Origin of the sequence: Noviherbaspirillum cavernae (assembly GCF_003590875.1) — a bacterium.
Classification (GTDB): domain Bacteria; phylum Pseudomonadota; class Gammaproteobacteria; order Burkholderiales; family Burkholderiaceae_D; genus Noviherbaspirillum; species Noviherbaspirillum cavernae.
In genome coordinates, this window is record NZ_QYUN01000002.1 from 2,864,405 (window position 1) to 2,922,075 (window position 57,671).

At 61.4% G+C, this 57,671-nt stretch carries 48 protein-coding genes (2 of these 48 running past the window's edge); 28 read left to right on the forward strand and 20 right to left on the reverse strand.

Translation table 11 applies throughout. The features are described from left to right. Positions 1 to 772, forward strand: the 3' portion of a protein-coding gene (locus D3870_RS13460) for a CHRD domain-containing protein (RefSeq protein ID WP_119739830.1). 449 nt of this gene lie to the left of the window's left edge; only the last 772 of its 1,221 coding nucleotides appear in the window; the start codon falls outside the window, past its left edge; its stop codon occupies positions 770 to 772. 171 nt (positions 773 to 943) lie between these two features. Here D3870_RS13460 and D3870_RS13465 read toward each other — a convergent pair whose 3' ends face one another. Next, positions 944 to 1,483, reverse strand: a complete 540-nt coding sequence (locus tag D3870_RS13465; RefSeq protein WP_119739832.1) for a DUF3617 domain-containing protein — start codon at positions 1,481 to 1,483, stop codon at positions 944 to 946. A 174-nt stretch (positions 1,484 to 1,657) separates the two neighbouring features. Here D3870_RS13465 and D3870_RS13470 point away from each other — a divergent pair, with 174 nt between their 5' ends. The 3 genes from D3870_RS13470 (at position 1,658) to D3870_RS13480 (ending at position 5,523) form a co-directional block, all read left to right on the forward strand. Continuing rightward, positions 1,658 to 3,325 (forward strand): ExeA family protein, encoded by a 1,668-nt coding sequence (locus D3870_RS13470; protein WP_119739834.1) that lies wholly within the window; start codon positions 1,658 to 1,660, stop codon positions 3,323 to 3,325. Between the two features lie 81 nt (positions 3,326 to 3,406). Further along, positions 3,407 to 4,081, forward strand: coding sequence for a general secretion pathway protein GspB (locus D3870_RS13475; RefSeq protein ID WP_119739836.1), 675 nt, complete (start codon positions 3,407 to 3,409; stop codon positions 4,079 to 4,081). 263 nt (positions 4,082 to 4,344) lie between these two features. Continuing rightward, positions 4,345 to 5,523: a GGDEF domain-containing protein gene (locus tag D3870_RS13480; protein ID WP_242489973.1), complete on the forward strand. Its 1,179-nt coding sequence runs from the start codon at positions 4,345 to 4,347 to the stop codon at positions 5,521 to 5,523. A gap of 26 nt (positions 5,524 to 5,549) precedes the next feature. Here D3870_RS13480 and D3870_RS13485 read toward each other — a convergent pair whose 3' ends face one another. After that, on the reverse strand, positions 5,550 to 6,437 hold the full coding sequence (locus D3870_RS13485; RefSeq protein WP_119742105.1) for a DMT family transporter: 888 nt from the start codon (positions 6,435 to 6,437) through the stop codon (positions 5,550 to 5,552). Positions 6,438 to 6,669: 232 nt separating this feature from the next. On the opposite strand from D3870_RS13485, the gene D3870_RS13490 reads away from it, so the two are divergent. Then, a complete protein-coding gene (locus D3870_RS13490; protein WP_119739838.1) occupies positions 6,670 to 7,590 on the forward strand; it encodes an AraC family transcriptional regulator in 921 nt (306 codons plus the stop codon). Positions 7,591 to 7,636: 46 nt separating this feature from the next. Here D3870_RS13490 and D3870_RS13495 read toward each other — a convergent pair whose 3' ends face one another. Together D3870_RS13495 and D3870_RS13500 are read right to left on the reverse strand one after the other, a co-directional pair. After that, positions 7,637 to 8,080 carry a host attachment protein gene (locus D3870_RS13495; RefSeq protein WP_158590459.1) on the reverse strand — a complete coding sequence of 148 codons (444 nt, stop codon included), beginning with the start codon at positions 8,078 to 8,080 and terminating at the stop codon, positions 7,637 to 7,639. Between the two features lie 94 nt (positions 8,081 to 8,174). Next, positions 8,175 to 10,178: a diguanylate cyclase domain-containing protein gene (locus D3870_RS13500; protein ID WP_242489974.1), complete on the reverse strand. Its 2,004-nt coding sequence runs from the start codon at positions 10,176 to 10,178 to the stop codon at positions 8,175 to 8,177. A 607-nt stretch (positions 10,179 to 10,785) separates the two neighbouring features. Here D3870_RS13500 and D3870_RS13505 point away from each other — a divergent pair. The 3 genes from D3870_RS13505 to D3870_RS13515 are packed head-to-tail and all read left to right on the forward strand — an operon-like array spanning position 10,786 to position 12,067. After that, a complete protein-coding gene (locus tag D3870_RS13505) occupies positions 10,786 to 11,205 on the forward strand; it encodes a PaaI family thioesterase (protein WP_119739844.1) in 420 nt (139 codons plus the stop codon). Then, positions 11,202 to 11,429, forward strand: coding sequence for a DUF1653 domain-containing protein (locus D3870_RS13510; protein ID WP_119739846.1), 228 nt, complete (start codon positions 11,202 to 11,204; stop codon positions 11,427 to 11,429). The genes D3870_RS13505 and D3870_RS13510 overlap by 4 nt, the downstream gene beginning before the upstream one ends. Positions 11,430 to 11,443: 14 nt before the next feature. After that, positions 11,444 to 12,067, forward strand: a complete 624-nt coding sequence (locus tag D3870_RS13515) for an alpha-ketoglutarate-dependent dioxygenase AlkB family protein (protein ID WP_119739847.1) — start codon at positions 11,444 to 11,446, stop codon at positions 12,065 to 12,067. A 62-nt stretch (positions 12,068 to 12,129) separates the two neighbouring features. Here D3870_RS13515 and D3870_RS13520 read toward each other — a convergent pair whose 3' ends face one another. After that, positions 12,130 to 12,384, reverse strand: a complete 255-nt coding sequence (locus D3870_RS13520; RefSeq protein WP_119739849.1) for a hypothetical protein — start codon at positions 12,382 to 12,384, stop codon at positions 12,130 to 12,132. Between the two features lie 327 nt (positions 12,385 to 12,711). Between D3870_RS13520 and D3870_RS13525 the strand changes: the two genes are divergently transcribed. The 5 genes from D3870_RS13525 (at position 12,712) to D3870_RS13550 (ending at position 15,465) form a co-directional block, all read left to right on the forward strand. Further along, a complete protein-coding gene (locus tag D3870_RS13525) occupies positions 12,712 to 13,164 on the forward strand; it encodes a hypothetical protein (RefSeq protein ID WP_147375796.1) in 453 nt (150 codons plus the stop codon). A 335-nt stretch (positions 13,165 to 13,499) separates the two neighbouring features. Next, positions 13,500 to 13,871 (forward strand): SirB2 family protein, encoded by a 372-nt coding sequence (locus D3870_RS13535; RefSeq protein WP_119739855.1) that lies wholly within the window; start codon positions 13,500 to 13,502, stop codon positions 13,869 to 13,871. 119 nt (positions 13,872 to 13,990) lie between these two features. Beyond that, positions 13,991 to 14,863, forward strand: a complete 873-nt coding sequence (gene ypfJ, locus D3870_RS13540) for a KPN_02809 family neutral zinc metallopeptidase (RefSeq protein ID WP_119739857.1) — start codon at positions 13,991 to 13,993, stop codon at positions 14,861 to 14,863. 88 nt (positions 14,864 to 14,951) lie between these two features. After that, positions 14,952 to 15,242, forward strand: a complete 291-nt coding sequence (locus D3870_RS13545) for a hypothetical protein (RefSeq protein WP_119739859.1) — start codon at positions 14,952 to 14,954, stop codon at positions 15,240 to 15,242. 4 nt (positions 15,243 to 15,246) lie between these two features. Then, the gene (locus tag D3870_RS13550; RefSeq protein WP_119739860.1) at positions 15,247 to 15,465 is read left to right on the forward strand and encodes an RNA-binding S4 domain-containing protein; all 219 of its coding nucleotides are present in this window, start codon (positions 15,247 to 15,249) and stop codon (positions 15,463 to 15,465) included. A gap of 12 nt (positions 15,466 to 15,477) precedes the next feature. Here D3870_RS13550 and D3870_RS13555 read toward each other — a convergent pair whose 3' ends face one another. Next, positions 15,478 to 16,194 carry a hypothetical protein gene (locus D3870_RS13555; protein ID WP_119739862.1) on the reverse strand — a complete coding sequence of 239 codons (717 nt, stop codon included), beginning with the start codon at positions 16,192 to 16,194 and terminating at the stop codon, positions 15,478 to 15,480. Positions 16,195 to 16,236: 42 nt separating this feature from the next. Further along, positions 16,237 to 16,488: a hypothetical protein gene (locus tag D3870_RS22105; RefSeq protein WP_147375797.1), complete on the reverse strand. Its 252-nt coding sequence runs from the start codon at positions 16,486 to 16,488 to the stop codon at positions 16,237 to 16,239. A gap of 99 nt (positions 16,489 to 16,587) precedes the next feature. On the opposite strand from D3870_RS22105, the gene D3870_RS22360 reads away from it, so the two are divergent. Then, entirely contained in the window at positions 16,588 to 16,995 is a 408-nt protein-coding gene (locus tag D3870_RS22360) for a hypothetical protein (RefSeq protein ID WP_158590461.1), read from the forward strand. 196 nt (positions 16,996 to 17,191) lie between these two features. Here the strand turns inward: D3870_RS22360 and phbB are convergent, their stop codons facing one another. The 3 genes from phbB to D3870_RS13575 form a co-directional block, all read right to left on the reverse strand. Continuing rightward, complete coding sequence (phbB, locus tag D3870_RS13565) at positions 17,192 to 17,932, reverse strand: acetoacetyl-CoA reductase (protein ID WP_119739866.1); 741 nt, start codon at positions 17,930 to 17,932, stop codon at positions 17,192 to 17,194. 73 nt (positions 17,933 to 18,005) lie between these two features. After that, positions 18,006 to 19,181, reverse strand: coding sequence for an acetyl-CoA C-acetyltransferase (locus tag D3870_RS13570; protein ID WP_119739868.1), 1,176 nt, complete (start codon positions 19,179 to 19,181; stop codon positions 18,006 to 18,008). A gap of 346 nt (positions 19,182 to 19,527) precedes the next feature. After that, positions 19,528 to 20,004 (reverse strand): MarR family winged helix-turn-helix transcriptional regulator, encoded by a 477-nt coding sequence (locus tag D3870_RS13575; protein WP_158590462.1) that lies wholly within the window; start codon positions 20,002 to 20,004, stop codon positions 19,528 to 19,530. Between the two features lie 109 nt (positions 20,005 to 20,113). Here D3870_RS13575 and D3870_RS13580 point away from each other — a divergent pair, with 109 nt between their 5' ends. From D3870_RS13580 to D3870_RS13595, 4 genes are all read left to right on the forward strand, one after another. Continuing rightward, positions 20,114 to 21,295 carry an efflux RND transporter periplasmic adaptor subunit gene (locus D3870_RS13580; protein ID WP_119739872.1) on the forward strand — a complete coding sequence of 394 codons (1,182 nt, stop codon included), beginning with the start codon at positions 20,114 to 20,116 and terminating at the stop codon, positions 21,293 to 21,295. Next, positions 21,292 to 24,411, forward strand: coding sequence for an efflux RND transporter permease subunit (locus tag D3870_RS13585; RefSeq protein WP_119739873.1), 3,120 nt, complete (start codon positions 21,292 to 21,294; stop codon positions 24,409 to 24,411). Before D3870_RS13580 ends, D3870_RS13585 begins: the two co-directional genes overlap by 4 nt. A gap of 485 nt (positions 24,412 to 24,896) precedes the next feature. Continuing rightward, on the forward strand, positions 24,897 to 25,373 hold the full coding sequence (locus D3870_RS13590) for a hypothetical protein (protein WP_119739875.1): 477 nt from the start codon (positions 24,897 to 24,899) through the stop codon (positions 25,371 to 25,373). Between the two features lie 132 nt (positions 25,374 to 25,505). After that, on the forward strand, positions 25,506 to 27,050 hold the full coding sequence (locus D3870_RS13595; protein ID WP_199710646.1) for a DUF1254 domain-containing protein: 1,545 nt from the start codon (positions 25,506 to 25,508) through the stop codon (positions 27,048 to 27,050). Between the two features lie 46 nt (positions 27,051 to 27,096). Here the strand turns inward: D3870_RS13595 and D3870_RS13600 are convergent, their stop codons facing one another. Then, positions 27,097 to 27,900: an IclR family transcriptional regulator gene (locus D3870_RS13600; protein WP_242489975.1), complete on the reverse strand. Its 804-nt coding sequence runs from the start codon at positions 27,898 to 27,900 to the stop codon at positions 27,097 to 27,099. Positions 27,901 to 28,205: 305 nt separating this feature from the next. Between D3870_RS13600 and D3870_RS13605 the strand changes: the two genes are divergently transcribed. From D3870_RS13605 to D3870_RS13615, 3 genes are all read left to right on the forward strand, one after another. Continuing rightward, positions 28,206 to 29,384 carry an acyl-CoA dehydrogenase gene (locus tag D3870_RS13605; protein ID WP_119742108.1) on the forward strand — a complete coding sequence of 393 codons (1,179 nt, stop codon included), beginning with the start codon at positions 28,206 to 28,208 and terminating at the stop codon, positions 29,382 to 29,384. 463 nt (positions 29,385 to 29,847) lie between these two features. Further along, on the forward strand, positions 29,848 to 31,044 hold the full coding sequence (locus D3870_RS13610; RefSeq protein ID WP_119739879.1) for an acyl-CoA dehydrogenase family protein: 1,197 nt from the start codon (positions 29,848 to 29,850) through the stop codon (positions 31,042 to 31,044). A 9-nt stretch (positions 31,045 to 31,053) separates the two neighbouring features. Further along, complete coding sequence (locus D3870_RS13615) at positions 31,054 to 32,190, forward strand: acyl-CoA dehydrogenase family protein (protein ID WP_119739880.1); 1,137 nt, start codon at positions 31,054 to 31,056, stop codon at positions 32,188 to 32,190. A 461-nt stretch (positions 32,191 to 32,651) separates the two neighbouring features. Here the strand turns inward: D3870_RS13615 and D3870_RS13620 are convergent, their stop codons facing one another. The 3 genes from D3870_RS13620 to mdlC form a co-directional block, all read right to left on the reverse strand. Then, on the reverse strand, positions 32,652 to 33,800 hold the full coding sequence (locus D3870_RS13620; protein ID WP_119739211.1) for an IS481 family transposase: 1,149 nt from the start codon (positions 33,798 to 33,800) through the stop codon (positions 32,652 to 32,654). Positions 33,801 to 34,118: 318 nt separating this feature from the next. Beyond that, positions 34,119 to 35,102, reverse strand: a complete 984-nt coding sequence (locus tag D3870_RS13625) for a Bug family tripartite tricarboxylate transporter substrate binding protein (RefSeq protein WP_119739882.1) — start codon at positions 35,100 to 35,102, stop codon at positions 34,119 to 34,121. Between the two features lie 80 nt (positions 35,103 to 35,182). Further along, the gene (mdlC, locus tag D3870_RS13630) at positions 35,183 to 36,817 is read right to left on the reverse strand and encodes a benzoylformate decarboxylase (protein ID WP_119742110.1); all 1,635 of its coding nucleotides are present in this window, start codon (positions 36,815 to 36,817) and stop codon (positions 35,183 to 35,185) included. A gap of 116 nt (positions 36,818 to 36,933) precedes the next feature. Between mdlC and D3870_RS13635 the strand changes: the two genes are divergently transcribed. Next, on the forward strand, positions 36,934 to 37,875 hold the full coding sequence (locus tag D3870_RS13635) for a LysR family transcriptional regulator (protein WP_119739884.1): 942 nt from the start codon (positions 36,934 to 36,936) through the stop codon (positions 37,873 to 37,875). Between the two features lie 14 nt (positions 37,876 to 37,889). On the opposite strand, the gene D3870_RS13640 is transcribed toward D3870_RS13635, so the two are convergent. Beyond that, positions 37,890 to 39,500: an AMP-binding protein gene (locus tag D3870_RS13640; protein WP_119742112.1), complete on the reverse strand. Its 1,611-nt coding sequence runs from the start codon at positions 39,498 to 39,500 to the stop codon at positions 37,890 to 37,892. Between the two features lie 174 nt (positions 39,501 to 39,674). Here D3870_RS13640 and D3870_RS13645 point away from each other — a divergent pair, with 174 nt between their 5' ends. From D3870_RS13645 to D3870_RS13660, 3 genes are all read left to right on the forward strand, one after another. Beyond that, the gene (locus D3870_RS13645; RefSeq protein ID WP_119739886.1) at positions 39,675 to 40,325 is read left to right on the forward strand and encodes a TetR/AcrR family transcriptional regulator; all 651 of its coding nucleotides are present in this window, start codon (positions 39,675 to 39,677) and stop codon (positions 40,323 to 40,325) included. An 87-nt stretch (positions 40,326 to 40,412) separates the two neighbouring features. After that, on the forward strand, positions 40,413 to 41,657 hold the full coding sequence (locus tag D3870_RS13650; RefSeq protein WP_119739888.1) for a branched-chain amino acid ABC transporter substrate-binding protein: 1,245 nt from the start codon (positions 40,413 to 40,415) through the stop codon (positions 41,655 to 41,657). A gap of 199 nt (positions 41,658 to 41,856) precedes the next feature. Further along, complete coding sequence (locus D3870_RS13660) at positions 41,857 to 45,174, forward strand: carboxyl transferase domain-containing protein (RefSeq protein WP_119739892.1); 3,318 nt, start codon at positions 41,857 to 41,859, stop codon at positions 45,172 to 45,174. Between the two features lie 153 nt (positions 45,175 to 45,327). Here the strand turns inward: D3870_RS13660 and D3870_RS13665 are convergent, their stop codons facing one another. From D3870_RS13665 to D3870_RS13675, 3 genes are all read right to left on the reverse strand, one after another. Next, positions 45,328 to 48,867 (reverse strand): MBG domain-containing protein, encoded by a 3,540-nt coding sequence (locus D3870_RS13665; RefSeq protein WP_158590463.1) that lies wholly within the window; start codon positions 48,865 to 48,867, stop codon positions 45,328 to 45,330. 11 nt (positions 48,868 to 48,878) lie between these two features. Beyond that, a complete protein-coding gene (locus D3870_RS13670) occupies positions 48,879 to 50,600 on the reverse strand; it encodes a ShlB/FhaC/HecB family hemolysin secretion/activation protein (protein WP_119739896.1) in 1,722 nt (573 codons plus the stop codon). Positions 50,601 to 50,886: 286 nt separating this feature from the next. After that, positions 50,887 to 51,549 (reverse strand): TetR/AcrR family transcriptional regulator, encoded by a 663-nt coding sequence (locus D3870_RS13675; protein ID WP_158590464.1) that lies wholly within the window; start codon positions 51,547 to 51,549, stop codon positions 50,887 to 50,889. A 133-nt stretch (positions 51,550 to 51,682) separates the two neighbouring features. On the opposite strand from D3870_RS13675, the gene D3870_RS13680 reads away from it, so the two are divergent. Both D3870_RS13680 and D3870_RS13685 read left to right on the forward strand, forming a co-directional pair. Next, entirely contained in the window at positions 51,683 to 52,243 is a 561-nt protein-coding gene (locus D3870_RS13680; RefSeq protein ID WP_119739899.1) for a DNA-3-methyladenine glycosylase, read from the forward strand. A gap of 190 nt (positions 52,244 to 52,433) precedes the next feature. Then, positions 52,434 to 55,556 (forward strand): putative bifunctional diguanylate cyclase/phosphodiesterase, encoded by a 3,123-nt coding sequence (locus tag D3870_RS13685; protein ID WP_158590465.1) that lies wholly within the window; start codon positions 52,434 to 52,436, stop codon positions 55,554 to 55,556. A 31-nt stretch (positions 55,557 to 55,587) separates the two neighbouring features. On the opposite strand, the gene D3870_RS13690 is transcribed toward D3870_RS13685, so the two are convergent. Then, complete coding sequence (locus D3870_RS13690) at positions 55,588 to 56,415, reverse strand: nucleotidyltransferase (protein WP_119739903.1); 828 nt, start codon at positions 56,413 to 56,415, stop codon at positions 55,588 to 55,590. A 152-nt stretch (positions 56,416 to 56,567) separates the two neighbouring features. Between D3870_RS13690 and D3870_RS13695 the strand changes: the two genes are divergently transcribed. Then, positions 56,568 to 57,326 carry a metallophosphoesterase family protein gene (locus D3870_RS13695; protein ID WP_242489976.1) on the forward strand — a complete coding sequence of 253 codons (759 nt, stop codon included), beginning with the start codon at positions 56,568 to 56,570 and terminating at the stop codon, positions 57,324 to 57,326. A 13-nt stretch (positions 57,327 to 57,339) separates the two neighbouring features. On the opposite strand, the gene D3870_RS13700 is transcribed toward D3870_RS13695, so the two are convergent. Continuing rightward, positions 57,340 to 57,671, reverse strand: the 3' end of a protein-coding gene (locus D3870_RS13700) for a coniferyl aldehyde dehydrogenase (RefSeq protein WP_119742113.1). It continues 1,078 nt past the right edge of the window; the window shows 332 of its 1,410 coding nt (coding positions 1,079–1,410); its start codon lies off the right edge, out of view; it ends in the stop codon at positions 57,340 to 57,342.

A 57,671-nucleotide genomic window follows, 5' to 3' on the forward strand; every position in this document is an offset into this window, starting at 1 on the left:
TCCGTTCACGGAAACCGTTGCCGGCAGCGGAATCTGGACCTACACGGAAGCGCTGACCGAAACCCGGTACAACGAGTTTCTGGCGGCAGTCGGCAACCTCTATTTCAGCGTGAGCAGCACCGCCTTCCCGGCAGGAGAAATCCGCGGACAATTGCTGGCGCAAACCGCAACGACCGGCACGACGGGCAGCACGACCGGCACCACCACGGCGACCGGCTCAAGCACATCAAGCACTGGAGCCGCCATTGACGTCAGCAACAGCACGGCATTCACCTCCGCGCTGCGCGGTGTGCATGAAGTTCCGACCAACACGAGTACCGCCCACGGCGCGGGATCCGTTGTGGTTGATCCGGTGTCGCGTGCCATGGTCGGAGCCGTGATGACGACCGGCGTTACCGGCACAGTCGCGCACATCCACATCGGCGCGCCGGGCGTCGCGGGTGCCATCGTCTTCCCGATGACCGAAACCACAGCCGGAAGCGGGATCTGGACGGTGACAGGCACGCTCACCGAAGAACAGTTAACCACCCTGCGGTCAGGCAACTACTACTTCAATGTTCATAGCGTCGCATTCCCGAGCGGAGAAATACGCGGCCAGATTTCGCCGCTGCAACGAACTTTGGCAAGCATAGGTACCGGCACCACGGGAACCACTGGCACCACGGGAACCACCGGCACCACGGGAACTGGAACCACGGGAACTGGAACTTCCAGCAACGGAACGTCGGGAACCGGCACGACAGGTACCGGAGCCACCACCTACACCATGTGAGGAGCACGCTCGGCACGCGACGCATCGGGTCGCTGTCGCCGTGTGCCGAACCCCGGTTTTGTTCCGCAACACGTCATGGGCAGGTACAGACCTTCATGCCTGTCCATGATGATTTCTGCAATCGTGAAAAACGGCATCAGGCATTGCGCCACGTGCCGCCATGTTTTCCGATTATTTTTTCCTTGCGAAGTCGGCAACAGGTTTCACGTTGCCGCAATCGGCGCTCAACCACTTGCCGCGCGTTTCGCTATGCTGGGTCACGGGTTGACCATGCATCGTTCCCTTGAAATCGTACGTGGCGGTATAGCTGTCGTTGCCTGAATACGTTCCCTTGGCTTTGCCCTCGCCTTTCATGAGCGCACCGTTGCAAACGATCTCGGCTGAATAACCATTGCCGCTGCGCTGGAAATTTTTCGATTGGCAACCCATTTCCTTCGCGTCTGCGTCCAGCGGCTCGTCGCGCTCGGCAATCTCCTTCGTGACGCAAACCTTGCTGACCATGCCGCCATCCTGTATCTGCGGCACATTCATTCCCATCTTGCGCATCTGTTCCATCTGCTCCGCCGACAGCTTCGGCATCGCTTTCATGGCGTCGGATTTGATCGTCATTTCCCACAGGCCCGGCTTCATCCGATCTGCAGCGAAAGCGGCGACTGAAACGGATGCGGACAACAATGACAGCGTCAGGAATGAAAGGAAGGGCTTGGGCATGGTATCTCCATGAAGTTGCAAGGTTTGCAAATGCTACTACCGATTACATGGGGCAACAATGCAAACGCCCCCCGTATGCATCATGCAAAACTGACAATGAAAAGTTTGTCGTACGGCATGGCGGCACAGCAAGCGGTTATGCTAGCCTTGCCATCAGGTCAATATTGATGCGCCATGTACACCCATTTTTTCAATCTCAGGCAAGCCCCCTTTTCGATCGCGCCCGATCCGCGCTATCTGTTGATGACGCACGGACATCGCGAGGCCTTGGCGCATCTGATGTATGGCGTCAACAGCGGTGGCGGCCTGGTGCTGCTGACCGGCGAAATCGGCGCGGGCAAGACGACGGTCTGCCGCTGCTTTCTGGAGCAGGTGCCGTCAACCTGCAACGTCGCCTACATTTTCAATCCGAAGCTGACGGTCGACGAGCTGCTGCAATCGATTTGCGATGAATTCCGCATCGTCCGCAGCGGCCTCGTGCACGGCGATGCGGCTGCTGCAACGATCAAGGACTATGTCGATGCGCTCACGGAGCATCTCCTTGCCGCCCATGCGCAAGGCCGCAACAACGTGCTCATCATCGATGAGGCGCAGAACCTGTCGGCCGACGTGCTGGAGCAATTGCGCCTGCTGACCAACCTCGAAACCAACGAGCGCAAGCTGCTGCAGATCATACTGATCGGCCAGCCGGAATTGCGCGCGATTCTCGACAAGCCGGAGTTGAAGCAGCTTGCACAACGCGTGATCGCGCGCTACCACCTCACCGCGCTGTCGGAGCGGGAAACCGCCAGCTACATCGAGCACCGGCTGTCGATCGCCGGGCTGACAAATGCGCAACCGTTTCCGCAACGGCTGGCACGGCAGATACACCGGATCACGCAGGGCGTGCCGCGCCGCATCAATCTGCTGTGCGACCGCGCCATGCTCGGTGCATATGCGGAAGGCAGGCATGACATCGATTTCCGCATCATCGGCAAGGCCGCCGCCGAGGTATTCGGCAAGGACGGCGCGGTGCGCGTCAATCGCTGGCCGCATGTGGCGGGCGGCTTGATCGCCGGTGCCGCCGTCATTGCGGCACTGGCATGGACCATGGACATACGCTGGGTCAAGAAATCGGGCGCCGGATCGGGGCCGCCGACGGTCGTCACGGACGCGCCTGATGCACCGCAAGACGGATCAAGGCCGATCGCTGGCACCGTACAGGCATCGGCTGCGCAAGGCACGGCACAACCGCCGGCCGGCCTGCGCAGCGAGAAAGACGCCTACCTCCTGCTGGCTCAAGCCTGGGACGTGACACTGGACGATGGCGATCCGTGCAAGTCCGCAGCCGAAAGCAGGCTGCACTGCCTGCGCAGCACCAAGGGCTTGCGCGAGCTGCGGCAGCTGGACCGCCCCGCCATACTGACCCTGCACGATGGCGAGAACCAGCCGTACTACGTGCTGCTGACCGGCCTGACCGATACCAGCGCCGACATCCGCGCCGGCGACGCGACGCAAACACTGACGCTGGATGCCTTGAACCGGCATTTTCACGGCGAGTTCGTCACATTGTGGCGCGAACCGTTCGCGTTTCGCGGCGTGCTGAAATCCGGCGATCGCGGTGCGGTTGTGGACTGGGTTGCCGCGCAACTGGCAAAGCGAGATGGTGCAAAGGAGCCGGCGAAAGAGCAGCCCTTCGACGACCGGCTGGCCGCGCAAGTGCGCGAGTTCCAGACGGCGCGCGGACTGACCGCGGATGGCGTGATCGGACCGGTCACGTTCATGCATCTCAATCATGCGGCCGTGCTGAATGAACCGCGCTTGCGTGGCACGACCGATGTGCAGCCAGATGCACCGCATTAGTTTTCCAATATTGTTCGGCGTGCAGACCGAAAACAGCCGCACGGCTTTTTTCGCGCAGCGCCCTGACGAAACAGGTTGATCATGTCTTACATCCTCGACGCATTGAAGAAAGCGGAAGCGGAACGCAGCTTGGGCGCGGTACCGAATCTGCACGCGCAGCCGTTTGTTGCCGCACCGTCGGCAGACCGATCCGCCTGGCGCACGCCATGGTCATGGGCGACGCTCGCGATCCTGGCAGCGGCCGGTGCGCTTGCCCTGCTCCAGCCATGGCGCGCGCCCGTGCCGCCGGGGGCGAGCGCCCCCATGCCTGTGGCCCCGAACCCGCCCCTGCCGCAGGTCGCCACCGCGCCTGCTGCGCCAGCGCACACCGCACCGCCAGTGGCAGCAAAGGAAACGCCTCCGCCGCCACCCGCCAGGGTGAAATCGGTGAAACCCGCGCTTGCCGAGAAAAAGCCTGCGCCACAGCCAGTGGCGAAAGTCGTCAAGGAATCAAAACCGGCAGCGGACACTCCTGCGGCAAATGAACCGCCGGTCGTCACGCTGCGCGAACTGCCGGAGAGCATTCAACGGGAAGTTCCCCGTCTGACCACCAACGGTTACATCTATTCCTCCAACAAGGCGGACCGCACGGTGCTGATCAATCAGAAACTGCTGCATGAAGGCGACCAGATCGCCCCCGATCTGACGCTGGAAAAGCTGACGCCAAGCGGCATGGTGCTCAATTACAAGGGATATCGGTACAGGACTTCCTATTGAGTGAAGCCCGGCGGGCCATCCACGTCGGAAAAAATGCGGACAAGTCGCGTTTGTGCCTGATGGCGGCCATTGCCTGCAACAAATTCGTTAATCAATAGACATGCAACCAGACGCGCGAATTGTTGCCGCGCGAACCATTTGGTGATCGCGAGTTGCAACATCAAGTAGAAAATACTGTATCGTTTCCATATCTGTCAGGAAACAATACAGCCAGCCGTGACCAGCACGGTAGGGGCGTATTCCGCAACAAGATAGGATGGTTTGTGCAACTGGATGCTTTGACTGCGGGCACCGCGCTGATCCTGGTGCAATTGTGCGTGGCCGTCATCATGACCGGCATCTTCTTCGCGACGCCCAGCGAAAAATGTACGCGCTACTGGGTCCTCTCGGGATTCTCCATCGGTACCGGCATCCTGATCACCGTCCTGAATGGCGGCGCACCGCGTCCGGCACTACTGATCATCGGCAACAGCATACTGATACTCGGCGTCGTGTTGCAGTGGTCCGGCATCCGGGCCTTCTACAAAAAACCGCTGGGTTATGCCGGCTGGATCATCGCCGCAATCTTCTTCGTCGTCTATTGCGCACTGCTTCTGCAGGAAGCGCCTGCCAGGCATCGCGTCATCCTGCTTTCGGCAGTGATGCTGTCGCTGCTGATTCTCTATTTTCACGAAATCTGGACGAGCCAGAAGCGTCACACCTTTGCAAGCATGCTGAGCCTGGGCGCGGTGGTCTTGCTGGGCATAGACTATGTCTTCCGCTTTTCCATCATGGCATTCAAGTACGCAGTATCGCTGCCGACGACCAATTCCCTGCTGTCGATCACGTTGACGTATCTGATACCGACCGCCGGGACGATGCTGCTGTCGTTCGGATTGCTGCTGCTGTATTTCGAACGCATCGTCGCCGACAAGCACCATCTGGCCACGCATGACGACCTGACTGGCCTGTTCAATCGGCGCGCTATCGTCGCCGCCGGCGAACGCGAAGTGTCGGTGGCGCTCCGCATGAAGCGGCCGCTTGCCGTCGCCTTCGTCGACATCGACTTTTTCAAGCAGATCAACGACAAGCACGGCCACCACACAGGTGACCGCGTTCTTGTCGAAGTCGCGCAAGTCCTCACGCGCACATGCCGCGGCATCGATCTTGCGGGACGGTATGGCGGCGAGGAATTCTGCATCATCCTGCCCGGCATGGAGCAAGACGACCTTCCCGTCGTTGGCGAACGTCTGGTGAGCGCGGTCTGCCACCACAACTTTCCGGATGCCGGCAGCGTGACGATCAGCATCGGCCTTGCCACGCTGGCTGCCGACGAACGCGAATGCTCGTGGGCCGGCCTGATCCGCAAGGCGGACGCCGAACTCTACAAGGCCAAGGCGGCGGGACGGAACTGCTATTCGATGGCAGCCGTCAACCGGCAAGACCTGGCGGCGACTGCTTAGTCAGCCTTCTTGCCCGCCTCCCGCCGTCAGGCCGCTGCCCTGCGCATGCCGGACGGGAAAAAGGTCAGCAGATTGCCCGTCAAGACCAGCGCCAATCCCGCGAATGCCGCGAGCGTCCATTGATACCCTTCGAAGAACGTCGATATCGTGAGCGCGACCACCGGAAACAGGACCGTGCAGTAGGCGGCCCGTTCCGGCCCCATGCGTCCGACCAGCAGCAGATAGGCGGTGAAGCCGATGACCGAACCGGGGATCGCGAGGTAAAGCAGCGAGCCGAGATAGCGCACCGATGACTCCAGCACGAACGGCAGGCCGAGTGCAAGGCTGGCCGTGCCGAGGATCGACGCGCCGATCAGCATCGCCCAGCTGTTGGTCAACCAGGGCGTGAGTCCCAGCGTCTGCATGCGGGAGGACAGCAAGTTGCCGGTGGAAAAAAACAGCGTGCCCAGCAGCGCCAGTCCGAGTCCCGACAGCATGCCGCCATCGCTCCAGTGCCCCTGCATTTGCGGCAGGAACAGCAAGGTGATGCCGGCCAATCCAAGCACCGCGCCGAATACCACCGTCCCCTCTATCGGACGCCCGAGAAAGATCCGGCCATTGAGCGCGTTCCACAGCGGTGCGGTGGAAAACACCACCGCGACCAGCCCGCTCGGCACCCATTGGCTGGCGAAGTAAAAGCACAGGAAATTGCAGCAGAACAGCGTGATGCCCTGCGCCACCAGATAGGGCCAAGCCTGTCGTGGCGGCCACAGCGGCTTGCGCATGATGGCCAGCAGCGCCAGCAGCACGGCTGCGGCAATCCAGAAGCGGTACGCGATGGATACCGGCGGCGGCACCTCGCCCAGTTGCCATTTGATCGCGATCCATGTGGTGCCCCAGATCAGCACGGTCAGAAGGTAAAGGAAGCCGTTCATGTCGTCACTCTGCAGAAAAAGATGCAGCATGCGCCGATTCGGGCCGGATCGTTTGTCTGAAATTGCGGCATTGTTCGGATGCGGCCGCAAGGCGCGGCGGCGAATGCGCGGATGTGCGCCGGTGCTTGTCCGTTCTTGCGCTTGTTTTCCGCAGCATGGGGACGGTTCATCCGTGCGCATGCAAAAGTGATACAGTCGATTTCCCGCCAATCACTGTTCAATCCGCGCGACCATGCCATGCCAGTACCCTGACAGCAGCCCGCATCCCGCGCAAACGGCGGCCATTGCGCCTTCGGTATTCAAGACGCTGCGCGGAACCAATGCCGAGATGGAGCGCTTCGCGTGGATTGGCGACGAGCTGGCGATCGCCATCTGGCGGCGTGAAACCGACGAAGAGCTGACGTCGTACATCCAGCCGGGCCACCATACCCTGTCCTGCTATCTCGCCGGCGGCTATCGCACCGAGCGCGAACAGATGCCCGGCATGTACGGCAGCCCGGGACGCCTCTGCACGCTGCCTGACAATCATGAATCGCACTGGATGGTGCGCGACACGCTGCGCTTCCTGCATGTCTATTTTCTGCCGCAGCACTTCACGCGGCGCGCCGTCACCGAACTCGACCGCGAACCACGCGAACTGACGCTGGCCGACCGTACCTATTTCGCGCATCCGTGCATCGCGAGCTTGTGCGAGCGGCTTGAAGGAGTGCCGTGGCAAGGCGCCGATGCGCTGCTGCAGGCAAATGAAATCACGCACGCCATCCTGAGCGAACTGCTGAAATCGCAGTCATCGCAGCGGCGCGACCTCCGGCTCAAGGGTGGCCTCGCGCCCGCGGTGCGGCGGCGGCTGGCCGAATTCATCGAGGCGCATCTCGACCGCAGCATCACGCTCGGCATGCTCGCGCACATTGCCTGCATGTCGGAATACCACCTCGCGCGCATGTTCCGTATTTCGTTCGGCATGCCACCGCATGCGTGGATCGCCGAGCGCCGCATCGACTGCGCGAAGCAGTTGCTGAAGACCGGCACCATGTCATTGCAGCAGATCGCGCTTGCCTGCGGCTACGCGGACCTGAGCCATTTCAGCCATCGCTTTCGCGCCGCGGCGGGCGTCGCGCCCAGTCGCTATCGCAAGGCGCTGACGAGCGATTGAATTCGAGCAACTGACATGCGCAGCTCGAGCGCACTTTCGAGCACGCTTAATGTAGCCGGGTCTTGATATAGTCCTCGACGTCGCGCGCATTGAACCACGAGATATCCTTCGACATCTCGTCCTGCACCAGCTTCTGCGCTTCCTTGCTCAGGTTTTGCCGCATCAATCCAAGGAATTTCGGAAAGGCGATCAGGCACAGCTTGTCATATCGGTGCTCCATGCGCGCCTTGTCCAGATAGTCGCTCAACTGCCTGGAAAACAATTCTGTTTCATGCTGCACGGCGTCCACCTTCGGCTGGGCATCGCTTCCCTGTTGCGCCCGTCCATTTCCGTTGAAGTGGCCTCTCTCATCCGACAGCAGATCCTTCTGCTCCATGTCCCCCGCCGGATTGATGAAGTCTTCGATTTCGCGAAAGTTCTGCTGGACACCTTGCACTTCGAAAATTCTTGCCCGGCTTTTGTCGGCGGCGACTATCCAAGTCGTTTTCATCTGGATCTCCTTGGAAAGGATAATCTTGTTCGACATGCGCTCGATTCCATTCGTTCGACCATATCGACGAAACAAATGCCTTACCGGTCAGCCGCTATGAAGTCAGAACATGGAACGTATTACGCCCCGCATCCTTGGCCTGATACAAGGCGCGGTCGGCCAGAGCCAGCAATTCCGCAGCAGGCAAATCCTTGCGCTCGCGGAAAGCAACGCCGATACTGGTTGTCACCTGCAAGGAAGCATTTTCCATTTCAAAGTTCTTGCACATTGCCAGCACGATTTTGCGCGCGACCAACTCCGCCTCCTCGACGGTACGAAGAACTTCCAGGATGATGACAAACTCGTCCCCGGCGAGGCGCGCCACCGTGTCGGTGACGCGGACGCTGTCCTTCAAGCGGCCGCCAAACTGTTTCAGGATGTCGTCGCCGGCTGCATGGCCAAGGGTATCGTTGATCTCCTTGAAGTGGTCAATATCCAGGTACATCAGCGCCATCGGATTGCCGGTGCGGTCGCTGCGCGCAATCGCCTCGTTCAGCTTCTCGTCGAAATGCCGCCTGTTCGGCAAGCCGGTCAGGGAATCGAAGCGGGCCAGCAAGGTCAGCTGCTTTTCGACTGCCTTCAGTGCCGACACATCGGTGGTCAGGGTATACACGCCAGCCACGCTGCCGTCTTCCTCATGATGCGGGATATAGATGGTCTGCAGATGCCGCATGATGCCGCCGGTCTCTGTCTCGATCTCGAATCTGGCGGCATTGCCGTCCAAGGCCTGTTCCATGTGCGGACGCAGTTGCTCGTACCAGTTCTCGCTGACGATTTCGCCGATACGGCGGCCGATGATGCGGGACGCATCGATGTTCAACCAGCTCTCGTAAGTGGCATTGATAAATCGGTAGCGTTGCTCGCGGTCAAGATAGGAAATCAGCACCGGCAGATTGTCGGTGATGGCACGCAGCCGCTTTTCGCTGGCGGCGAGTTTCTGTTCGGCGGATTTGCGTTCGCTGATGTTGCGCAGGAAGGCGTTGGCAACATACTTGTCACCGTTCCTGACCGCCACCACGGACAATTCCACCGGAATCTCCATGCCGTTGCGATGCAGCGCCATCACCTCGACGCGGTTGTTGACCACCGGACCTTGTCCCGTACCGACGAATCCGGCCATGCCGGCGTTGTGGCGCTCGCGCATCGCTTCGGGAATCAGCAGATTCGCGAGATTCTTTCCAATCACCTCGTCGCGGTCCCAGCCGAAGGTTTCCTCGGCCTGCCGATTCCAGGCCGTGATGATGCCGTGTGCATCGATGCCGATGAACGCATCCGGCGCGCGCATGATGATGCCGCGTATCCTGTCCTCGCTTTGACGCAGCGCCGCTTCGGATGCAAGCTTGTTCTCCATCAGCGTGGTATAGGCATGGATCACTTCCGCCAGCTCCCTGCTTTCCACGCGGGCCGCCTCCGTCAGTGCGTCGCTGGTGCCGTCATTGGCCTGCATCGCATTGCGCAACTGATCCAGCGGTGCGAGCAATCTTCCTGCGAACCACCAAATCGCGGCGCCGCACACAAATGCCAGCAATACGCCGAAGCCGAGAATCTGCGAGTCTCTCTGACGCATCGCTGCATACGCTTCGGCAGTCGGATATACGGCTGACAGCACCCAGGGAACCGAACGCAGAGAACGATAGCTGAACAATGCCTCCAGGCCGCGGCTGTTGACGCTTTCGACGGTGCCTTCGAATCCCTGCAGCGCCTGCGCAAGATGCGGGTTCACACTGGCATCCGGCGCCCGCGTCATGATACGGTCGCGCTCGGCGTGCATGATGAAGGTCGGATTGCCTCCCTTGGTGACCAGATAGAAATAACCGTCGGTACCTATGCGGGCAGTGCCCATGGCGCTCAGGAAATTGGGCTTGGAAAGATACAGAATGCCGCCCAGCATGCCAATCACCTTCCCATCCGGATTACGCAATGGAGAGGCAAAAACGATGCTCGGCTCAAAAGACGCCTTCCCCGAAATCGGTTCGGAAATCACAGGCGCGTTTGTCGCCATCACCGTCTTGAAGTACTCCCGTTGCGCGATCGAGCTGCCGCGCAGTCCATGACGCATCGGCATATCCAATACGATCTTTCCGTTTTTGTCCGCAACAAATATGACATCGAACATGCTTCTTATCGCGGGCCGTGAAACGAAATGGGCATCGAGTTCTCGTGAATTTGGCAACACATCGCGAATCAGGACGCCTGCATTCAATGCGAGCGTTTCCTTTCGCAGCAAAATCTTCTCGTCCAGATCCTTGACGGCGCTTTCAATCAAGACATTTTGCACATCCGACGCACTGCGATAGATATCGTTATGCAGGATCCACAGTGCAAGGGCTGTCGTTGTGATAACGATCACCAGCATGACGCTGCTTACTGAAAGAGCAAGTTTCAATTTCAGACTCAATCGTCCGTAATGCGCACGCAAGGACATGCCATTCCCTTCCCTGAAAGAGCGCGAATTATCCGTCATCGAGACCGGAAAATTAATATGGAATCGTGAAGGTGTATGCGTTCTGCATCAGTGCTGAAGTTCTGGCAAGATTGGTTTTGTCGCAAACGGCATCATTGGAGCGTCATACGTACCTGCACGTACCTGCACTCGCAAGCGGGCAGCAATGATTGACGCAATCATTCCAGACCTTTCAATCATCCCTCAGGAACAGGACCATCCCATGCAAGCGAAGATCACCGCGGACCTCTTCAATCAAAGGAGCAAGGATCATCTGCCTGAACACATGGGCATCGTCATCAACGAAGTCGGCAGCAATTCCCTGTGCGCCGAACTGTCGGTGAAAAAATTCCATCTCGCACCGAACGGCTATCTGCACGCAGGCACCGTCGTCACGCTGGCCGACACATCCTGTGGCTACGCCTGCCTCGCGAATTTGCCGGAAGGCGCGTCGAACTTCACCACGATCGAGCTCAAGAGCAACTTCATGGGCACGACGCGCGAAGGGGTGATCGATTGCGAAGCCAAGGCGGTGCACCTCGGCCGCAACACGCAAGTATGGGATGCGCATGTCACGCACCGCGATACCGGCAAGCTGCTGGCGACGTTCCGCTGCACGCAAATGGTGCTCTGGCCGAAATGACGAACACCGACATCACTCCCGGCGTGTACCGGCATTACAAGGGCAGGAATTATTTCGTGCTGGGTCTTTCGAAGAATACGGAGACTGGCGAAGTATGCGTGGTCTACCGTCCGCTGTACGACACCGACTGGCCGCAGCTGGTGCATCGCAATGCGCAGATGTTTCTTGAAAACGTGATCGTGGATGGAAAGCAGGTGCCGCGCTTTGCGCGCGTGACATCCTGAGGCGGGGAAGCAGCATGAACGGAGAGCTTTTCGACGAAGTACCGCTGCTGGAAACCATTCCCATGGCGGATGCCGACGTGAGGTTCATGCGCAGGTTCTACGGTCCGGCGCTTGCAGCACAGCACATGCGCGTGCTGCTGGATGAAATCGCGTGGCGTCAGGAAACAATCGTCTTGTGGGGACAACAACATCTGCAACCGCGACTCTCGGCATGGTACGGCGATGCAGGCAGCCGCTATTCGTATTCCGGCATCACGCTCGAACCGCATCCATGGACTGCCACCCTGCTGCGCATCAAGGGCGATATCGAACAGGTCACCGGCCACCGCTTCAACAGCGTGTTGCTCAATCTATACAGGAACGAGCGCGACGGCATGGGATGGCATAGCGACGATGAAGCCGAACTCGGCCCCGAGCCGGTGATCGCATCACTCAGTCTGGGCGAGGCACGCATCTTCCACTTCCGCCATCGGACCAGGAAAACCGGGAAGCCGATCTCGCTGACGCTCATCGATGGCAGCCTGCTGGTCATGGCCGGTACCACGCAGAAATTCTGGCGTCACGCGGTCGACAAGGAAAGCGTCTCCAGGGACGCACGCATCAACCTCACCTTCCGGCATATCGTCCCGGCAAGATAAGTCCTGCTCCGCCTCGCGCAGCACACCCCGTCGCAAGACACGGTCCCGCCGTTTTACCGATATCAGTTGGCGCGCGTAGCGATGTAACGCAGTTCCTGCGCCAGATCCGGCATGACCGAATCGTAAGGGCTGGCCAGGCTGTACAGGCGAAACAGCGACAGCCGTTGGGCATCCGTGTCGCCGGCAACGTGGTTGTCGGCCGTTGCGGCACCACCGCCGATGCCGAGCAATGCAGCAATCAGCGCGCGTCCGGCGTGACCAACGTTGGCGACGTACGAACGGACCGGGGAGGGTTGCGAAATAAGCAATGCAGACATGTTCGATTCCTTTTCAAAAGATTTCCTGTACTCAGTGTAGGAACGAGAGAGTTATAATTCAAATTTAAGTTTCACATATCAGTCATATTGTTTGTGAATATTACGGGAATGCATGCCGCGAATACGCCGACATGCATGTGCTCACACCTGCAATGCAACAACTTGTAACCGCCGCTTGCGTAACATGTTGAATTGATTGCCACCTCGCAGAAGGTCGTTACATTCCTCCACAAGATGTTTCCCTGCGTACAGGGAAATTCAGCGACCATGTGAAGGCCGATTGCACACGACCTCGTTGTGCATGCGGACAGTCAAAAGGAAGACCAAATGAAAAAGCAGCATCTCGCCGCCGCGCTTCTGTTCGCGGTCGGCCTCGGCCTCGGACTCCCGGCACAGGCCGAACCACCGTCATGGGCGCCGGCGCACGGGCACCGCGCCAGGGAAGCGCGTGAATATCGTTATGTGTATTACCCCGCGCAGCAGGTGTATTACGCGCCGCAAAGTCGCAGCTGGTTCTGGCTCAACGGCGGCAACTGGCAAGCCGGCATCAATCTGCCTTCCCGCTTTCAAGTCAATGCGTCCAATGGCGGCGTCTCGATCACGCTCGATTCGTCGCGCCCGTATGTCAAGCATGTCTACGTGGAAGAGCGCTATGGCCGCCCCTGGCGTGAAAAGCACGGGCACGGGCACAAGCACAAGGAAAAGCATCACGAGAAGCACCACGACAAGCACGAGAAGCATCACGACAAACACAACAAGCACGGCCATCACGATCACTGACGCCCGTGACGCAGCATGATTCCGGCAATGAAGAAACGGGCGAGCGGCAAAACGCTCGCCCGTTTCTTCATTGCGCCTGCGCGATGCCCCGCAGTGAGTGGCGCGCTAGTGTCCTGAGTTAGAAATTCGTTGCAAATAAAAGTGATGAAATCGCGACGAGACAAGGAAAAAAGCACAGCAAGGCCGAGGCCTTGCGAGCATTTTTGACGCAGTATCGGTGCGATTCTCGTCATCTTTTATGTAGCGAATTTCTAACTCAGGATACTAGAATGCGCCTCGTGCACCGGCATGCACACGGCCCATTCCCTCAACCCGAATCCGACTGAACATTTCCCATGAGCTACCTCGCTGTCAAGCATCTCCACGTCACCTTCGCCGCATTGAGCGGCATCCTCTTCTTCGTGCGCGGCTTGTGGATGCTGGCCGACTCGGGGATGCTGCAACGGCGCTGGGTGAAGATCGTGCCGCACGTCATCGACACCTTGCTGCTCGTGTTTGCGCTGATCCTGGTGGTGTGGAGCGGTCAGTATCCCTTTGCGCAGAACTGGCTGACAGCGAAACTGCTGGCGCTGGTGGTCTACATCGTGCTCGGCACCATCGCGCTCAAGAGAGGGCGGACGAAATCGGTGCGCATCGCAGCGTTCATCGGCGCGCTGCTTGCATTCGGCTATATCGTGACGGTGGCAGTGACACGCCATGTCGTGTAATGCCGCACATCAAGCATGGTGACTACTTGTTGCGCCGCATGCGTGGCGCGCATTTATGGTCCCTCGCTTGCCCAAACCGTCTATGCTGAAAAAATGTTCGCTTCGGCTGGAGACAAGACATGAAATGGGAAGGCAATCGCGAAAGCGATAACGTCGAGGATCGACGCGGTGGTGGCGGGGGCGGCGGCTTCGGTTTCGGCGGCCGTTCCATCGGACTGGGCACGGTGGCCATCGCGCTGATCGCATCATGGCTTCTCGGCATCAATCCCCTGACCGTACTCAGCATGTTGAGCGGCGGCGACCCGGTGCCGCAGGTACAGGAGATGCCGGCGCAGCGCCCTCCAGCCAACGATCAGATGGCGAAGTTTGTTTCCACCGTGCTGGCCGATACCGAAGACACATGGACGGCACTGTTCCGCGAAAGCGGCGCGAGCTACGTGAAGCCCAAACTGGTCTTGTTTTCCGGCAGGACACCGACCGCCTGCGGCACCGGCCTGACGGCGAGCGGCCCCTTCTATTGCCCTGGCGACCAGAAGGTGTATATCGACCTCGGCTTCTATCGGCTGATGCAGCAGCGCTTCGGCGTCTCGGGCGAATTCGCGCAAGCCTATGTGATCGCGCACGAGGTCGGTCATCATGTGCAGAACCTGATGGGGATCTCGGCACAAGTGCAGGACGCGCAGCAGCGCATGTCCGAGAAGCAGGCGAATGCGTTGTCGGTACGGCTCGAATTGCAGGCCGACTGCTTTGCCGGCGTGTGGGCCTATCACGCCAATCGCGCGCGCAGCATTCTCGAGGCCGGCGATGTCGAGGCCGCATTGAACGCGGCGACCGCCATCGGCGACGATGCCTTGCAAAGACAGGCGCAGGGTCAGGTGGTGCCGGACTCGTTCACGCATGGCACATCGGCGCAGCGTGTGCGCTGGTTCAAGCGCGGCATCGAGAGCGGCGACATCAAGGCATGCAACACCTTCGAGGCGCGCCAGCTTTGAAACGCTGTCACTGCTTCAACGCCGTCAACGAGATGTTGATAGAATGCCGCCCTCTTCCCTCCATCGCCGACCCTGGTCCGCTTTCGTCATGCCCCACGATCCCGCTCTACAAGTACTGGCCGACGCGCTGGCCGGCCTGCAGCACAAGCAAATTACGATTGCCGACTTTTGCCGGACATGGCGCGCACAGAAGGAATTGCTTGCACAATTACCGCCGCGCTACGGCACCGTGATGGAAGACCTGTTGGAGCGACTGGAATCCGGCAGTCTTTTCACCGAGGAAAGCTGTTCCTTCAGCCAGGAAGACCTGCAAGCCAGCCTCGCGGTGTGGCTCGACAAGGCAACGCAACTCCTTCAAACGCACTCTGCACAACGATAATCCCATGCAACAACTGACCTTCACTCTCGACGGCGAATACATCGAACTGAATCAACTGCTCAAGCTGACAGGCATTTGCGACAGCGGCGGCGCGGGCAAGGCGCTGGTCGCCGGCGGCGCTGTATCGGTGGACGGGAAACAGGAGTTGCGCAAGACCTGCAAGATACGCGCAGGCCAGACGGTCAGCCTGGGCGACGTCCGCATACGGGTCGTCGCCGCATAGCCTTCGAAAAACCTACCTCGGCAATGTCTCGCTGCGCCGGCTGGTGCGGCGCTCTCCGGAATAGGACGACACGCGGAACTCGAGGTTGGTGATGCCGATCGAGCCCGGCGGGCCGACCACGAAATCGAAGCCGGCCTTCACCGGGAACACGTAGTTATCGCGCAGCAGGATATCGGTCTGGCAGTTGGGACTCGGGCTGTAGAGGTGCTGCTTCAACTCATCCCACACCGCCTCGCTGACCCAGCCGTACAGGAACAGCTGGTTCGGATACAGCGAGTTGTCGGAATCGAGATAGCCTTTCTGGTTCTTGCGCAGCGACGGATTGAGCGGCGGCGAATCCGATACCAGCAAATCGACGGAACCTTCACCGATGGTATGGGCCTCTTCATTCTGGAACGCGGAATAGACAAGCCGGATATGCCATTTGCACGTGAGGGCAAGCCGCTTTTCCATCACCGATTTATTCGGCTCCATCGACTGGCCCTCGCTCACCGTGGTCTGCGTGCACATGATCTGCCCGATGAGCGTCGGCTCGAGCTTGCGGAAGTTATCGAGGTTTTCGTGGAGATTCCAGAAGAACCATTTCGATCGCTCCGCTTCCGTCATGTCCGGCAACTCGGAGAACGGCCTCACGCCATAATTTTCGAGGGTGCGCATCACATCCTTGCGCAGTTTTTCGTTCATCTCGACAAGATCGGGATTGAACTTGTGGTTGTACTCGCTCCGCATAAACCTCTCCAGCAAACGTATCCGGTTGAAAAATTGCAGATTTCATTTCGCTAAAGGAAAGCCGGATGCGCCGCACCCGCGAAGACTCCCCCGGCGACCAATGATTTCCCGCGCGGCGGCTGCAATTTCTGCGCACGCCACGGACAATAGATGCGCGACAAGCACATTTAGTTCGAATCGGTGCGTGTTCCGGTGCGGGTTTTCATCGGACAGCGGCGGGAAAGCGAAATTCCATTTCGGGGACGGTTGCAATGACGTCGCGGCGACGGCAATCAGGCCGGGCGCGGATTGCATCGTGCATGCCGGCACAGCGATATGAGGAGGAGATGCAAGGAGGGGATGCGGCAGGTCGGCACAGTGCGACGCTGCTTCATGCGGATTCCGGAACCGGCCATGGACATGGCCGACTCCGGAATTGCTCGTGGCGAAAAACACTTCGCCTTTGCCACGAATTTACGGCAAGCCGATTACTTCGGCGCGTTCGCCGTCTCCGCTACAGCAGGCGCTGCCTTGCTGGTTTTCTTCGTCGCAGTCTTGGCCTTCTTCGGCTTCTTCACTTCGGCAGCCTTGGTGTCGGCTTTGGGTGCATCAGCTTTGGGTGCATCGGCATTGGCTGCTGCCGGTGTCGCAGGCGTCGCAGCCGGTGCGGTTGCCGGGGCAGCCGGCTTGGCAGGCGCTGCCGGAGCAGTTTGTGCAAAGGCCGTACCCATGGCGAAGGTGGTAGCGATAACGGTAGCGATCAGTTTGTTCATGCTGAAGTCCTTGTGCTTGCCCGTAGAAAATCTCTACGTCCTCGTATAACGAGGCATGGAAAATTCTGTTGACCACGCATTTGTATGTGTTTGTAACGGGCAAGAGAGGAACATTCGCAATCGTCCGGCAAGGAAGCAGACGAAAAAAAGCCGGTTCCGATCATGCGATGGGAACCGGCGTTGAGACGTAGTTTGCAATGCGACTTGTTGCGTGCCCTCATGCAACGCATGCGGGCGGCACAAGATCAGGACATGTGCTGTCCGCCGTTGATGGCGATGTTCGCACCGGTCACGAATGCGGCTTCATCGGACGAGAGATAGGCGACCAGTCCTGCCACTTCTTCCGGCTTGCCGAGACGGCCCATCGGAATCTGCGGAATGATCTTGCTATCGAGCACTTCAGCCGGAATCGCCATCACCATCTTGGTGCCGATGTAGCCGGGCGAGATGGTGTTGACGGTCACGCCTTTGCGCGCAACTTCCAGCGCGAGTGCCTTGGTGAAGCCATGCATGCCGGCCTTGGCGGCGGAGTAGTTGGTTTGCCCGAACGCACCCTTCTGCCCGTTGACCGACGAGATGTTGATGATCCGTCCCCAGCCGCGATCCGTCATGCCGTCGCATACCGGCTTGGTCATGTTGAACACGGAATCGAGATTGGTCTTGATCACCGCATCCCAATTCGTCTTGTCCATCTTCTTGAAGGTCATGTCGCGGGTGATGCCGGCGTTGTTGACCAGCACATCCACGGGGCCGATCTCTTTGGTGATCTGCGCGATGCACTGCTGCGCCGAATCGTAGTCCGCAACATCGCAGGGATAGGCGCGGAACTTGTAGCCCTGCTGCTCCATCGCGCTCAACCACTCCTGGGTCTTGGTGTTGCCGGGAGAATGAGTAGTTACCACCTGATAGCCGAGTGCAGCCAGCTTGATGCAAATGGCTTCTCCCAGTCCGCCCATACCACCTGTCACTAATGCGATTCTTGCCATGTCTTCTTCCCCTTCTGAATTGACAACGGATATTGCAAGTTGCGCCGTGCGCAACTTGCGGTTCAATACCGGATTAACGCTCGATCGCCAGCGCAACGCCCATGCCGCCGCCGATGCACAGGCTGGCCAGACCGCGCTTGGCATCGCGGCGGATCATTTCATGCAGCAGCGTGACGAGGATGCGGCAACCCGATGCGCCGATCGGATGGCCGATTGCGATCGCGCCGCCATTGACGTTGATCTTGCTGGTATCCCAACCCATTTCGCGGTTCACGCCGATCGCTTGCGCGGCGAAGGCTTCGTTGATTTCCATCAGATCCACATCCTGATGCGTCCAGCCGGCCTTGCGCAGGCAGAGCTGGGTGGCAGGAACAGGACCCATTCCCATGATGCTCGGATCGACGCCGGCGGAGGAATACGCCTTGATCCGCGCCAACGGCTTCAGGCCCAGTTCGTCAGCCTTCTTCGCCGACATCATGATCACCGCCGCTGCGCCGTCGTTGAGGCCGGAGGCGTTGCCTGCCGTGACCGTGCCGTCCTTCGCAAATGCGGGGCGCAGACCGGACAACGCTTCCAGCGTGACGCCGTGCTTGATGAACTCGTCGGTGTCGAACACGACGGAGCCTTTCTTGGAAGGGATTTCGAAGGGGATGATTTCATCCTTGAACTTGCCGGCCTTCTGCGCCGCTTCGGCCTTGTTTTGCGAAGCGACTGCGAACTCGTCCTGCTCCTGGCGCGAGACCTCATATTTCTTCGCGATGTTCTCGGCAGTGACGCCCATGTGGTACTGGTTGTACACATCCCACAGGCCGTCGACGATCATGGTATCGACCAGCTTGCCGTCGCCCATGCGGATGCCGTCGCGTGAATTGTTCAGCACGTGCGGCGACGCGCTCATGTTTTCCTGGCCGCCGGCAATGACGATCTCGGCGTCGCCGGCCTTGATCGCCTGCGCCGCCAGATGCGTGGCGCGCAGGCCGCTGCCGCACACCATGTTGATGGTCATGCCCGGCACCATGTCCGGCAGGCCGGCGCGGATCAGCGCCTGGCGTGCCGGGTTCTGCCCGACGCCCGCCGTCAGCACCTGCCCCATGAGGACTTCGCTGACCATGTCCGGCGCAACACCCGCTTTGGCGAGCAGCTGCTTGATGACATGCGCACCCAGATCGGATGCGGCGACCTTGGCCAGGGTTCCGCCAAATTTGCCGACAGCAGTACGTCCGGCGGCAACAATTACGACATCACTCATTTCAAACTCCCTCAAGGACTTGGTAAAAACCGATCATCACAAGAATCAACATCTGTTTGCTTTGACCGCAGCATTATTGATTCGTCACCGAATCCGGATCGAATCCGAGGAAATCATCATAGGGATGCGTGCGGTCTGGATGTTGATGAATGTCAATGCTTCCTGAGAGCAATCGCGTGCTCCGCATTGGCATGGTCGGCGATTATGTCATAACAATCTGACAATGTGAGCATGTCATGCGTGATTGGACGGCCGACAGAAAAGCCCGCCCGAAAACGGGTTGGCAAACGCGTGCTGGCAAGCGCGATGCGCGACGCATCCCTGCGTCCGCGCACAATCATGCGCCCTACAGTTCGCTGAGGTAGCGCTGCGTCGCCTGCAATGCCGCGAGGCCGGCGGCGGCCTGTTCATTGGTCAGGCGGCCGACGGTTGCTGCCCGCAACTGCCGGATCTCCTCGTCGATCCGCACGATGATCTTTTTTGCCTTCGCTGTGACATGCAGCATCTTCCGCCGCGCGTCTTCGGGCGATGTGCGCCGCGTGAGCCAGCCTGCGTCTTCCAGTTGCTTGACGAGGCGCGTGACGGTCGGCGCTTCGATGCCCAACACCCGCGCCAGATCGACTTGCGTCACACCGTCCGGCACCCGCGACAAGTACAGCAAGGCGCGCCCTTTTGACTGGTTCAAGCCGAGCGGCTTGAGCCGCTGATTCACGCGGTCGCGCCACAAGCGGCTGACGTTTCCGATCGTCATGCCGAATTCTTCCTGCACGTTGGCGGACGGCGCTCTGCCGGAGAAATTGAGATTGTCTGTATTGGTGTCCATGGAGCAAGAATATGCCGGTGCTGATATAGTTTGCATAGCTAACTATATCAGCACTGTGCCGAATTACCGGACGCCGTTGCTGTCTACATACTCTTATGGCGAGCATTTCATGAAGAAACAGATAGTCGCTGCCCTCGCGGGCATCGTGGTGGTCGGTGTTGCCGGCTGGTATTTTCTCAAGGCGGAGAATCCGGTCGCCGAGGCCAACGCACCAACCAAGACGCCCGTGGCAACGGTCACGACCGTCAGCGCCAAGCAGATGAATGTACCGATCCGGCTCGATGCGAACGGTTATGTCAGTTCGCTCAACAGCGTCGAAATCCGGCCGCAGGTGACGAATGTGGTTGCCAAGGTGCACATCAAGGAAGGTCAGTTCGTGAAAGCGGGCGACCTGCTTTTCTCGCTGGACGACCGCGCGGACCGCGTGAATCTGCAGATGGCGCAGGCGCAATTGGCGAAGGACCAGGCCGGCCTCGCCGATCTGGAACGCCAATTGGCGCGCAGCAAGGAATTGCTGGCCAAGGGCTTCATCGCGCAAAGCGCGACCGACACGGTGCAAACCCAGGTCGAGGCGCAGCGCGCGGCACTGCAGGCGGACAAGGCAGCGGTCGAAGCGGCGCGTGTGGCGCTCGGCTACGACAGCATCCGCGCCACATCGGCCGGACGCGCCGGCGTGATCGCCGTGTTCCCGGGCAGCCTGGTGCAGCCGACGGCCACGGCCGTGCCGCTGGTGACGATCTCGCAGCTCGACCCCATCGCGGTGACATTCACCCTGCCGGAAACCGAACTGAACGCGCTGCTGGCCGCGCAGAAGACGGGCGATGTCAAGGTCCATGCCAAGGTGCAGGGCGCGCAATCGCAGCTCGAAGGCAAGCTCAGTTTCATCGACAACACGGTCGACACGCAGAACGGCACGATCAAGGTCAAGGCAATCTTCCCCAACGCGGAGCATCTGCTCTGGCCGGGTCAGTATGTCGCGGTGAATACCGTCGTGCGCGAGCTCGGCAACGCCATCGTGATTCCGCAGTCCGCTATCATCACCGGCATCGATGCCAAGTCGGTCTACACGGTCGGGGCCGACCAGACTGCGCAGCCGCGCCGCGTCGAACTGCTCTATTCGTTCGCCACGCAGGCCGCCGTCAAGGGCATCCAGGCGGGCGAACGGGTAGTGGTTGACGGCAAGCAGAATCTGCGACCCGGCACCAAGGTCAGGGAAGCGGAAGCGAGCAACAACGGCAACGATCGCGGCAACGACATCGGCGCCAAGGGCACACAGAAGAGCGCATCATGAATCTATCCGAGCTCTGCATACGGCGGCCGGTGATGACCGTGCTGCTCAGCCTGTCGATTGTCGTCGCCGGCATCCTGGCCTACATGAAAATCCCTGTCGCGGCCCTGCCCAGCTACAACACGCCGGTCATCAACGTCAGCGCGTCACTGCCAGGAGCGAGTCCGGAAACGATGGCCGCGGCGGTGGCGCTGCCGCTGGAAAAGCAGTTTTCGACCATCGCCGGACTCAACCTCATCAGCTCCACCAGCAGTCTGGGCGTGACCTCGATCACGCTGGAATTCGATCCTTCGCGCGACATCGATGCAGCATCGGTCGATGTGCAGGCAGCATTGTTCCGGGCGCAGCGTTCGCTGCCGACCGAGATGACGACGCCGCCGTCCTACCGCAAGGTGAATCCGGCGGATGCGCCGGTGCTGCTCTTGGCGCTGACCTCGCCGTCGCTGAATATTTCCGAGCTGAACGACTATGCCGAAAACCTGATCTCGCCCAGCCTTTCCACGCTCAACGGCGTGGCGCAGGTCAACATCTACGGCCAGAAGCGTTTTGCGGTGCGGGTGAAGGTGAATCCCGCCCTGCTCGCCTCGCGCAACATGTCACTGGACGAGCTGCTGGCGGGGATCAAGGCGGCGAATGCGAATACGCCGGTCGGCGTGCTCGACGGACCGCAGCAGACCCTGACGATCCAGGCCAACCAGCAGATGAAGAGCGCCGCCGAATTCGCCGACATGATCGTTGCCAGCCGCAACAACACGCCGGTCAGGCTGCGCGACGTGGCGGAGGTGCAGGACAGTTACGAATCCGTCAAGACCGCCAGCCGCTATAACGGCGAGCGTTCCATCGTGCTCGCAATCCAGCGCCAGCCGAACGCCAATACCGTCGCCGTGGTGGACGCCGTGCGCCAGATGCTGCCGCGCTTCCAGTCGCAGCTGCCGGCCTCGATCCAGATCAATCTGCTCAACGACCGTTCGATGTCGATCCGTGAAGCGATGCATGACGTCAACATCACGCTCGGCATCACGGTCGCGCTGGTGGTGCTGGTGATCTTCCTGTTCCTGCGGCGGCTGGTTGCCACCATCATCCCCACCCTCTCGCTGCCGGTGTCGCTGATCGGCGCGGTGGCGCTGCTGTACGGTTTCGGCTACAGCCTCGACAACATTTCGCTGCTCGGCATCACGCTCGCGGTCGGGCTGGTGGTGGACGATGCGATCGTTGTGCTGGAAAACATCGTGCGCCACGTCGAGAACGGCATGCAGCCTTTCAAGGCGGCGCTGCTCGGCTCGAAGGAAATGGGCTTCACCATCGTCTCGATTTCGGTCTCGCTGGTGGCGGTGTTCATCCCGATCTTCTTCATGCCGGGCGTGATCGGCCTGCTGTTCCATGAATTCGCCGTCGTGGTGTCGCTCGCCATCCTGGTGTCGGCGGTGGTGTCGCTGACGCTGGTGCCGATGCTGTGCAGCCGCTACCTGAAAAGCGATCACGGCCACCGCGCGAACTTCGTCAGCCGGAGCTTCGAGCACGCCTTCGACGCCACGCTGAACGGCTATGCAAAGACGCTGGGCTGGGGCCTGCGGCATCGGCCGTTCGTGCTGCTGGTGGCGCTCCTGACCTTCGTGCTGACCGCGTATCTGTTCATCACGATTCCGAAGGGATTTTTCCCGGAAGAGGACATCGGCCAGATCAGCGTCACGACCGAAGCCTCCGAGGATATTTCGTTTGAAGCGATGCAGGCCAAGCAGGCGCTGGTGGCCGACATCATCACCGCCGACCCGAACGTCGCCAGCGTCGCATCGTCCATCGGCGGCGGCAACAATGTGCAGAACACCGGCCGCATGTTCGTCAACCTGAAGCCGCGCGCCGAACGCGAAAAGATGAGCACGCTACTGGAAGGCTTGCGCAACGAGGTGCGCGCCGTGCCCGGCATCGCCGTGTACTTCCGCCCGATCCAGAATCTGCAACTGGGCGGACGCGCCAGCAAGAGCCGCTACCAGTACACGCTGCAGAGCGTGCGTCCGGCAGAGCTGAATGACTGGAGCAGCAAGCTGCTCGACAAGCTGCGCAACGATCGGGCATTCCGCGACGTCACCAGCGATTCGCAGCTCAAGGGTTTGCAAGCCTCGCTCCAGATCGACCGCGACAAGGCGAACCTGCTCGGCGTGCAGATGCAGGATTTGCGCAGCGCGCTGTACAGCGCATTCGGCGAACGGCAGGTGTCGACCATCTACACCAGCAGCAACGACTATCAGGTCATCATGGAAGTGGCGGAACCGTTCAAGCGCGACGAAAGCGCGTTCGACAAGATCCACGTACGCGCCGGCAACGGCAACCTGGTACCGCTGACCAGCTTCGCCACCGTGAACAGGACGGTCGGCCCGACGTCGATCAACCATCAGGGGCAGTTGCAGGCGATCACGATCTCGTTCAATCTCGCGCCCGGCGTGCCGCTCGGCGATGCGACCGCGAAGATCGAGCAATACCGCACCGAGCTGAAGATGCCGTCCAGCGTGATCGCCACCTACGGCGGTGACGCGGCGGTATTCAAGGACTCCCAGAGCAGCCAGGCGATCCTGCTGGTGGTCGCGCTGCTGGTGATCTACGTGCTGCTGGGCGTGCTGTACGAAAGCTTCATCCACCCGCTGACCATCCTTGCCGGCCTGCCGTCGGCAGCGGTCGGTGCGTTGCTGGTGTTGCGATTGTTCGACCAGGACCTGACACTGATTGCCACCATCGGCATCCTGATGCTGATCGGCATCGTCAAGAAGAACGCGATCATGATGATCGACTTCGCGCTGGACGCGCAGCGCAACCAGCACATGCTGCCGGAACAGGCAATACGGCAGGCCTGCCTCTTGCGTTTCCGCCCGATCATGATGACCACCTTCGCCGCACTGATGGGCGCATTGCCGATCGCGCTGGGGCTGGGCGCGGGTGCGGAGCTGCGCCAGCCGCTCGGCCTCGCGGTGGTCGGCGGCCTGCTGTTCTCGCAGGTGATCACGCTCTACATCACGCCGGTGATCTACCTCTATCTGGATCGCTTCAGCGGCAACGGGCCGTTGACGGAAAGCATAGAAGAGGAAAAGCGCGAGGAAGCGGAAGTGCGGCAGTTGTACGGCAGCTGATCAGCGTCGCAGGCTGTTGAATTTTTTCCGGAATGGCGCCGTCAAGGTCGGCGCACCGCATCACTCGCCGGTGCGTACTTTGTTGCGCGGATTGTCGGCAACCATCTTTTCAACGTGACATGGGGATCGCCTGCCGCAGCGCGGCGATCCCCATGTCGTCAGCGTGGCTGACGACGGCCCCGAAGACCAAACCCTGTGCGGCTTGCGTCTGATCAAACGACATTGCAAAACAGCCGCCGCAGCGCATAACGGCGCACGCGATCCTGTCAAATGAGCAGTCAAATATCAGGGTGACGCGCCAACAAGATTGGATTGCGAATTTGGATTGCGAACACAAGCTCGGTCATGTTTCCGTACCGGAGCAATCGCGATTCCTTTCCCGCTTGGCATTACCTGCCCGGACAACGGGCGATTTCGAACCGATTCGTTGCGCGCTGCCGCGTTCCACGGCCAGATCCTGCTTGCAACGTAGAAGGAGAAAAGCGATGCGAACCATGAAGCATGCACGCGGCATCTCGGCGCTGCTCCTCACGGCGATGTTTGCCGGCAGTGTCTCGGCACAATCATTTGTCTATCCGGCCAAGGGCCAGTCGCCGGAACAACAAAAAAAGGATGAAGGCCAATGCCACACCTGGGCCGTGCAGCAGAGCAAGTACGACCCGGCCAATCCGCCGCCAGTAGCGGCTGCCCCCCCGCCGCCGACGACAGCGACCGGCACCACGCCGGGCGCGGGGGTGCGCGGCGCGGCGCGGGGTGCGATCGTCGGTGAAATCGTCGCTGACGACGCCGGTGCGGGCGCAGCCGCAGGCGCGGCAGCCGCGCGCGGCCAGAGCCGGCGTCAGCACGCGGCGCAGGCGCACCAGCAGGAGCAAGCCGCCACGCAGCAACAGCATGCGGGGGCAGCTGCTTACCAGCAAGCCCGCGCAGCGTGCCTCGAAGGGCGCGGCTATACCGTCAAGTAGCTTGATCGCGCCAGTCAAGCAGCCTCGAACTGAAGTCGAAGTGAAAGAAGAAGGACGCCAGCATGCACAGGCACGCTGGCGCGGAGATGTGCAAACGGCACGGCAGCACAAATCAATCAAATGGAGATTGCAATGACAAGAGCGATGGCAACGATCATGGCGCTGGTGCTCGCGCCTTTTGCAACTCTCACGTTCGCGCAAGCACCTTCAGCCGCCGGTTCGCCCACGCCCGGATTCAACAACAAGATTCCCGAGAAAATCATGACGCCCGACACGGTCCAGACCCGCATCGGGACGCTCAATTTCGTGGACGGCGTGCCCACCGCCGAGACCACGCAGAAGGTTTACGACAACCTCGACTTCATCCGCGGCATCGAGGTCTTTCTCAACTTCATTCCCGCCGCATCAATCGAATCGATACGCCTGGGGAATGCCGAAATGGGCGCGACCAGGAGCAACCAGGCTGTCATCTTCGATCAATTGCTTGATTCCAACCCACTGCTACTCACAGGAAACACGGATACCGTTTATTGCCTGGCCATGCTCGACCTGGAGACCGACGGCCCGACTGTCGTCGAAGTTCCTCCGGGCTCCGGACCCGGCACGGTCAACGACGCATTCTTCCGTTTTGTGATCGACATGGGCATCCCCGGCCCGGATCGGGGCAAGGGCGGCAAGTACCTCATCGTTCCCGCCGGCTACAAGGGCGAGCTGCCGAAGCAGGGATATTTTGTCGCGCGCTCGCCGTCGTATGTGAATCTTCTGGTCCTGCGCGGCTTCCTCGTGGACGGCAAGCCGGATGCGGCTTCCAAGATGTTCCGGGAGGGCGTGAAGATCTACCCTCTCAGCAAGGCGGGCAACCCGCCGAAGATGCAGTTCTTCAACGGCTCGAAAGTGCCGTACAACACGATCCACGCCAACGATTTCGAGTTCTATAAAGAGCTGGATCATGTCATCCAGAAAGAGCCGCTCGACTTCATCGATCCCGAGCTGCGCGGGCTCGCCGCCTCGATCGGCATCCGCAAGGGCAAACCGTTCGCGCCCGACGAACGGATGAAGAAGATACTCACGGACTCCGTTGCGGTCGGCAACGCCACCGCGCGTGCGGTCAGTTTCCGCGGACGCGATCCGCGCAACGCGATCTATCCGAACAGTCAGTGGCAGACCATCTTCGGCGGCGCCGATTACCGCTTCCTCGACGACGAAGGCAGAGGTGGCCGCAATCTCGATGCTCGATCGATGTTCTATTACGGCTACACGGTGAACACACCCGCGATGGTGGCGAAGATTCCCGGCAAGGGTTCGCAGTATGCGCTGGGCTTTGCCGACAAGGCCGGCAACCCCTTCGACGGCGCGAAGAACTACAAGCTGAATGTGCCCGCAAACGCGCCGGCCAAGGACTTCTGGTCGGTCGTGCTGTACGACCCGCAGACGCGTTCCGAACTGCAGACAAGCCAGCCCTTCCCCGGCAGGAACAACAAGCGCGACAAGCTGGCCGTCAACGCCGACGGCTCGGTCGACATCTACTTCGGCCCCAAGGCGCCTGCGGGCAAGGAAGCCAACTGGATTCAGTCCGTCCCGGGCAAGGGCTGGTTCGCGATCTTCCGTCTGTACGGCCCGCTCGAGTCGTGGTTCGACAAGACCTGGCGTCTCGGGGAGATTGAAGAAGTGAAGTAGTCGCCGGACGATGGCCGGCATGTGCTCCTGCGGCACTACGCTCCATTCACGTCCTGCGCAGCTGATCCGCTACCTCGATCAAACGCGGCTTGACTTCATTCAGCAGAAACTCACGCGACAGATTGAATGCCGGGCCGCCGCAGTTGAGGCTCATCACGGCGTTGCCGTTGGCGGGCTTGAACGCAATGGCGATCGCATTGACATCCTGCTGCCAGTCGCCGAAGGAGGTGCAGCAGCCGATCGCATGGTATTCCTCGATGGAACGTTCGATGCCGTCGCGGATGCCTGGCCACTGGTAGTCATCCAGCTCGTGCACGCGCTCCAGAATCTCGCTGCGTTCGCTGGCCGGCACTTCAGCCAGGTAGGCGCGTCCCATCGCCGTGGTCGCAATCGGAATGCGAGAACCGACATCGAGACGCAGGGTCAGCGCCGCCTGGCTGCGGCAGTTCTCGACATAGATCATGCTCAGACGGTCGCGCATGCCGAGCGACACCATCGCATGCGAAAAATCAGCCAGTTCCTGCATATGGGGACGCGCCAGCTGGCGGATGTCCAGCCGCGACATGGCGCTGCCCAGCGCCAGCGTCGCCGTGCCGAGACGATACTTGCCAAGCTCGTCATCGTATTGCAGGTAACCGAGTTTGGTCAGCGTGTACGTCAGGCGCGAGACGGTCGATTTCGGCAGCTTGCTGCGTTCGGCGAGTTCCTGGTTGCCCAGCAGTTTTTCGCCGGAACGAAAACACGCCAGCACTTCCAGCCCCCGTGCGAGCGCGGTGACAAAGTGCCGGTCTTCCTTGGCATTGGATTTGCGCGCGACCGATTCCGCTTCTCCCTTCATTTCTTCGTTCATTTCTTCCATCATCTTCAATCCCGTCTGCTACGGCATCCTGGTCGGCCACCCCGATAAGAATTTCGGCATTATATTCTGCATTGCAGAACATTGACAGCTTATACGATACGCTTTCCGGAAAACGTTCAGCGTGGAATTCTACAATTTTCCCTTCATTTTCAAGCCTCATTCTGCAACGTCTTGACAGATGAGGGAGACAAAACATAGAGTTCCAATTTATTTGCCAATGTTCTGCATTGCAGAAATACGAATTGAACGCATCGCGGCATGCAGAGACCATGCAATATCGAAAATCGGAGAACGACATGAAACAGAAAGCGCAGTTCCACTGGGATGATCCGCTGCTGCTGAACGAGCAGCTGACGGACGAGGAACGCATGGTGCGCGACGCCGCGCATGCCTATTGCCAGGACAAGCTGCAGCCGCGCGTGCTGGAAGCCTTCCGCCATGAGAAGACCGATCCCGCGATCTTCCGCGAAATGGGCGCGCTCGGCCTGCTCGGCCCGACCATTCCCGAGCAGTACGGCGGCCCCGGCCTGAACTACGTCAGCTACGGCCTGATCGCGCGCGAGGTCGAGCGCGTCGATTCCGGCTACCGCTCGATGATGAGCGTGCAATCCTCGCTGGTGATGGTGCCGATCCTTGAATTCGGCAGCGAGCAACAGAAACAGAAATACCTGCCGAAACTGGCGTCCGGCGAATGGATCGGCTGCTTCGGCCTGACCGAGCCGAACCACGGCTCCGATCCGGGTTCGATGGAAACCCGCGCCCGCAAGGTGCAGGGCGGCTTCAGCCTCACCGGCAGCAAGATGTGGATTTCGAACTCGCCGATTGCCGATGTGTTCGTCGTGTGGGCCAAGGATGATGAAGGCGAAATCCGCGGCTTTGTGCTGGAAAAGGGCATGAAGGGCCTGTCGGCGCCGGCGATCCACGGCAAGTTCGGCCTGCGCGCCTCGATCACCGGCGAGATCGTGATGGACAACGTGTTCTGCTCGAACGAAAACGCCTTCCCCGACGTGCGCGGCCTGAAGGGCCCGTTCACCTGCCTCAATTCCGCCCGCTACGGCATCGCCTGGGGCGCGCTGGGTGCCGCCGAAAGCTGCTGGCACACCGCGCGGCAGTACGTGCTCGACCGCAAGCAGTTCGGCAAGCCGCTGGCGGCCAACCAGCTGATCCAGAAGAAACTGGCCGACATGCAGACCGAGATCACGCTCGGCCTGCAGGGTTGTCTGCGGCTGGGCCGCATGAAGGACGAGGGCACGGCCGCGACCTCGATCACTTCGATGATGAAGCGCAATTCCTGCGGCAAGGCGCTGGACGTGGCGCGGCTGGCGCGCGACATGCTGGGCGGCAACGGCATCAGTGATGAATTCGGCGTGATCCGGCACATGGTGAATCTGGAAGTGGTGAACACGTATGAGGGCACGCATGATATTCATGCGCTGATCCTTGGCCGGGAGCAGACCGGGATTGCGGCGTTTTGATGTCATACGTTGGCATTTCGAACGAAGTTTGACCGCGTGGGCACAGGTGCCCACCCTACGAAAATGCGTTCGGAATAACCGAACTGTTGGTGCATCCGCCAAGAAAACAAGCGATCGCACGGGGCGGTTTTGCCATTCCGCTGTGACGCTGCCGAAAAGTTGCGCGGCAAAGTGGATAAAGAAGCGAAACATGTTTGAGCCCGCAGGGCGAGTTGGTTTCGCTTCCCACTTTGTCGTGCAACTTTTCGGGAACCCCGAAGGGGCAGCGGCTGTGCGGTCGCCTTCTTTTGGTTACTTTTCTTGGCGAGACAAGAAAAGTGACTGGCTGCCGGGCCACCCCCGGCCTGTCTCCACGAAGTAGCAGTCAAATTAACGAAGGAAAGCCACTGGATTCCGGCTCGCGCCGGAATGACGGCGGTGTGCAAAAGACACCTCAAGGAAATAGAAAGCGACCAGAGGAACCATGAACCTGAACTTCACCCCCGAAGAACTCACCTTCCGCACCGAAGTCCGCGACTTCGCCGCCCAATCCCTCCCTCCCGACATCCGCCACAAGGTCCTCAACGGCCTGATCCTCGAGCGCGACGACTACATCCGCTGGCAACGCATCCTGCATGCCAAAGGCTGGGGCGGCCCCGCATGGCGCAAGGAATTCGGCGGCACCGGCTGGAACGCCGTCCAGCAATACATCTTCGAAGAGGAATGCGCCGCCGCAGGCGCGCCCCGCACCATTCCGTTCGGGTTGAAAATGGTCGCCCCCGTCATCATGCAATTCGGCTCGCCCGCGCAGCAGCAACGCTTCCTGCCGAAAATCCTCGCCGCCGAGGAATGGTGGTGCCAGGGCTACTCCGAACCCGGCGCCGGCTCCGACCTCGCTTCTCTGAAAACCCGCGCAGTAAAGGAAGGCGACCACTACATCGTCAACGGCCAGAAAACCTGGACCACGCAAGGCCAGTACGCCGACTGGATCTTCTGTCTGGTGCGCACCGATACCGAAGTCAAGCCGCAGCGCGGCATTTCCTTCCTGCTGATCGACATGAAGACACCCGGCATCACCGTGCGTCCGATCATCACGATGGATGGCGCGCATGAAGTCAACGAGGTGTGGTTCGAAAACGTGCGCGTGCCGATCGAGAATCTGGTGGGCGAGGAAAACGCCAGCTGGACCTATGCCAAATTCCTGCTCGGCCACGAGCGCACCAACATCGCCGGCATCGGCATCGCCAAGCGCGAATTGGCGCGCCTGAAACGCGTGGCCACGCTGGAAACGAAGAACGGCAAGCCGCTGATCAAGGACCCGCTGTTCGCCGCACGCATCGCGCAAATCGAGATCGACCTGACCGCGCTGGAGATCACCAACCTGCGCGTGCTGTCGGCCGAAGCCGAACGCCGCGCACCGGGACCGGAAGCCTCCATCCTCAAGATCAAGGGCACGGAAATCCAGCAAGCCATCACCGAACTGCTGACGCAGGCGGTCGGGCCGTATGCCCTGCCCCTGCGGCGCGAAGCGATGGCAGCCGGCTATCAGGGCGATGCCGTCGGGCCGTTCTACGCAACGCCGCTGGCGGCGCATTATCTGAACATGCGCAAGCTGTCGATCTACGGCGGCTCCAACGAAATTCAAAAGAACATCATCGCGCAGATGATCCTGGGTCTGTAGGAGGACACGATGGACTTCACATTCACCGAAGAACAGCAGATGCTGCTGGACACGACCCGTCGTTTCATCGCGAAGGATTACAGCTTTGAAACGCGTCGCAAGATCAGGGAAACATCGCCGGAAGGATTCAGCCGCGAAGTGTGGCAGGGACTGGCCGACCTCGGCTTGCTGTCGCTGAATGTACCGGAGGAAGACGGCGGCCTCGGCGGCGGCGCGATCGAGACCATGCTGGCGATGAACGCGATCGGCGAAGGCTTGCTATTGGAGCCTTATCTGCAAAGCGCGGTGCTGGCGACTAAAGCCATCGCGACGCTCGGCGATGAACAGCAGCGCGCCGAGTTGCTGCCCGCACTGGCCGCCGGGGAAAAAATCGCGGCGCTGGCGCATGACGAACATGGCACGCGCTATGACTGGCGTGCGGTCGAGACGCGTGCCTGGCCGGTCGGCGACGGCTATGTGCTGACCGGCCACAAGAGCGTGATTCCGCACGGCACATCCGCCGATCTCCTCCTGATCACGGCACGCCTTGCGTCAATCGGCGCGCAGGGTCCGCTGGCGATCTTCGCCGTGCCGCGCGACTTGCCGGGTCTGCAATTGAGCTCGTATGCCACGGTGGATGGCGTGCGTGCCGCCGACATTGCATTGAACCAGGTCTTCGTGCCGGCAACTGCATTGCTCGATGCCGCTGCCGACACCGAAGCAAAACTCGAGGAAATTCTCGATGCGGGCCTCGCCGCGATCTGCGCGGAAGCGGTCGGCGCACTCGACAAGCTGCTTGCCGCAACCGTGGAATACGCGCGCAACCGCAAGCAGTTCGGCCAGCCGATCGGCAAGTTCCAGGCACTGCAGCATCGCATGGCGGACATGGTGCTGCATATCGAGCAGGCACGCTCCATGAGTTATCTGGCTGCGGTGCGCTGCGCCGATCCCGATGTAGAAACGCGCCGCCGCGCGATGTCGGCCGCGAAAGTGGTGATCGGGCAGGCGTGCCGTTTCGTCGGGCAGCAGGCGGTGCAGCTGCATGGCGGGATGGGCGTGACTGACGAGCTGGATGTCAGTCACTACTTCAAGCGCCTGATGGCGATCGAGATGCAGTTCGGGAGTACGGATCAGCATCTGGAGTTGTATGCGGCGCAGCTTGGCTGAGGATTGTTCTCGACAACTGCTCGTGCGTCAGAAGTTCTGGTGACGATCGTTCACGAATGTCACCCTCCCCTTCAAGGGGAAGGGTGCAGCAGGGAATTCGGACGGCATGCCGTCTGCCTGCCGAACGATCTGCGTCTGCAGACGCAGATGCGCCCTGCAAGGGGAAATGGGGATGGGTTTCATTGATGCCGCGGGCCCATCCCAACGATAGTGAAGCGCTGCGCTATGCGCGTTGTTGCCGTTCCGCTGTGAGCTGCCGAAGAAATGCGGCATGAAGCGGAAAAAGAAGCGCGACTTGTTTGAGCCGAAGGCGAGTTTGTCGCGCTTCCCGATTCATGCCGCATTTCTTCGGGAACCCGAAGGGCAGCGAGGTGCGGTCGCCTTTCTTTGGTTACTTTCTTTGGCGAGATGTACAGACTCGGGACATGGGTAACAGATGTGCCGGGACATAGGTAACACATTTAATCGTCTCCTTTTGTCGTGCGCAAGTCGATCTGGCCGAAGCGATGGTGCGCAAAGTACAGATCGAACACGCCGTCCTGCCGAGGATGCGGACGAGCCGCAATCGGATGCGTGTGCAAGGCATTGGAGACCCTGAAGCGGCGCCCCTGCACAACGATCTTGCCGTCCCACCCCACTACCTGTACCAGATCGCCATCGCGGTAATGAATCTCCGGCAATGTCTCCGGATAGACCCGCCGGCTGGGCCGGTAACGCGTCACCGGCGTGGCCAGTCCCAGCGCCTCATGCGGCCGTTCATGGTTGTACACTTGCCGCCAGCCATCGAACGCCTCCTGCGCCTCGTCCAGATCACGGAAGCATTGTCCTCGCAGCACTTCGCGCTTCAGGCTGCGATGGAAGCGTTCGTTCTTGCCATTGGTCTGCGGGTGCGCTGGACGACTATGGCTGATCTGGATGCCCAGCTGGATCAGCCAGATGGTCAGTCTGGTGATGCCGTGCTCATGTCGTGACGGGCTGCCCCAGGGGGAGCCGTTGTCGGCGTTGATGCGGACCGGCATGCCATGGCGGCGAAACACATCCTGCAGTGCTGCCTGTACGTGTTCCCGGTTGGGGCGGGCACAGGCTGCAAGCGTCAGGTTGTAGCGCGAGTGGTCGTCAATGACGGTCAGCGGATGGCAGGTAGCCGAGGCCGTCTCGAAGCAGCCCTTGAAGTCCATTTGCCACAGATCGTTGGGTGCGGCATGCTCGAAACGTGTCCATGGCGTACTGTCTTCACTGGCCTGCGGATCGACCAGATGGTGCCGGTGCAGGATGCGAGTGATGGTGCTGGGTGTCGGGATGCCTTGATGGCCCAGATCGCGCAAGCGCCGCTGCAGCTTGCGTGCACCCCAGGCCGGATGTTCCTTGCGCAGTCCGACCACCAGCTCCTCGACGTCGGCATCCGTGCGCTGCGGGCTGTGCAATGGCCGGCGCGAGCGGTCAGCCATTCCGGCCAATCCCTCTTCGGCCACGCGGGCCAATAGCCTGTAGCCGGTCTTGCGGCTGATGCCGAACTGCGCACATAGCGCACTCATGTTCACTCCCTCCTGACGGGCCAATGAGAGAAATTCCTGACGCAGAGTCATCGTGTCTATCGCTTTCCAGGACATGGGTGGATGATCCTTCCGGCATCTTTGGGATACCGAAAGTGTTACCTATGTCCCGGCACAAGTGTCACCTATGTCTCCGGTCTATACAGCGAGACAAAGAAAGTAACCGGCTGCCGGGCCGCCCCCGGCTTGCATCCACGAAGAGACACACCTATTACCAAAACAGGCAGTGTCAGCGGGTAGGAAAAATAGCGACGAATGCAATCAGCGCGCTACCGACCACGCCACTGCCAACTTCATCAAAAAACAACGCCGTTCACCCCACAGGAGCGAACGGCGTCACATCATTCCCGAAACGCGCCAACCGGCACATATCACTCACTCCATCCTGATATTCGCCTGCTTGACGATCTGATCCCATTTGGTCCGTTCGCTCTTGATGAAGGCATCGAATTCAGCGGGCTTGCTGCCGATTGCGCGGACCCCGAGCGCAACCATCTTCTGCTCGACATCCGGCTCGCGCAGCGCCTTGGCGGTTTCTGCGCTGAGCCGTTCGACGATCTGAGGCGGTGTCTTTGCCGGCGCCACGATGCCGAACCAGGACGACACCTGCAATTCCGGAATGCCAGCCTCGGTCGTTGTCGGCACATCCGGCAGCTGCGTCAGCCGGTGCGGGCCGGTCACCGCGAGTGCACGTAGTTTGCCGGACTTCAGATGCGACAGCAGTACCGGCGGATTCTCCAGCGCGCCGATGGTCGTGCCGGAAAGCAGGCTTTGCACGGCTTCGCCGCTGCCCTTGTAGGGGACATGCGTGAGCTTGATGTGGGCGGCGCGCTGGAACAGTTCCGCGCCGAGATGCGGTGTGGTGCCGTTGCCGGCGGAGCCGAAGAAGGTCTTGTCTTCATTCTTCTTCGCATAGGCGATGAATTCCTGCAGGGTGTTTGCAGGCACCGACGCGTTGACCACGACCACCATCGGCATGTCCACCACCTGCGACACCGGCGCGAAGCTCTTCGCCGGATCGAATGACAGCTTCGGATAGAGACTGCCGTTGATCGACAGGATGCCTGCGGACGACATCAAGAGCGTATAGCCATCCGGGTCCGCCTTCGCGACCACATCGGCGCCGATGTTGCCACCCGCGCCGGGACGGTTTTCGACAATGACGGGCGTGCCCAGCGATTTCGACAGCTTGTCGCCGACCAGCCGCGCCATGGTGTCGGCGACACCGCCCGGCGCGAACGGGGCGATCAGCTTGATCGGCTTGCTAGGATAGGTTTGTGCCGCCGCAGGCGCGGACAGCGAGAAGCCGGCTGCAAGCATCGCAAGGACCGACGCTGCCTTCATCATCGTTACCTTCATGTCTCTCTCCTCTGTTGTTTGTTTATTTGCACGCACCCGACAGCCGCCGTCGCGGCGCTGCCGGACAAACCCTCTTCACATCACGCCACCTCTATTTCCACCAGTATCGGCACCGGCGAGCGCAGCGCCTGCACCAGTGTGTCGCGCAGTTCTTCCGCGCGTTCCACATGCACCGCCGCGCAGCCCTGCCCGCGTGCCAGCGCCACGAAGTCGATGTCGGGCAGGTCGGTGCCTTCCAGCGTATCGCCGGGCTTGAAGCCGAACACCGGCGCAAACTCCTGCAGCGCGGCATAGCGTCGGTTCTTCAGGATCAGGAAGGTGATCGGCAGGTGATGCTGTGCCGCGCTCCACAGAGCCTGGATCGAGTACAGGCTGGAACCGTCACCGACGAGACCGATCACCTTCCTGTCGCGCTTGGCCATGGCAACGCCCACGGCCGCCGGCAAGCCGTAGCCGAGTCCGCCGCTGCACATGGTATAGAAAGTCTCGCTGCGCAGAATCGGCAGATAGTTGTGCATCACGGGACGGGAACTGGGTGCTTCCTCGACCACGATGTGGTCCGGACTGCGCACCTCGGCCAGCATCTGCAGCACATAGGCCACCGACATACGCTCGCCTGCTTGCGGCGGTTCGGCGCGCGGGCGAGGCGCGCGTGGCGGCGGCAAGGGACGTGCCTTCGGCGTCGGGCGGGACAGCAGATCAAGCAGGGAAAGGCGGATGCTGCCGACTGCCGCCGTGCCGACCGGCGCCCATGCGGCGATGGCAGGGTCGTCGATCAACTGGCCCAGCGCAGCCCCGGCCGGCAGATGCGGCCCCTGCCCTTCCACGTGATAGGTGAATGCCGGCGCACCGACGACGAGAATGAAGTCGTGGCCGTCGAGCAGACTGACGATCTTCTCGCGCATGGCCGGCAGGAAGCCCGCGAACAAACGATGATCCTCGGGAAAGCCGCAGCGGCCCGACATCGGGGCAACGAACACGCGGGCGTTGTGCCGCTCCGCGAGCTGCACTGCCTGATCCCAGGCATGGCCGCGATCCACGGCTGCGCCGATCACCATGGCCGGACGTTCGCTGCGGTCGAGCGCGCTGCCGATCTGTTCGAGCACGGCGGGATCGGGCCGCGATTCGGTGCTGACGACGCGCGGCGTCACCAGTTCCGCCGGCTTTTCCCAGTCGTCGGAAGGGACCGATACCAGCACCGGGCCGCGCGGCTCCTGCATGGCGACGTAATAGGCGCGCGCAATCGCCAGCGGCACATCCTCGGCACGCGCCGGCTCGCAGCTCCACTTGACATAGGGCTTGGGCAATTCGGTCGCCTGGCTGGAAAACAGGAAGGGCTCGAACGGCAGTATCGAACGCGCCTGCTGGCCGGCAGTGATCACCAGCGGCGTACGGTTCTTCCAGGCAGTGAAGATGCTGCCCATCGCGTGGCCGACGCCGGCGGCGGAGTGCAGGTTGACGAAGGCGGCGTTGCGGGTGGCCTGCGCATGGCCGTCGGCCATGCCGACCGCGACCGATTCCTGCAGGCCGAGCACGTAGCGGAAATCCTCGGGAAAGTTCAGGAACAGCCCCAGCTCGGTCGAACCGGGGTTGCCGAAAATGGAAGTCATGCCGAACTTGCGCAGCAGGTCGATGACGGCATCGCGAACGGTGGTACTAACGACGGTTGTGGCAGATGTGGCGGGTATGGCGGATGGTGCGCTGGACGGCAGCATGACAATCTCCTTGAATATGGCGCGCGGCATCGCGCCGCGCATTATTTACAAGAAGTATCGCCAATTCCGACTTGTCGCAGAATTGCTTTTTCAGGACGAAGTCATTACATTTCGGTATGACTTTGGACGGACGACAACTCTCGGCGTTTCTCGCCGTCGTGACCCACGGCAGCCTGGGGCGCGCTGCGGAGATGCTCCATATCACCCAGCCCGCACTCAGCCGGATCATCAAGCGGCTGGAGACGCAGGTCGGCGCCCCGCTGTTCGAGCGCAACGCCAAGGGCATGCTGCTGACCGCCATCGGTCAGGCATTGCTGCCGCGCGCGACGCTGATGCAGCGCGAGGCCGAGCATGCGATGGAGGAAATCAATGCCCTGCGCGGCCTGGCAAAGGGCACGATCAAGGTTGGCTCCATCGGCAGCGTGGCGAGCCACATCCTGCCGCTGGCGGTGGACCGCGTGCTGACGCGCTGGCCGAATCTGCGGGTGCACATCATCGAAGGGGTGTGGGACCGGCTGGCGGAAGCGCTGATCCGGCACGAAATCGATCTGGCGCTGGGTGTCGCCATGCCGATGCCGGAAAGCGAAGAGATCGCCACGATCACCGATTGCCGCTGGGAAGACAGCAGCTACGTGGTGGCCTCATTGACGCATCCGTTGCGGCAGCAGAGGAAATCGACGCTCGCCGACACCCTGCACCACCGCTGGGCCACCATGCCGGAGGGAACCGCGCCTTTCGAGGAGATGCGGCACATGTTCAGGTCGCACGGCCTTCCGCTGCCGAGCGTGGCGGTCGAAACGCGCTCGATCGTGGTCCTGAAGAACCTGGTGGCGAACGCCGGCTTCCTGAGCTGGATGTCGCAGCCGATGTACGAGGCGGAAAGCAAGGCCGGCCTGATCGATTCGTTGACGATTCCCGGCGTCGCGGCCTCGCGCAGCCTGACCGCCTTTCGCCGCCGCGAAGGCATCCTGCCGGGGCCGGCGGCCAGGCTGCTGGAGGAATTGCGGCACATCACGTCCGGCCCGCCGCGCAAGCGCAGCGGATCTTCGGTGGAATGACGCACTGCCTCGCCTCAGGCATCCTTCAGCAATCTGCGCAACACCTTGCCGGTCCCGGTCGCGGGCAATTCATTGCGGAACTCGACCGTGCGCGGCACCTTGTAGGTTGACATCTGCTCGCGGCTCCAGGCGATGATGTCGTCCGCCGAGGTGGATGCGGCGTGGTCCGGCTTCAGCACGATCACCGCCTTGATGACTTCGCCCTTGTTCGGATCGGGCACGCCGATCACCGCTGCCTGCTTCACCGCCGGATGCTTGATGAGGATGCTTTCGACCTCTTCCGGAAACACGCTGTAGCCCGATACCTTGATCATTTCCTTGAAGCGGCCGGAAAAGGTCAGATAGCCGTCCGCATCGAGCGAGCCCATGTCGCCGGTGTATATCCAGCCGTCTCGCAGGGTGGCGGCGGTGGCGTCCGGCTTGTTCCAGTAACCCTTGAAGTTGCCCGCGCTGCGCACCGTGATCTCGCCCATCTCTCCTGGCGCGACCGCCTTCCCCGTGGACTGATCGACGATGCGGCATTCGACGCCCGGCATCGGCCTGCCCTGCGTGCCCCACTTGATCGCATCGCGCGGCGTATAGGTGTCGCAGGTATGCGATTCCGACAGGCCGTACGCTGCCTCGAAGGTTTCGCATCCGCCGGTGAATTGCCGCCACTGTTGCGCCAGCGGCTCGGTCAGCGTGACGCCGAAGCTGGTGCAGGGATTGATGCGCAGGGATTGCAGATTGAATTTCTTCGCATCGGGGACCTGCATCACCGCGACATTCATCGGGACGGTGCTGTACCAGTTCGTGAGCTTGTAGCTGTCGATGGCCTGCAGTACCGTCAGCGGATCGAAGCGGTACATGAGCACCGTTGTCGCGCCACTGTAAATGGTGACGTTGATGCCCATGAGCATGCCGGCGATGTGATACAGGGGAGCAACCGCAAGCAGCATGGCGCCGTTCTCGACACTGCCGGCATGGGTCGCGCAGGCCGTCTTGAACAAGGCGTTGCGGTAGGTCAGCATCGCGCCCTTGGGCATGCCGGTGGTGCCGGATGTGTAAGTCATGAGCGCCACATCGTCCATCGACAGTTCCGGCACGGGCGGCGTTTCATGCACGTCGTTCAAGGCATCGAGGAAATCCAGCGTGTCTGCATGACGGACCTTTTCCGTGCAAATTTCCGACAGAACATCGATCGTCGGCTGCGCGGGCAGGAAGTCGGAGTAGCTGGTCAGAAAGACATGCCGCAGCCGGGTCTTGTCGAGCACTTCCGCCACCACGGGATAGAGATTGTCCGCAGCGACAATCACCTCCGCGCCCAGATCGCCGACCTGGTATTCCAGCTCGTGCTTCTTGAACAAGGGGCTGCAAGGACTGACGATGGCGCCCAGCTTCTGGATGCCGAAATGCGCGATCACGTATTGCGGACAGTTTTGCAAGAACAAGACGACGCGGTCGCCCTTCTTCACGCCGATGCCGTGCAGCTTCGCGGCAAACCGGTCGCTGAGATCGTCCAGCTCACGGTACGACAATGACCTGCCGTACCAGATATACACGGGCTTGTCCGGCTGCGCATGGGCATGCTGCCGCAGATACTCGTGCAAGGGCTTTTCCCCGTCACGGTAAGGGATCGCGTCCATGTCTTTGTCTCCTTTTTTGGTATCGACTTGCGAACATGAGCATGTCACCTGCAGCGGCCGTTTGCCTTGCGCTAAAGCAAATGCGACAGTCCTGCAAACAATCATATACCAGCCGGTAGAATTTTTATACCTGCTGGTATATTCTGGCGAAAATCCTCCTGACATCGGCAACTCATGGCAATAAAGACAGCAACCCGGCAGCGCCAATCCATTGCGGACGGCGTTCGCGACCAGAAGCGGGAGCACATCCTGGAAGTCGCGGAGAACCTGTTCTTCCGGCAAGGCTATGCCGGCACGACCATCTCCGGCATCGTCGAGCACCTGGGCGTCACCAAGCCGTACCTGTACTACTACTTCGGCAGCAAGAGCGACATCTATGAAACGCTGTGCTGGCAGGCTTCCAACGCCTGTCTGACCGCGATGCACTTCGAGGCCGATGACGCGCGGCCGGCGATCGAGAAGCTGCGCGAAGGTCTGCACCGCTTCGCCAGCGCGAACGTCACGCATTTCAAGTCGGGCACCTTCTACTACCGCGACAGCAGCCCGCTGCAACCTGCGCTGCTGAAGCGGCTGCGCCTGCTGTCGCGCCGCTTCTACGACGAATTGAGCGAAACACTGGAGCAGGCGCGGCAAGACGGCGACCTCGATTTCGAGAACACCAGGCTGACGGCACGCGCCATCGGCAGCGTCGCCGGCTTCATGTACACCTGGTACGACCCGGATGGCAGCATCGCCCCGGAGGAAATGGCCGACCAGTTGTCGCACATTCTTCTGAAGATCGCCGGCGAAAAGAGCAACAGGAAAGGCAGTCGAAAACACAGTTGATTCAGCAACCTGCAGCAGATGGACGGGCTTGAGGAAGCACCTCTTGCGGCCCGCAAACTTCAACCAAGAGAGAAGCAAGGAGACATCATGAAAAGAAAGCTGGCCTGCCTGATATTCGCCGCATTGTCGTCCACGCAGGCATCTGCGCAGAGCACATTCAAGGTGGCATTCATCGATCCCTTGAGCGGGCCGTTCGCCGACATCGGCGAGCTGATGCAGTCGCACATCAAATTCGCGGTAGACGACATCAATGCCAAGGGCGGCGTTCTGAACGGCGTCAAATTCGAAATGATGTCGATCGACAACAAGCTGTCGCCGCAGGAAAGTCTGATCGCTCTGCAGAGCGCGATCGATGCAGGTGTGCGCGTCGTCTTCACGGGCGGCTCGGGCTCCACCGCCGTGCGCGCGATGGTCGAGGCCGCCAACAAGAACAACGAGCGCAATCCCGACAAGGCAATCCTGATCGTCAATCACTCGTCCATCGATCCCGAGCTCACCGGCAAGAACTGCAGCTTCTGGCATTTCATGACGGATGCCAACACGACCATGAAGATGAAGGCGCTGACCAGCTTCATGAAGGAAAAGCAGGACATCAAGAAGGTCTATCTGCTGAATCAGAATTATGCGCACGGGCAGATGTGGGCCAAGCTCGGCAGGGAAATGCTGTCGGCAGCGCGGCCCGACGTGCAGTTCGTCGGCGAGGATTTGCATCCCATCGGCCAGGTCAAGGATTTTTCGCCCTACATCGCGAAGATCAAGGCGTCGGGCGCCGACACCGTGATCACCGGCAATTGGGGCAACGACCTGAGTCTGCTGGTGAAGGCTGCCGCCGAGGCCGGAATGAACCTGCGCTTCATCAACCACAGCGCCGGCGGCGTGCCGGGCACCGTGCTGACCGTATCGCAGGCAAAACTCGGGCAACTCACCTGGGTCGGCGAGTGGCATCAGAACGTGGACAGCGCGAAGGTTGCGCCGGTCGCGGCGGCCTACAAGCAACGCTTCAACAAGAACTTTCTCGCGCCGCGCATGGACATGTCGCCGCGCATGATCGCCGCCGCCATCAACCAGGCGAAATCGACCGACCCGCTCAAGATCGCGCTGGCGCTGGAAGGCATGAGCTACCCATCCATCGTCGGCGACGTCACGATGCGCAAGGAAGACCATCAGCTGCTGCTGCCGCAGACGGTGTCCACCGTTGCCGCGGTCGATGGCAAGACGGTGAAGTTCGGTGCGGAAGGAACGAACTACGGCTTCCGCACCGAGAAGATGGTCGAGGGCAAGGACCTGGCGCTGCCGACCGAATGCAGGATGCGGCGGCCGTCGGGGGCGTGAACGACTTTCCACTCATACGTCAGAGCATGACCAGACTCCTTCCCCTTCAAGGGGAAGGCCGGGATGGGGATGGGTTGGTAATCAATCTGTTTCAACCCATCCCCATTTGCCATAACCCTAGCCCGCTCTCGGAACGGGAGGGAAAGTAATCAGCAAGTTGCCGCTCACGTTATTACCTCATTTCATGCATTCCATTCGAATGAACATCACCACCCTGTTGATCGCCAACCGCGGCGAAATCGCCATCCGCATCGCACGCGCCGCTGCCGAAATGGGCATCAGAACCGTCACCGTCTTTTCGGAAGACGACAGCACGTCGCTGCATCTGCGCAAGACTGATGAAGCGCGCGCGCTGCGCGGCAAGGGCGCGGCGGCCTATCTCGACATCGAACAGATCCTGAGCGTGGCACGCGAGGCCGGATGCGATGCCATCCATCCGGGCTACGGTTTCCTCAGCGAGAACGCGCAATTCGCGCGACGCTGCGCGGAAGAAGGCATCCTGTTTGTCGGGCCGCAGCCCGAGGTGCTTGCACTGTTCGGTGACAAGGCGCAGGCCAGAACGCTGGCGCAAGGCCATCAGGTGCCGGTCGTCCCCGGCACTTCAGGCGCGACGACGCTGGCGCAGGCGCAAGACTTCCTCGCCTCCCTGGGCGAACGCGGCGCGATCATGGTCAAGGCACTGGCTGGCGGCGGCGGACGCGGCATGCGCGCCGTACATCGTCCCGAGGAACTGGCCGACGCCTATGCGCGCTGCCGCTCGGAGGCATTGGCGTCCTTCGGCAACGGTGATCTCTACGCCGAACAACTGGTGCGACGTGCGCGCCATATCGAAGTGCAGATCGTCGGCGACGGCAGCGGCCGGGTCAGCCATCTGTGGGAACGCGAATGCACTTTACAGCGGCGCAACCAGAAACTGGTCGAGATCGCGCCCAGCCCCATCCTGTCGCCGACGCTGCGCCAGCGGATCACGGCGGCGGCGGTGCGGCTGGCCGAAGCGGTGCATTACCGCAGTCTCGGCACCTTCGAATTCCTGGTCGATGCCGATGACGATGCCGACGACGCGCCGTTCTTCTTCATCGAAGCCAATCCGCGTCTGCAAGTGGAACACACGGTCACGGAGGAAGTCACCGGCATCGATCTGGTCAGGACGCAATTGCAGCTCGCGAGCGGACTCTCTTTGCAGGAATCGGGTTTGACGCAGGACGAGATTCCCGCGCCGCGCGGCTTTGCGATGCAGCTGCGCATCAACATGGAAACGATGGATGCGAACGGCGGTGCGCTGCCTTCCGGCGGCACGCTGGCCGTCTTCGAGCCGCCCACCGGCCCCGGCATTCGCGTCGACACCTTCGGCTATGCCGGATACGCCACCAGTCCGAACTTCGATTCGCTGCTGGCCAAGCTGATCACGCACTCCTCGTCCGCCCGCTTCGCCGATGTGGTGACACGCGCCTATCGCGCCTTGTGCGAATTCAGGATCGAGGGCGTCGCCACCAACATCGCCTTCCTGCAAAATTTGCTGAAGCACCCCGATGCCGCCGCCAACCGCGTGCATACGCGCTTCGTGGAAGAGCGCATCACGGAACTGCTGGCAGCGCAGGATGGCACGCATCGCCAGCTCTACTTCAACCGGCCTGACGGCGGCATGAGCGGCCACTTCAGTGCAGGCAACGCCGCGCCGGCGGCACCAGAGAACACGGTCGCCGTCGCCGCGCCGATGCAGGGCTCCATCGTGTCCATCGACGTGGATGCCGGCGAAGCCGTGCATGCCGGCCAGCCGATCGCCGTCATCGAGGCGATGAAGATGGAACACATCGTCAAGGCCGAGGTCAGCGGCATCGTGCGCCTGATCGCCGTGCAAAAAGGCGACGTGCTGCTGCACGGCCATCCGATGATCTTCATCGAGCCTTCGGACATCGATCGAACACATGCCGAGGACGAACAGGAGATCGACCTCGACCACATCCGCCCCGATCTCGCGGAAACACTGCAACGCCATGCCATCGGACAAGATGAAATGCGGCCCGACGCGGTGGCACGTCGCCGCAAGACCGGCCAGCGCACCGCTCGCGAAAACATCAACGACCTGTGCGACCCGGACAGCTTCATCGAATACGGCGCGCTGGCGATTGCCGCACAGCGCCGCCGCCGTTCGCTGGACGAATTGATCAGGATCAGCCCGGCAGACGGCCTGGTGGCCGGCATCGGCGCGGTCAACGGCGACCTGTTCGACGACAGCAAGGCACGTTGCATGGTGATGTCCTACGACTACACGGTGTTTGCCGGCACGCAGGGCATGATGAATCACAAGAAGACCGACCGCATGTTCCAGATCGCGGAGCAGCAGCAATTGCCGGTGGTGCTGTTCGCGGAGGGCGGCGGCGGCCGGCCCGGCGACACCGATGCGGTCGTGGTCGCCGGCCTCGACGTGATGTCCTTCATCAATTTCGCCAAACTGAGCGGACTGGTGCCACGCGTGGGCGTCGTTTCGGGACGCTGCTTCGCCGGCAATGCGGCTTTCCTCGGCTGCTGCGACGTCATCATCGCCACCGAAAACGCGACCATCGGCATGGGCGGCCCGGCGATGATCGAAGGCGGCGGCCTCGGCGTGTTCGCGCCGGAGGAAGTCGGCCCGGTCAGCATGCAGGCGCCCAACGGTGTGATCGATATCGTGGTGCGCGACGAGGAAGAAGCGGTGCGCGTGACGAAGCAGTATCTCTCTTACTTCCAGGGGCCGGTCGCGCAATGGGAATGCGCCGACCAGCGCGAGTTGCGCCAGCTCATTCCGGAGAACCGGCTGCGCGTGTACGACATCCGCACCGTGATCGAGACGCTGGCCGACAAGGACTCGGTGCTCGAATTGCGTCGTCAGTTCGGCACCGGCATCGTCACCGCATTGATCCGCATCGAAGGCCGTCCGTTCGGTCTGGTCGCCAACAATCCCGCGCATCTGGGCGGCGCGATCGATGCCGCTGCCGCCGACAAGATGGCGCGCTTCATGCAGCTGTGCGATGCATTCGACCTGCCGATCCTGTCGCTGTGCGACACGCCCGGCTTCATGGTCGGCCCGGACGCGGAAAAGACCGCGATGGTGCGCCACGTCTCGCGCCTGTTCGTCACTGCCGGCAGCATCAGCGTGCCCTTCTTCACCATCGTCTTGCGCAAGGGCTATGGCCTGGGCGCGCAGGCCATGGCCGGCGGCAGCTTCCATGCGCCCTTCTTCACCATCGCCTGGCCCAGCGGCGAATTCGGCGCGATGGGGCTGGAAGGCGCGGTGCGGCTCGGCTATCGCAAGGAACTGGAAGCCATCGATGACCTCGACGAACGCAAGGCGATGTTCGACAAGATGGTGGCCGAGTACTATCAGCAGGGCAAGGCGATCAACATGGCGTCCTTCCTCGAAATCGACGACGTGATCGATCCGTTGGCGTCGCGGCAATGGATCATGCGCGGACTGCGCTCTGCGCCCCCTGTTCCTGCGAGAAGCGGCAAGAAGCGGCCGTTCGTGGATACCTGGTGAGGTGACCGCGGCGGTGTGCCGTGCCAGTCCGGGCAGTCTGGGCATCGGCGCACTTTCGCGGGTTGAACTTCCTCAGCTTGTTCGCAATGACATGACCGACCCGTGCGCCTCGCTTGCAGTCGCTTCAACTACAGTGGTCAGTGCGGGTCGCCATCAATTCAATCCCGCCGGCAGACGCATGCCGCCGTCGATCAACGGCAGGAAATCCTCGCCATGCGCAGTTGTGCTCACGGCCAGCCCGTGCTCGCTGTCGTCATGCCGGTTGAGCGAGGCGTGCAATTCGGCCTGACGCACTCGCGCGGCCTCGGCCAATGGCGGCACGCCTGGCAACGGCGTCAACGATGGCGGGCTGGTCGTCGGCGGTGTGGTTGTCGTCGGGCCGGACAGATCGGGAGAAACGGTCAGCGTGCCGCCGACAAACGAAATCGCATAATTGCCGGAAGCCAGGCCGGTCGGCATGATCGTGTAGGAACCGGCATTGACGGCGCCTTGCGACGAGCCGCCGTAGGCGAGCGTACCGCTCAACACGTCCTGTGTCTCGCCATTGACGAAGCCGGAGTACACGACGCCATTGCCGCCGCTGAATGCCTGACCGTCATGCGTTTTGGATGCATTGGCTGCGGCTACCGTGAGCAGAGCCGGATTGATGGTGAGCGTCCCGCTGGCATACACGATCGTGTAGTTGTTCGAACTCAGACCGGACGGCGTGATCGCGTAGGAACCGGCATTGATCGCGCCTTGGGCAGAGCCGCCCCAAGTCAGGGTGCCGCCCAGTGCGGCGGCAGTTTCGCCGTTGACGAAGCCGGTGTAGCTTGCGCCAGCATTCCCGCTGTATATCTGGCCGTCATAGACTTTCGAGACGTTGTTTGCCGTCACGACCAGTGGTGCGGGCGTAATGGTCAAGGAGCCATTGACATGGCTGATTGCATAGTTGTTCGACGTCAGCCCTGACGGCGTGAGGGTGTACAAGCCCGCATTGACCGCACCTTGAGCAGAGCCGCCCCAATTCAGGGTGCCGCCCAGTGCGGCGGCAGTTTCGCCGTTGACGAAACCGGAATAGGCAACCCCACTTCCGCCCGTATGCGTCTGGCCGTTGTAGACCATGGATGTGTCGTTCGCGCTCACGGTCAGTGGAGCCTTGTTGACGGTCAGCGCGCCGTTGCCGTAGGAAATATCATAGCGCGTCGACCAGTAGCCGCCGGGTGTGATGATGTAGGTACCGGCATTGACTGCGCCTTGCGATGTGCCCCCGTAGGTCATCATGCCGTTCAGCGCAGTCACGGTATCGCCGTTGACGAAGCCGCTGTAGGAAACGCCATTGCCGCCGCTGTATGCCTGACCGTCATAGGTCTTCGAGGCATCGCCTGCCGTGATCGTCAGCGGCGTGAGGAAGGCTTTCAGCATCGGCCGCGTGTTGCCGTCATAGATGCGCCAGACCGAGTTGAAATCGAATCCGTTGAACGATGCCTGTTGCATCATCTGGCTGCTGCTCAATCCAGTGCCGCCGGCCGAGGGAACTCCGCTGGAGCCGGTATCGTAATAGCTGTCACGCGGGACGCCGGATATTTGCACTCGCCCCCCCAATGCGCCCACGAACGACGTCCCGGTCACCGCGCCGGTATTGTATCCATAGCGAAGCCCGCCTTCGCTTTCGCCGACCAGCCCGCCCACGCTTTGCGCGCCGCTGATCGCGCCGGTGTTGTACACATTGGTGATGGCAGCGCCGTCGAAGTTGTACCCTGCGATGCCGCCCACCGAATTGGCCGTGGTGATCACGTTGCCGCTGTTCCAGGCGCGATTGATGATGCTGTCGTTGAATCCGACCAGTCCGCCAATTTCCGAGTTGCTGCCACGCACCTCGCCAGCGTTCCAGGCGATATCGATTGTGCCGCCATCGACGTTCGTACCGGAGATACCCCCGACACTACCGGTGCCGGTGACTGCTCCCGTGTTCGAGACATTGCGCAAGGTGCCACTGTTCCGTCCGGCTACTGCACCTACCTGCCGGAAGCCACGGATAATGCCATCCTTCATTTGCAGGTTGCTCACGCTGGCACCGGCTTGCACATAGCCGAACAGGCCGATGTATTGGGTGCCGGGACGGTTGATGGTCAGACCGGTGATCACGTGGTTGATCCCGTCAAACGCGCCCCGGAAACCCTGATTGGCAGCATACGTCCCGATCGGCATGAATCCGGCACCGCTATTCCACCCCGCGGTCGCCGTCGCATCGATATCCCTTCCAAGCGCGTAGCTTCCTGCCAGATTCGTTTGCACGTTCTGCAACTGGTTGACATCGTTGACCAGCATCCATGCGGTGTACGGTGTTGCACCAAACATGCTGCTGTAGTCGGTTGGGCTGGCGTAGGAGACCGGGTTGTAATACAGGTCGGCCCGGCCGCCGCCGCTCAATGCGATACTGCCTGCGCCGTTGAAATGGATGGTGCCGATGCCGCTGCCCAGCAAGTCCGCGCGTAACACGAGACTGCCCCCGCCGCTGTTGACGATCGGCGCATTGACATTGATGTGACGATGGGCATTGAGCGTGAGCCTGGTAGAGCCGCTCCAGACGACCGAGTCATTCACGAAAATGTCGCCATTGCCCGGACCGGATGCCACGGTCTGAATGGTGACATTGCCATTGACCAGGAAGGACGCCAGCGCCGTCGGCGTGATATCGCCGCCACTGAAGGCGATGACGTAGTCGGTCGGATCGATCAGCCAGTTGCCGGCCTTGCCATAGCGAGCGGCGGTGGTGACACGCGCCGCGTCGCCGATCTTCACATGCGCCGCCGACGTATCGATGAAGCCGCCGTCGCCGCCCTGCGGCGCGGACGCGTCGAGCTTGCCGTTGACGACGACCTCGCCGTGCTGCATGTCGCCAAGCAGGCGGATGACGCCGCCGCGATTGTCCAGCGTATGCGCTTCGATCACGCCGTCATGGTTGACCACCGCACGCGCCAGCGCATCGGCGGCTTTGGCCGTCAGCGTGACTTCGCCGCCATCGGCGCGAATCGTGCCGCTGTTGCCGACGAGCGCCGCGAGCGTACCGCGATCGATGCTGTAGCCGAGCGGGCTGCCTTCGGCGAGCGCGAGCGTGATCTGTTCGCCGGCAGCAAGCAGCACCTGGCCGCGCTGCGCCGTGATCGTGCCTTCGTTGCGCACCTGCGGTCCGAGCAGCGCGATGCTGCCGCCATCGGCGGCATTCAGCGTGCCCTGATTGATCACCGCACCGTCACTGCTCTTTCCCGTGAAGCGGTAGCGTCCGCTGTGGATGTCCGCATCCGTCAGATCGAGGCTGCTGGCGACCAGCGAACCGACGTTGACCTGCGCGCCACGGCCGAACAGGATGCCGCTCGGGTTGATCAGAAATACCTTGCCGTTCGCATCGAGGCTGCCGAGAATCCGGCTGGCCTCCTGGCCGCGCACGCGGTTGACGGCGATGGCGGATGCCGACGGCTGCACGAAGCGCACGCTTTCACCGGCGCCGATGTTGAAGCTGCGCCAGTCGAGCGCGAGGTACGGGCTGCCCTGCCCTACGGTCATCGTGCTGCCGCTCTGCGCGACGCTGCCGGAACCGGCGGTAACTTCGCCGCCCACCGGCAATGCATGCACAGGGCCGCACAGTGCAAGCGCAACCGACAGCGGCAGCGTGCGAACGGAAACGGTCAAGCGGATCGGATGATGTTTCATGCTGGCTTCCTTCAGAAATATTTCACTGCCTGCAGCCAGGCGCGCGCACCGCGGTCCGGCTCGGATGTTGCCGCCTCGCTGCCCAGCTTCCAGCCGATGCTGGCCTTCACCAATACCTCGCCCGGCGCGGCCCATTGGAATGCGAATCCCGCAGCGGCGAGCCGGCGGCGATTCTCGCCGGTGCCGAACGGATCGCGATGCAACTTCGCCGCGCCGCCGTCGATGAAGCCGGCGACCTGCATCTGGCCGTAGCCGGCCGGCGCCAATGCACGGCGCAATTCGACGGTGGCAAGCGCGCCCTCATCGGCGGGCGCTTCACCCTGCGGATAGGCGCGCACGCCATCGGGGCCGCCAAGTGCGAATTTTTCCGACGAGTCGAGGTTCCTGCCGGCCCATTGGCCGCTGAACGCGGCGTAGAAGGACCATGCGGACCATGCGCCGCCCAACGGCAGTTGCGCGCCCGCCGCATACGTGAGCTTGTCGTAATGGCCACGGGTCTGCAGCGTGAATTCATCCTCGATCCGCGCGAGCGGCGACTGGATATCCAGCCGGCCCGAGGTATAGGCGATGGAGAAGTTGTACCTGCCGCCCGAGGCGCGCCACAGACCGTCCCCCGTCAGACCGGCACTGATCAGCTGCGCCGTCTTGTCCACCGTGCCGATCACCTCCGGCAAGACGCCGATACGATCCTGCAAGTCCTTGTCCTCGACGCTGACAACGGCATTGAGATTGAAGCTGCGCGAGCGCACCAGCGGGTAGGTGGCGAACAGGCTGGCAATGCGCGCATCGCCATTGGCGTCCAGATCGGCGAACTCCTTGCCGAGCCGATAGCTGCTGGCAGACCAGGCCGCGCCAAGCGCCAGTCCGCTCGTGCCGACCGGCACGCGATACGCCAGCCGCCCGTACAGCAGCCGTTCATTGCTGCCCTGCACGCGCGCGGTGAACTGGTCGCCGATGCCCAGCGGGCTGTTGAGCACCAGCGTGCCGCCCGCGCGATATGCACCGCTGTACCGATTGCCGTAATTGTCGATATCGACGCTGCCGGCGGCGAAGCGTCCCGGCTCGACCGTCACCACCAGATCGGACAGGCCGACGCTGGCGCCCGGACGCAGGGCAGCCCTGGCCGCGCCGACGCCGGGCGTGTCGTTGAGCAGCAGGAGACCGCGTTCCAGACTGGGGCCGTGGACCGGATCGCCGGCCTGCGCCTGGCGCACCAGCAGCGCCATGCGCTCGTCGCCGATGCGCGCCGTATTGTGCAATTCGACCGCGCCGATGCGGCCTTCCAGCACCGCGATGTCGACCGTGCCGTCGCGGATTTCCTGGGCCGGCAGGTAGGCGCGCGCGACCGGATAGCCGTGTTCGCGATAGTGGCGCGTGATGCGCGCCGAGACCTCCTGCAGTTCCGCGATGGACAGTTCGCGTCTGTTCCACGGCGTGAGCAAGCCGTTCAATTCATCGGCAGCAAAGTGTGTCGCGCCGCTGATGCGAAATGCCTGCACCGCCAGACGCGCATTGCCGGACGACGTCCCTGCCGCACGCTCCGGCTCCAGCAGGATGTCCGGCACCTGTTTCGGCGCAAGTTGCAGTGCCGGGCCGGCGCGATCGAGTTCGCGCATCGTGCGCCCGGCATCCGGCAGCATTTGCGCCGCGAACTGTGCCATTGCACAGGAGGCGAACAGGGCGTTGAGGGCAGCGGCAAGCGCGCTGCGTCGAGCAATGCGGAGGACAGGCATGGGCGTTTCGGGTTGAGCGATCGGTTCGACAGATCGGCGGCGATGTGCAGGCCGTTCCGGGAGGGGCGAATGCCGGGATGCGATGCGCGGCTTCCTGCGGAAGGCGCAATGACATCACATGCCGGAAAAATATTTGCCGTACGGCATTAAATACTTCGACGAATCGCAGTGTCAACGGAATGGACATGCCCGGACGGCGAAACTGAAAATTCCTCGGTTTTGCCGATGCCGGGAAAATTCTCTTGAAAAGTGCGGCGAACCGTGAATGCCGGCTGCAGCGCGAAATTCAGGTCGCCGCCGCGTCCTCATGCGGCAGCGAATAGCTCAGAAAGCCAAGCACCAGCCTGACCATCTCGTCCTCGAACGCGCGGCTGCGCAGCAAGGCGGGCTGCTCGACGGCTGCGGTCTGAATGGCACCGGAGATTGCGCGAAACATCACGAAGCGGCTTGCTTCGTCTTGCAACCGGCGTCGGTGCTCCGGGTGTGCGCGGTAGGCGGCACCGATGATCAGCGCGTAGTAGCGCTGCAATTCCCGGCCCAGGTCGGAATCGGCGGGTGCGTTGATCATTTCCGTCCGCAGGATGCCGCCGACGACGGGGCGTTCGCCGATGATGTCGATCATTGCGCCGATCAGCCGGCGCGAATTCGCCACCGCATCATCCGGCGAAGCCGACCAGCCGGACAGGATGCGCTCGGCCACCGTCAGCATCCGTTTCAGCTCGCGCGCCGCCAGCGTTTCCAGCAGGCTTTCCTTGTTGGAAAAGTACTGGTACACGGTCCCCACGCCGTAGCCCGACACTTCCGCCACGCGCTGCGTGGTCAGTTCCGAGCGATCACCGCTTTCCAGAATCCGGCACGCCGCTTCGCACAGATTGTCGAGAGTCTGTTGTGTGCGGCGCTGCGAGCCGCCTTTGCCGTTGGGAGAAGAATGCGAGGGATCTTTTTGCATGGCGTGGCTTTGATGCGATGGTGGGCGACTGATCGATCGAACGCTTGAATTGTCATTCTGAAAAGACTTGCGATACGTCCGATGCAGTCGCATGATTCTGCCATACATGAATGCAGATTTTTTTCCGGAATGCATGCCTTTCACCCGCAAATTGCCTCGCACCTTCTATGCACGCGCCACCGAGGAAGTCGCACGCGGCTTGCTGGGCATGCATCTGGTACACGTGTGCGGCGGCATCGAACGCATCGGTCGGATCGTCGAAGTCGAAGCCTATGTCGGCGCGCACGATCTGGCCGCGCATTCCTCCAAGGGCATCACGCCGCGCACCCGCATCATGTACGGGCCACCCGGTCATGCCTATGTGTATTTGATCTACGGCATGCATCACTGCATGAATGTGGTGACGGAACCGGCAGGCAATGGCTGCGAGGTCCTGCTGCGCGCGCTGGAACCGGTCGTCCATCTCGAAGGCAACACCAAAGGTCCGGCCCTGCTGTGTCGCGCCATGGGCATCGACAGACGGCTGAACGGGCATGACCTTCTGAGCAACGATTTCTATCTTGCCGAACCGGCAAGCATGGAGCCGTTCGGCACCATGGCGCGCCCTCGCATCGGCGTTGCCTATGCGAAGCATTGGGCCGACAAGGAATTGCGGTTCTATATTGACGGCAACGCTTTCGTTTCCAGACGCTGAATTTGTCGGCGCGGCATGCCGCAATGCCGTCGCGTCGAACGGTATGGAGAAGCAACAGTCATATGTAATGCGGCCCGTTGAATTGCGCGGTGCGCGACTGTCAGCGCTGCCGACGCCGCATCGCTGCGCGGTGCATTGATGATTCATCGCATGCATGCGGTCAAACCAACCGGAATCTGCTTCTCACAACATGCGCACACCGCTCGCGAAAGACAGCAGCATGGGTACCCGGCATTCATGGCTCGCCGCGGGACTCTTCGCCGTACTGTTTCTGATTTCCCTCGTCATCGGCTACAACGTCTACGTCCCGCTGGTGGATGAGCAGCGGCGGCAGTTGCATGACGCGCTCGACCATATCGCCGACACGCAGAACGCCGCCGTATCGGCATGGATACGGGAAAGAGTTGGCGATGCGATGGTGTTCAGCAGCGGCCGCTTCTTCGGGGAAACGGCCGCTGCATGGCTTGCGCGCGGTGCGCCGGATGACGATGCGCGACGGCAAATGCTCGAGCAGCTCAAAGCCATCCACACAACCTACAACTATCTCGAAGTGGCCTTGCTCGACGGACATGGAACTGTCCGTATCTCGACGCAAGCGACGCCTTTGCAGCTGGACGCGGTCGCTGCGGAAACGATGCAGCACGCGTTGCGGAGCAGCAGCATCCTGGTCTCGCCGTTCCACGCAATCCCGGTCTCGCCGGGTACCGAGCAGACCGAGAACGTTGTCGATATCATCGCGCCGCTTCTCAGCATCGACGAGGAGCAGATCGACACGCCGGCCGTTCTGCTGCTGAGGGCGCGCGCGCGCACGGACGTCGCGCCGTTTGCGCATACCCCGCCGATTATGGGGAGCGTGACGGAGGTCTTGCTGACCGAAATCCGCGGCGAGCAAGTCGTGATCTCGTCAAGCAATCTGCAGGCCTCTCATTTCGGAAAGATCAACGTGCTGCCGGTCTCGCCGTCCGAGTTGATGGCATCGGCCAAATCGCACGACGGCTCCTTTGCAATGGACGATGCCAGCGGCACGCCGCTGATCGCGATGGCGCGCCAGGTGTCCCGCATGCCCTGGTATCTCGTCACCGTGATCAACGAGAACGCAATCGTTGCCAGCGTGCGGCGAATGACGTGGTTGCTGGTGGGCGCGACCGCCGGCATCCTGTCGCTACTCGGCATCGCGGTGTTGCTGTGGTGGCGTGAGAAGGAGGGGCAGATGCGCCTGCAGGCATTGCAGGAAAAGACCGAGCGGCAGCTATTGCAGCGGCAATACGATTACCTTTCGAAATATGCCAACGACATGATCATCCTCGCCGATGCCGGGGACTGCATCATCGATGTCAATGACAAGACCTTGCAGGCGCTCGGACGTCACCGCGCCGACATGATCGGACGACCCGTGCAAGACCTGTTTCTGCCGCAATGCAAGCACGTGCTGCAACAGGCCGCGGCAAAACTGCTGCGCGAAGGCATGGCCTTGTTCGAAGTCACGCAGCAGCAGGCCGACGGCACGCTCATGCCGGTCGAGGTCAGTGCGCGCGCGATCGATTTCGAAGGCAAGCGCTTCGTCCAGCTCATCTGCCGCGACATCAGCGAGCGAAAACAGTCCGAGCTCGCCCTGCTGGAAAGCCAGAACCGGCTCAACAGCATCCTGGAATCCATCCTCGACATTGTGTGGTCGGTGTCGCCCGACTTCTCGCGCCTGAACTACATCAACCAGTCGATCGAGCAGATCACCGGCTATCCGGTATCGGCGTTCGAGACCGATCCGCGCCGCTGGCTCACCATGATCCATGAGGATGACAGGCCGCATGTCGAGGAGGCGCTGCACGCCCTGGGGCCGGATCACGCCGCATGCGAAGCCGAATTCCGCATCCGGCGGCAGGACCGCGAGCTGCGCTGGCTGCATTGCCGCGCCCATCTCGTCGTCGATGCGGACGGCACGCCGCAACGCATCGATGGTGTCGCCACCGACGTCACGCAGCGCAAGGCTACCGAACAGCAGGTCGAAATGCTGGCCTATTACGACAACGTCACCCGGCTGCCCAACCGCACGCTGCTGTACGACCGGCTGGCGCAAGCGACGCACATGGCGATGCGCAGCGAGAAAAAGGTTGCGCTGCTGTTCATGGACCTCGACAACTTCAAGAACGTGAACGATTCGCTCGGCCACGACATCGGCGACATGCTGCTGCGCGCAATTGCGGAGCGCCTGTCGCAATGCGTACGCGAGGAGGACACAGTGGCGCGCATCGGCGGCGACGAGTTCCTCATCGTGCTGCCCGACATCGATCGCGGCGAGCAGGCGGCCGCCGTCGCCGAGAAGATCCTCGCCGCCACCGCCCGCCCCTTCATCCTGAAGGAGCAGCAGATCTACTCGACCATCAGCATCGGCATCAGTGTCTTTCCCGACGACGGCAAGGAAACGCAGGAGCTGATCAAGCATGCCGATACCGCGCTGTATCAGGCCAAGGGTCAGGGACGCGATCGATATCAGTTCTTCACGCGGGAACTGAACCTGCAGATCATCCGCAGCACCAACATCGAACGGCAATTGCGACATGCGATCGAGAACGATGCCTTGAGCCTGTGGTACCAGCCGCAGATCGATACGAAGGAAGGCAGGCTGATCGGCGCAGAAGCGCTGCTGCGCTGGCGTCATGCGGGACGCGAGGTGCTGTCACCGGTCGAGTTCATCCCGGTGGCGGAAGAGCGCGGACTGATCAGCAAGATGGGGGAATGGGCGATCCGCGAGGCCTGCGCGCAATGTCGCCGCTGGCAGCTGGAGGGACTGCACCCGATCCCGATCGCGGTCAACGTGTCGCCGATCCAGTTCCAGCAAAAGGGCTTTGCCAGCCTCGTCACCGGCATCCTGCGCGAGTCGCAGCTGGACCCGACCTATCTCGAACTGGAAATCACGGAGAGTTCGATCATGCGGCGCGCCTCGCTGGTCGCCGAGCTGGCGATGAACCTGCGCGACGTCGGCGTCGGCATCAGCATCGACGATTTCGGCACAGGCTATTCGAGCCTCAGCTATCTGAAGCAGATTCCCATCGACAAGATCAAGATCGATCGCTCCTTCATCGCGGCGATGCTCACGCATGGCGACGACGAGGCGATCACCTACGCGATCATCAATCTGGCGCGCAGCCTCAACATGCGCGTGATCGCGGAGGGCGTGGAAACGAAGGCGCAACTGGATCGCCTGCGCCTGTTCGGCTGCAACGAGGTGCAGGGTCATTACTACAGCAAGGCAGTGTCGGCGGAAACCTTCCGCGACTTTCTGGCGAACCAGAACATGTTTTCGGAGGTGGCGTAAACGAAGACCGCACGCGCATGCAGTCACGCGCTCAGGATTCCTTGCGCTCGTCCGGTATGCCCTCCTTCCAGAGGCCGGTTTCTTTCTGCGTCATGTAGCCGAACGGGACGACGCGCCCGTCCTGCAAGCCTTGTTGCTCGATGTCGTTGAGATATTGTTCGCGCGACAGCAGCGTGCCCTGGCATATGCCATGCGTCGGGGGCGGCGCGCCGGTTTCCAGGCGCAGGCGTTCCAGCAGATCTGTCATGACATGTGCCGGAACCAGATTGCGCTGGTCGGGATAGACGAAACCGAACAGGATCAGATGACTCAGCAGCACTCGCCAATGCGGGCCGAAGCGATGGAGCAGGCGCGCCCAGTCCAGTTGCGGGCCGCGCGCCCGTATCAGATGCACGATGTCGGCGCCGTCAAAGCGCTCGCGCTCCATGACGAAAGCCTTGGACCAGATGATTTCCTCGACGGGGCAGAGCTTCACGCGGACACCGGCCACTTCCGCCTCCTCCGCATGCTCGAACCATGCATCATCCACCGACGCGACGCCGTTGCCCGAACTGAAGATGAGGTCGATGAATGCATCGTCGAAGCGGATCTTCGCCAGCCAATGGGGATAGGTCAGTTCAGCATCGTATCCGGCGTGCGACAGCATCTCGGCAATGCGCTCGTAATCGGGACGGCGAATGAAGACATCCATGTCCTTGGTCTGGCGATTGAAGCCCGTGTAGCAATTGAACGCGTAACCGCCGCCGACGAGAAACGGGATGCCGCATGCATTCATGATGTCAAGAACCTGCCGGTAGAAAACCTCGGTATCCGTGCCAGAAGACAATCCGGCAGGCAATGCTGGCGTAGTGGCTTGCATATTCCCCCCAACGGATGTGATATCCATGATCAGCAAAACTTATGCCACCGCATTGTGGTCTGTGTATGGAGCAGACCGCCATTACGCATTGCGGCAATGGCGACCTGAGTTGCTGCAGGATCAAGGATCGAGCGATCAACCGAGGATGAATCGTGGACACACGGGAAAAAATCCGCTTTGCCGCCGTCGGCGACCTGCATTGCAGGGCGGAATCTGCCGGCAACCTGCGCGCATTATTCACGCAAGCCGCGCAGGAGGCCGACGCGCTGCTGCTGTGCGGCGACCTGACCGACTATGGCTTGCCGGAAGAGACGCACGTGCTCGTGAATGAATTGTCGGGGGTGAGGATTCCCGTCATCGCGGTGCTCGGCAACCACGACTTCGAATCGGGCATGCAGGATGAGGTCACGCGCATCCTCAGAGAAGCCGGTGTGCGCATCCTGGATGGCGAGGCATGCGAAGTGGCCGGCGTCGGCATCGCGGGTGTGAAGGGGTTTGCCGGCGGATACGGCCGCGGTGCGCTAGGACACTGGGGAGAAGGTGCGATCAAGCAGTTCGTGGACGAGGCGATTCACGAGGCGCTCAAGCTGGAATCGGCGCTGGCAAAGTTGCGCACCAGCGAACGCATTGCGATGCTGCACTATTCGCCCGTCGTGGAAACGGTACAGGGCGAGCCGCCGGAAATCTTTCCCTTCCTCGGCACCAGCCGGCTGGAGGATCCTCTGCTGCGCTATCCGGTGACCGTCGTCATTCATGGCCATGCGCATCGCGGATATCCGGAGGGGAAAACGGCCAACAACATTCCGGTCTACAACGTCGCCAAGCCGCTGCTGCAACGCACCTTCCCCGACCGGCCGCCGTTCCGCATCATCGAAGTGCCAAAGCCGGTGCCGGAGGACATGCGCCCCTGAGCGCGGGGCACGGTTACAGGAAGCGCTTGAGCAAGCCCATCACCCTGTCGAACTTCGCACCGTAGGGCGGATAGAGCAGCTTGCCCGTCGCCCAGCGCGACTGCACCAGCACCGGCTTCTGGTGCGTGAAGCGCAGGAATCCCGTCTCGCCGTGATAGGCACCCCAGCCGCTGTCGCCGACGCCGCCGAAGGGCAGGTTTTCATGGGCGATGTGCATGAGCGTGTCGTTCACCGTCACGCCACCGCTCACGGTGCGCGCCAGCACGTCGTCGCGTCTACGCAGATCGCTGCCGAACCAGTACAAGGCCAGCGGGCGCGGGTTGGCATTGATGCCGCGAATCGCTT

Bases quoted from the DNA above. Each gene is read 5' to 3' on its own strand.
- mdlC (WP_119742110.1), bottom strand. From the start codon at position 36,817: ATGCTGCCGTCCAGCGCACCATCCGCCATACCCGCCACATCTGCCACA.
- D3870_RS13535 (WP_119739855.1), top strand. From the start codon at position 13,500: ATGAGCTACCTCGCTGTCAAGCATCTCCACGTCACCTTCGCCGCATTG.
- D3870_RS13580 (WP_119739872.1), top strand. From the start codon at position 20,114: ATGAAGAAACAGATAGTCGCTGCCCTCGCGGGCATCGTGGTGGTCGGT.
- D3870_RS13525 (WP_147375796.1), top strand. From the start codon at position 12,712: ATGAAAAAGCAGCATCTCGCCGCCGCGCTTCTGTTCGCGGTCGGCCTC.
- D3870_RS22360 (WP_158590461.1), top strand. From the start codon at position 16,588: ATGGACATGGCCGACTCCGGAATTGCTCGTGGCGAAAAACACTTCGCC.
- D3870_RS13610 (WP_119739879.1), top strand. From the start codon at position 29,848: ATGAACCTGAACTTCACCCCCGAAGAACTCACCTTCCGCACCGAAGTC.
- D3870_RS22105 (WP_147375797.1), bottom strand. From the start codon at position 16,488: ATGCAATCCGCGCCCGGCCTGATTGCCGTCGCCGCGACGTCATTGCAA.
- phbB (WP_119739866.1), bottom strand. From the start codon at position 17,932: ATGGCAAGAATCGCATTAGTGACAGGTGGTATGGGCGGACTGGGAGAA.
- D3870_RS13595 (WP_199710646.1), top strand. From the start codon at position 25,506: ATGACAAGAGCGATGGCAACGATCATGGCGCTGGTGCTCGCGCCTTTT.
- D3870_RS13475 (WP_119739836.1), top strand. From the start codon at position 3,407: ATGTCTTACATCCTCGACGCATTGAAGAAAGCGGAAGCGGAACGCAGC.
- D3870_RS13515 (WP_119739847.1), top strand. From the start codon at position 11,444: ATGAACGGAGAGCTTTTCGACGAAGTACCGCTGCTGGAAACCATTCCC.
- D3870_RS13520 (WP_119739849.1), bottom strand. From the start codon at position 12,384: ATGTCTGCATTGCTTATTTCGCAACCCTCCCCGGTCCGTTCGTACGTC.
- D3870_RS13585 (WP_119739873.1), top strand. From the start codon at position 21,292: ATGAATCTATCCGAGCTCTGCATACGGCGGCCGGTGATGACCGTGCTG.
- D3870_RS13590 (WP_119739875.1), top strand. From the start codon at position 24,897: ATGCGAACCATGAAGCATGCACGCGGCATCTCGGCGCTGCTCCTCACG.
- D3870_RS13670 (WP_119739896.1), bottom strand. From the start codon at position 50,600: ATGCCTGTCCTCCGCATTGCTCGACGCAGCGCGCTTGCCGCTGCCCTC.
- D3870_RS13490 (WP_119739838.1), top strand. From the start codon at position 6,670: ATGCCATGCCAGTACCCTGACAGCAGCCCGCATCCCGCGCAAACGGCG.
- D3870_RS13635 (WP_119739884.1), top strand. From the start codon at position 36,934: ATGACTTTGGACGGACGACAACTCTCGGCGTTTCTCGCCGTCGTGACC.
- D3870_RS13680 (WP_119739899.1), top strand. From the start codon at position 51,683: ATGCCTTTCACCCGCAAATTGCCTCGCACCTTCTATGCACGCGCCACC.
- D3870_RS13505 (WP_119739844.1), top strand. From the start codon at position 10,786: ATGCAAGCGAAGATCACCGCGGACCTCTTCAATCAAAGGAGCAAGGAT.
- D3870_RS13660 (WP_119739892.1), top strand. From the start codon at position 41,857: ATGAACATCACCACCCTGTTGATCGCCAACCGCGGCGAAATCGCCATC.
- D3870_RS13600 (WP_242489975.1), bottom strand. From the start codon at position 27,900: ATGAACGAAGAAATGAAGGGAGAAGCGGAATCGGTCGCGCGCAAATCC.
- D3870_RS13665 (WP_158590463.1), bottom strand. From the start codon at position 48,867: ATGAAACATCATCCGATCCGCTTGACCGTTTCCGTTCGCACGCTGCCG.
- D3870_RS13690 (WP_119739903.1), bottom strand. From the start codon at position 56,415: ATGCAAGCCACTACGCCAGCATTGCCTGCCGGATTGTCTTCTGGCACG.
- D3870_RS13645 (WP_119739886.1), top strand. From the start codon at position 39,675: ATGGCAATAAAGACAGCAACCCGGCAGCGCCAATCCATTGCGGACGGC.
- D3870_RS13675 (WP_158590464.1), bottom strand. From the start codon at position 51,549: ATGCAAAAAGATCCCTCGCATTCTTCTCCCAACGGCAAAGGCGGCTCG.
- D3870_RS13570 (WP_119739868.1), bottom strand. From the start codon at position 19,181: ATGAGTGATGTCGTAATTGTTGCCGCCGGACGTACTGCTGTCGGCAAA.
- D3870_RS13605 (WP_119742108.1), top strand. From the start codon at position 28,206: ATGAAACAGAAAGCGCAGTTCCACTGGGATGATCCGCTGCTGCTGAAC.
- D3870_RS13555 (WP_119739862.1), bottom strand. From the start codon at position 16,194: ATGCGGAGCGAGTACAACCACAAGTTCAATCCCGATCTTGTCGAGATG.
- D3870_RS13650 (WP_119739888.1), top strand. From the start codon at position 40,413: ATGAAAAGAAAGCTGGCCTGCCTGATATTCGCCGCATTGTCGTCCACG.
- D3870_RS13495 (WP_158590459.1), bottom strand. From the start codon at position 8,080: ATGAAAACGACTTGGATAGTCGCCGCCGACAAAAGCCGGGCAAGAATT.
- D3870_RS13615 (WP_119739880.1), top strand. From the start codon at position 31,054: ATGGACTTCACATTCACCGAAGAACAGCAGATGCTGCTGGACACGACC.
- D3870_RS13485 (WP_119742105.1), bottom strand. From the start codon at position 6,437: ATGAACGGCTTCCTTTACCTTCTGACCGTGCTGATCTGGGGCACCACA.
- D3870_RS13685 (WP_158590465.1), top strand. From the start codon at position 52,434: ATGCGCACACCGCTCGCGAAAGACAGCAGCATGGGTACCCGGCATTCA.
- D3870_RS13625 (WP_119739882.1), bottom strand. From the start codon at position 35,102: ATGAAGGTAACGATGATGAAGGCAGCGTCGGTCCTTGCGATGCTTGCA.
- D3870_RS13500 (WP_242489974.1), bottom strand. From the start codon at position 10,178: ATGCGTCATGGACTGCGCGGCAGCTCGATCGCGCAACGGGAGTACTTC.
- D3870_RS13620 (WP_119739211.1), bottom strand. From the start codon at position 33,800: ATGTCCTGGAAAGCGATAGACACGATGACTCTGCGTCAGGAATTTCTC.
- D3870_RS13640 (WP_119742112.1), bottom strand. From the start codon at position 39,500: ATGGACGCGATCCCTTACCGTGACGGGGAAAAGCCCTTGCACGAGTAT.
- D3870_RS13575 (WP_158590462.1), bottom strand. From the start codon at position 20,004: ATGGACACCAATACAGACAATCTCAATTTCTCCGGCAGAGCGCCGTCC.
- D3870_RS13550 (WP_119739860.1), top strand. From the start codon at position 15,247: ATGCAACAACTGACCTTCACTCTCGACGGCGAATACATCGAACTGAAT.
- ypfJ (WP_119739857.1), top strand. From the start codon at position 13,991: ATGAAATGGGAAGGCAATCGCGAAAGCGATAACGTCGAGGATCGACGC.
- D3870_RS13510 (WP_119739846.1), top strand. From the start codon at position 11,202: ATGACGAACACCGACATCACTCCCGGCGTGTACCGGCATTACAAGGGC.
- D3870_RS13465 (WP_119739832.1), bottom strand. From the start codon at position 1,483: ATGCCCAAGCCCTTCCTTTCATTCCTGACGCTGTCATTGTTGTCCGCA.
- D3870_RS13470 (WP_119739834.1), top strand. From the start codon at position 1,658: ATGTACACCCATTTTTTCAATCTCAGGCAAGCCCCCTTTTCGATCGCG.
- D3870_RS13545 (WP_119739859.1), top strand. From the start codon at position 14,952: ATGCCCCACGATCCCGCTCTACAAGTACTGGCCGACGCGCTGGCCGGC.